The sequence below is a fragment of the Ralstonia psammae genome (assembly GCF_958405935.1).
In the GTDB taxonomy this organism is placed as follows: Bacteria; Pseudomonadota; Gammaproteobacteria; order Burkholderiales; family Burkholderiaceae; genus Ralstonia; species Ralstonia psammae.
Map to the genome: position 1 here is coordinate 1 of NZ_CATZBU010000008.1, position 57,359 is coordinate 57,359.

General features: G+C 64.3%; 50 protein-coding genes (1 of these 50 running past the window's edge). 31 read left to right on the forward strand and 19 right to left on the reverse strand.

Going from position 1 to position 57,359, the window contains the following annotated elements; all coding sequences use genetic code 11:
* Positions 1-303 precede the first annotated feature (303 nt).
* The 5 genes from imuA to R2N16_RS16375 all read left to right on the forward strand — a co-directional run bounded on the left by imuA (position 304) and on the right by R2N16_RS16375 (position 8,382).
* Positions 304-1,260 (forward strand): translesion DNA synthesis-associated protein ImuA, encoded by a 957-nt coding sequence (gene imuA, locus R2N16_RS16355; protein WP_316666782.1) that lies wholly within the window; start codon positions 304-306, stop codon positions 1,258-1,260.
* Positions 1,193-2,776, forward strand: a complete 1,584-nt coding sequence (locus tag R2N16_RS16360) for a Y-family DNA polymerase (RefSeq protein WP_316666783.1) — start codon at positions 1,193-1,195, stop codon at positions 2,774-2,776. The genes imuA and R2N16_RS16360 overlap by 68 nt, the downstream gene beginning before the upstream one ends.
* A gap of 7 nt (positions 2,777-2,783) precedes the next feature.
* Positions 2,784-6,023 (forward strand): error-prone DNA polymerase, encoded by a 3,240-nt coding sequence (locus tag R2N16_RS16365; RefSeq protein WP_316666784.1) that lies wholly within the window; start codon positions 2,784-2,786, stop codon positions 6,021-6,023.
* A gap of 523 nt (positions 6,024-6,546) precedes the next feature.
* On the forward strand, positions 6,547-7,083 hold the full coding sequence (locus R2N16_RS16370; protein WP_316666785.1) for a helix-turn-helix domain-containing protein: 537 nt from the start codon (positions 6,547-6,549) through the stop codon (positions 7,081-7,083).
* A gap of 141 nt (positions 7,084-7,224) precedes the next feature.
* On the forward strand, positions 7,225-8,382 hold the full coding sequence (locus tag R2N16_RS16375) for an SLC13 family permease (RefSeq protein WP_316666786.1): 1,158 nt from the start codon (positions 7,225-7,227) through the stop codon (positions 8,380-8,382).
* Here the strand turns inward: R2N16_RS16375 and R2N16_RS16380 are convergent.
* Positions 8,379-9,212, reverse strand: a complete 834-nt coding sequence (locus R2N16_RS16380; RefSeq protein ID WP_316666787.1) for an aldo/keto reductase — start codon at positions 9,210-9,212, stop codon at positions 8,379-8,381. The genes R2N16_RS16375 and R2N16_RS16380 overlap by 4 nt on opposite strands.
* 130 nt (positions 9,213-9,342) lie before the next feature.
* Here R2N16_RS16380 and R2N16_RS16385 point away from each other — a divergent pair, with 130 nt between their 5' ends.
* Positions 9,343-10,248, forward strand: coding sequence for a LysR family transcriptional regulator (locus R2N16_RS16385; RefSeq protein ID WP_316666788.1), 906 nt, complete (start codon positions 9,343-9,345; stop codon positions 10,246-10,248).
* Between the two features lie 56 nt (positions 10,249-10,304).
* Here R2N16_RS16385 and fusA read toward each other — a convergent pair whose 3' ends face one another.
* Together fusA and R2N16_RS16395 are read right to left on the reverse strand one after the other, a co-directional pair.
* Positions 10,305-12,407 (reverse strand): elongation factor G, encoded by a 2,103-nt coding sequence (gene fusA, locus R2N16_RS16390; protein ID WP_316666789.1) that lies wholly within the window; start codon positions 12,405-12,407, stop codon positions 10,305-10,307.
* 128 nt (positions 12,408-12,535) lie between these two features.
* Entirely contained in the window at positions 12,536-13,279 is a 744-nt protein-coding gene (locus tag R2N16_RS16395; RefSeq protein WP_316666790.1) for a Crp/Fnr family transcriptional regulator, read from the reverse strand.
* Between the two features lie 148 nt (positions 13,280-13,427).
* Between R2N16_RS16395 and R2N16_RS16400 the strand changes: the two genes are divergently transcribed.
* Positions 13,428-13,961 carry an Mpo1 family 2-hydroxy fatty acid dioxygenase gene (locus tag R2N16_RS16400; protein WP_316666791.1) on the forward strand — a complete coding sequence of 178 codons (534 nt, stop codon included), beginning with the start codon at positions 13,428-13,430 and terminating at the stop codon, positions 13,959-13,961.
* A 15-nt stretch (positions 13,962-13,976) separates the two neighbouring features.
* On the opposite strand, the gene R2N16_RS16405 is transcribed toward R2N16_RS16400, so the two are convergent.
* From R2N16_RS16405 to R2N16_RS16420, 4 genes are all read right to left on the reverse strand, one after another.
* Entirely contained in the window at positions 13,977-14,804 is an 828-nt protein-coding gene (locus R2N16_RS16405; RefSeq protein WP_316666792.1) for a crotonase/enoyl-CoA hydratase family protein, read from the reverse strand.
* Between the two features lie 32 nt (positions 14,805-14,836).
* On the reverse strand, positions 14,837-15,175 hold the full coding sequence (fdxA, locus tag R2N16_RS16410; RefSeq protein ID WP_316666793.1) for a ferredoxin FdxA: 339 nt from the start codon (positions 15,173-15,175) through the stop codon (positions 14,837-14,839).
* Between the two features lie 104 nt (positions 15,176-15,279).
* On the reverse strand, positions 15,280-15,954 hold the full coding sequence (locus tag R2N16_RS16415) for an ankyrin repeat domain-containing protein (RefSeq protein ID WP_316666794.1): 675 nt from the start codon (positions 15,952-15,954) through the stop codon (positions 15,280-15,282).
* Between the two features lie 125 nt (positions 15,955-16,079).
* Positions 16,080-16,604, reverse strand: a complete 525-nt coding sequence (locus R2N16_RS16420) for a plasmid fertility inhibition factor family protein (protein ID WP_316666795.1) — start codon at positions 16,602-16,604, stop codon at positions 16,080-16,082.
* Between the two features lie 269 nt (positions 16,605-16,873).
* On the opposite strand from R2N16_RS16420, the gene R2N16_RS16425 reads away from it, so the two are divergent.
* Positions 16,874-17,200: an EthD family reductase gene (locus R2N16_RS16425; RefSeq protein WP_316666796.1), complete on the forward strand. Its 327-nt coding sequence runs from the start codon at positions 16,874-16,876 to the stop codon at positions 17,198-17,200.
* 37 nt (positions 17,201-17,237) lie between these two features.
* Here R2N16_RS16425 and R2N16_RS16430 read toward each other — a convergent pair whose 3' ends face one another.
* Together R2N16_RS16430 and R2N16_RS16435 are read right to left on the reverse strand one after the other, a co-directional pair.
* Positions 17,238-17,456 (reverse strand): hypothetical protein, encoded by a 219-nt coding sequence (locus R2N16_RS16430; RefSeq protein WP_316666797.1) that lies wholly within the window; start codon positions 17,454-17,456, stop codon positions 17,238-17,240.
* A 50-nt stretch (positions 17,457-17,506) separates the two neighbouring features.
* Complete coding sequence (locus tag R2N16_RS16435; protein WP_316666798.1) at positions 17,507-18,415, reverse strand: LysR substrate-binding domain-containing protein; 909 nt, start codon at positions 18,413-18,415, stop codon at positions 17,507-17,509.
* 114 nt (positions 18,416-18,529) lie between these two features.
* Here R2N16_RS16435 and R2N16_RS16440 point away from each other — a divergent pair, with 114 nt between their 5' ends.
* The 4 genes from R2N16_RS16440 to R2N16_RS16455 all read left to right on the forward strand — a co-directional run bounded on the left by R2N16_RS16440 (position 18,530) and on the right by R2N16_RS16455 (position 22,482).
* A complete protein-coding gene (locus R2N16_RS16440; protein ID WP_316666799.1) occupies positions 18,530-19,519 on the forward strand; it encodes an SLAC1 anion channel family protein in 990 nt (329 codons plus the stop codon).
* A gap of 126 nt (positions 19,520-19,645) precedes the next feature.
* Positions 19,646-19,825 (forward strand): hypothetical protein, encoded by a 180-nt coding sequence (locus R2N16_RS16445; RefSeq protein WP_316666800.1) that lies wholly within the window; start codon positions 19,646-19,648, stop codon positions 19,823-19,825.
* Complete coding sequence (locus R2N16_RS16450; RefSeq protein WP_316666801.1) at positions 19,818-20,177, forward strand: lysis system i-spanin subunit Rz; 360 nt, start codon at positions 19,818-19,820, stop codon at positions 20,175-20,177. Before R2N16_RS16445 ends, R2N16_RS16450 begins: the two co-directional genes overlap by 8 nt.
* A 229-nt stretch (positions 20,178-20,406) precedes the next feature.
* On the forward strand, positions 20,407-22,482 hold the full coding sequence (locus R2N16_RS16455) for a TonB-dependent receptor (RefSeq protein ID WP_316666802.1): 2,076 nt from the start codon (positions 20,407-20,409) through the stop codon (positions 22,480-22,482).
* A 409-nt stretch (positions 22,483-22,891) separates the two neighbouring features.
* Here the strand turns inward: R2N16_RS16455 and R2N16_RS16460 are convergent, their stop codons facing one another.
* A complete protein-coding gene (locus R2N16_RS16460; RefSeq protein ID WP_316666803.1) occupies positions 22,892-23,587 on the reverse strand; it encodes a VIT1/CCC1 transporter family protein in 696 nt (231 codons plus the stop codon).
* Positions 23,588-24,330: 743 nt separating this feature from the next.
* Between R2N16_RS16460 and acnB the strand changes: the two genes are divergently transcribed.
* On the forward strand, positions 24,331-26,916 hold the full coding sequence (gene acnB, locus R2N16_RS16465) for a bifunctional aconitate hydratase 2/2-methylisocitrate dehydratase (protein WP_316666804.1): 2,586 nt from the start codon (positions 24,331-24,333) through the stop codon (positions 26,914-26,916).
* A gap of 216 nt (positions 26,917-27,132) precedes the next feature.
* Here the strand turns inward: acnB and R2N16_RS16470 are convergent, their stop codons facing one another.
* On the reverse strand, positions 27,133-28,836 hold the full coding sequence (locus tag R2N16_RS16470; protein ID WP_316666805.1) for a M30 family zinc metallopeptidase: 1,704 nt from the start codon (positions 28,834-28,836) through the stop codon (positions 27,133-27,135).
* A 325-nt stretch (positions 28,837-29,161) separates the two neighbouring features.
* Between R2N16_RS16470 and R2N16_RS16475 the strand changes: the two genes are divergently transcribed.
* From R2N16_RS16475 to R2N16_RS16500, 6 genes are all read left to right on the forward strand, one after another.
* A complete protein-coding gene (locus tag R2N16_RS16475; RefSeq protein WP_316666806.1) occupies positions 29,162-30,028 on the forward strand; it encodes a LysR family transcriptional regulator in 867 nt (288 codons plus the stop codon).
* A gap of 111 nt (positions 30,029-30,139) precedes the next feature.
* Positions 30,140-31,249: a putative 2-aminoethylphosphonate ABC transporter ATP-binding protein gene (locus R2N16_RS16480; RefSeq protein ID WP_316666807.1), complete on the forward strand. Its 1,110-nt coding sequence runs from the start codon at positions 30,140-30,142 to the stop codon at positions 31,247-31,249.
* A gap of 7 nt (positions 31,250-31,256) precedes the next feature.
* Positions 31,257-33,020, forward strand: coding sequence for a putative 2-aminoethylphosphonate ABC transporter permease subunit (locus tag R2N16_RS16485; protein WP_316666808.1), 1,764 nt, complete (start codon positions 31,257-31,259; stop codon positions 33,018-33,020).
* A gap of 43 nt (positions 33,021-33,063) precedes the next feature.
* The gene (phnX, locus tag R2N16_RS16490) at positions 33,064-33,942 is read left to right on the forward strand and encodes a phosphonoacetaldehyde hydrolase (protein WP_316666809.1); all 879 of its coding nucleotides are present in this window, start codon (positions 33,064-33,066) and stop codon (positions 33,940-33,942) included.
* Positions 33,943-33,998: 56 nt separating this feature from the next.
* On the forward strand, positions 33,999-35,024 hold the full coding sequence (locus tag R2N16_RS16495; protein ID WP_316666810.1) for a putative 2-aminoethylphosphonate ABC transporter substrate-binding protein: 1,026 nt from the start codon (positions 33,999-34,001) through the stop codon (positions 35,022-35,024).
* The gene (locus R2N16_RS16500) at positions 35,025-36,248 is read left to right on the forward strand and encodes a TIGR03364 family FAD-dependent oxidoreductase (protein WP_316666812.1); all 1,224 of its coding nucleotides are present in this window, start codon (positions 35,025-35,027) and stop codon (positions 36,246-36,248) included. It abuts the gene before it with no gap.
* A 60-nt stretch (positions 36,249-36,308) separates the two neighbouring features.
* Here R2N16_RS16500 and R2N16_RS16505 read toward each other — a convergent pair whose 3' ends face one another.
* Positions 36,309-36,992, reverse strand: coding sequence for an HAD family hydrolase (locus R2N16_RS16505; RefSeq protein ID WP_316666814.1), 684 nt, complete (start codon positions 36,990-36,992; stop codon positions 36,309-36,311).
* A 45-nt stretch (positions 36,993-37,037) separates the two neighbouring features.
* Positions 37,038-37,973, reverse strand: coding sequence for a LysR substrate-binding domain-containing protein (locus tag R2N16_RS16510; RefSeq protein ID WP_316666815.1), 936 nt, complete (start codon positions 37,971-37,973; stop codon positions 37,038-37,040).
* A gap of 238 nt (positions 37,974-38,211) precedes the next feature.
* Here R2N16_RS16510 and R2N16_RS16515 point away from each other — a divergent pair, with 238 nt between their 5' ends.
* The 4 genes from R2N16_RS16515 to R2N16_RS16530 all read left to right on the forward strand — a co-directional run bounded on the left by R2N16_RS16515 (position 38,212) and on the right by R2N16_RS16530 (position 43,476).
* Positions 38,212-38,631 (forward strand): F0F1 ATP synthase subunit epsilon, encoded by a 420-nt coding sequence (locus tag R2N16_RS16515; RefSeq protein WP_316666816.1) that lies wholly within the window; start codon positions 38,212-38,214, stop codon positions 38,629-38,631.
* Positions 38,632-38,927: 296 nt separating this feature from the next.
* Positions 38,928-40,898, forward strand: a complete 1,971-nt coding sequence (locus R2N16_RS16520; protein WP_316666818.1) for a TonB-dependent receptor plug domain-containing protein — start codon at positions 38,928-38,930, stop codon at positions 40,896-40,898.
* Positions 40,895-41,467 (forward strand): YfiR family protein, encoded by a 573-nt coding sequence (locus tag R2N16_RS16525; RefSeq protein ID WP_316666819.1) that lies wholly within the window; start codon positions 40,895-40,897, stop codon positions 41,465-41,467. Before R2N16_RS16520 ends, R2N16_RS16525 begins: the two co-directional genes overlap by 4 nt.
* A complete protein-coding gene (locus tag R2N16_RS16530) occupies positions 41,464-43,476 on the forward strand; it encodes a putative bifunctional diguanylate cyclase/phosphodiesterase (RefSeq protein WP_316666820.1) in 2,013 nt (670 codons plus the stop codon). The genes R2N16_RS16525 and R2N16_RS16530 overlap by 4 nt, the downstream gene beginning before the upstream one ends.
* Before the next feature lie 15 nt (positions 43,477-43,491).
* Here R2N16_RS16530 and R2N16_RS16535 read toward each other — a convergent pair whose 3' ends face one another.
* The 4 genes from R2N16_RS16535 to R2N16_RS16550 form a co-directional block, all read right to left on the reverse strand.
* Complete coding sequence (locus tag R2N16_RS16535; RefSeq protein ID WP_316666822.1) at positions 43,492-44,388, reverse strand: EamA family transporter; 897 nt, start codon at positions 44,386-44,388, stop codon at positions 43,492-43,494.
* Positions 44,389-44,740: 352 nt separating this feature from the next.
* The gene (locus tag R2N16_RS16540) at positions 44,741-46,381 is read right to left on the reverse strand and encodes a rhodanese-related sulfurtransferase (RefSeq protein WP_316666823.1); all 1,641 of its coding nucleotides are present in this window, start codon (positions 46,379-46,381) and stop codon (positions 44,741-44,743) included.
* The gene (locus R2N16_RS16545; RefSeq protein WP_316666824.1) at positions 46,378-47,025 is read right to left on the reverse strand and encodes a cysteine dioxygenase family protein; all 648 of its coding nucleotides are present in this window, start codon (positions 47,023-47,025) and stop codon (positions 46,378-46,380) included. Before R2N16_RS16545 ends, R2N16_RS16540 begins: the two co-directional genes overlap by 4 nt.
* Positions 47,026-47,085: 60 nt before the next feature.
* Positions 47,086-48,294, reverse strand: coding sequence for an acyl-CoA dehydrogenase family protein (locus R2N16_RS16550; RefSeq protein ID WP_316666825.1), 1,209 nt, complete (start codon positions 48,292-48,294; stop codon positions 47,086-47,088).
* Positions 48,295-48,491: 197 nt separating this feature from the next.
* Here R2N16_RS16550 and R2N16_RS16555 point away from each other — a divergent pair, with 197 nt between their 5' ends.
* Genes R2N16_RS16555 through R2N16_RS16585 form a run of 7 tightly spaced genes read left to right on the forward strand, consistent with a single transcriptional unit; the run spans position 48,492 to position 55,507 of the window.
* Positions 48,492-49,583 (forward strand): LLM class flavin-dependent oxidoreductase, encoded by a 1,092-nt coding sequence (locus R2N16_RS16555; protein ID WP_316666826.1) that lies wholly within the window; start codon positions 48,492-48,494, stop codon positions 49,581-49,583.
* Between the two features lie 9 nt (positions 49,584-49,592).
* Positions 49,593-50,432, forward strand: a complete 840-nt coding sequence (locus R2N16_RS16560) for a class II aldolase/adducin family protein (RefSeq protein WP_316666827.1) — start codon at positions 49,593-49,595, stop codon at positions 50,430-50,432.
* 49 nt (positions 50,433-50,481) lie between these two features.
* The gene (locus tag R2N16_RS16565; RefSeq protein ID WP_316666828.1) at positions 50,482-51,489 is read left to right on the forward strand and encodes an ABC transporter substrate-binding protein; all 1,008 of its coding nucleotides are present in this window, start codon (positions 50,482-50,484) and stop codon (positions 51,487-51,489) included.
* 35 nt (positions 51,490-51,524) lie between these two features.
* On the forward strand, positions 51,525-52,562 hold the full coding sequence (locus R2N16_RS16570) for an ABC transporter permease (RefSeq protein ID WP_316666830.1): 1,038 nt from the start codon (positions 51,525-51,527) through the stop codon (positions 52,560-52,562).
* Positions 52,556-53,356, forward strand: coding sequence for an ABC transporter ATP-binding protein (locus R2N16_RS16575; RefSeq protein WP_316666832.1), 801 nt, complete (start codon positions 52,556-52,558; stop codon positions 53,354-53,356). Before R2N16_RS16570 ends, R2N16_RS16575 begins: the two co-directional genes overlap by 7 nt.
* Positions 53,357-53,370: 14 nt before the next feature.
* On the forward strand, positions 53,371-54,540 hold the full coding sequence (locus R2N16_RS16580) for a c-type cytochrome (RefSeq protein ID WP_316666833.1): 1,170 nt from the start codon (positions 53,371-53,373) through the stop codon (positions 54,538-54,540).
* 25 nt (positions 54,541-54,565) lie between these two features.
* A complete protein-coding gene (locus R2N16_RS16585; protein WP_316666835.1) occupies positions 54,566-55,507 on the forward strand; it encodes an ABC transporter substrate-binding protein in 942 nt (313 codons plus the stop codon).
* Here R2N16_RS16585 and R2N16_RS16590 read toward each other — a convergent pair.
* Positions 55,504-55,869 carry a hypothetical protein gene (locus R2N16_RS16590; RefSeq protein WP_316666837.1) on the reverse strand — a complete coding sequence of 122 codons (366 nt, stop codon included), beginning with the start codon at positions 55,867-55,869 and terminating at the stop codon, positions 55,504-55,506. The two genes, R2N16_RS16585 and R2N16_RS16590, sit on opposite strands and share 4 nt — an antisense overlap.
* A 53-nt stretch (positions 55,870-55,922) precedes the next feature.
* Positions 55,923-56,819, reverse strand: a complete 897-nt coding sequence (locus R2N16_RS16595) for a LysR family transcriptional regulator (RefSeq protein WP_316666838.1) — start codon at positions 56,817-56,819, stop codon at positions 55,923-55,925.
* Between the two features lie 130 nt (positions 56,820-56,949).
* On the opposite strand from R2N16_RS16595, the gene R2N16_RS16600 reads away from it, so the two are divergent.
* Positions 56,950-57,359 carry the beginning of an SMP-30/gluconolactonase/LRE family protein gene (locus R2N16_RS16600; protein WP_316666839.1) on the forward strand. The gene runs 652 nt beyond the window's last position, so the window shows 410 of its 1,062 coding nt (coding positions 1-410); its start codon is at positions 56,950-56,952; the stop codon falls past the right edge of the window.

Consider the following 57,359-nt stretch of genomic DNA (forward strand, 5'->3'; position numbering starts at 1 on the left):
GCCCGTCAGGCAAGGGAAAGCGCCTCGACGGACGAATCAACGACGCCGGAAATCTCCACTTCTGGACGGTACTAATTCCGGTGTAGGGTCAGACGCCGGAAATCTCCACTTCTGGACGGTACTAATTCCGGTGTAGGGTCACCATCAATTTGGGTGACGTTTACTTCAAAGCCTTCCATTTCAGTGCTTCGAGATTGCCGTTATCGCCGTCTCGCAACGCACACGCAAAACTAGACCCGCCTTGAAGAAAAGCTGTGATACTGTATATTTGTACAGTATCCACCGACTTGCTTTGGCGTTTCCATGTTTGCGTTGTCCCCGTCTCTTTTCATCGCCGAAGATGTAGCGGAATACCCCGTCCCCGCTGGGCGGGCGGTGTTTGGGGCGCGTTCGCCCGTGCCGAGAAGGCCGACGCGGCCATTGCCGGAAACACTGCATCCGGCGTTGTGGAGTGCAGGCCATCTGGCGCGAGGTGACGGGCGCGTTCTGACCACAGGGTATGACTCGCTGAATGCCGAGTTGCCCGGTGGTGGCTGGCCCCTCGGCGGATTGACCGAGCTGCTGTGCCCACAATCCGGTATTGGTGAATGCCGGTTGCTGCGTCCGGCGTTGTCTACGTTGTGCACGGGCGCAGGGCGCGTCGCGCTGATTGCTCCGCCACATCTGCCGAATGCAGTGAGGCTGGTGGGTTGGGATTTCTCGCCTGAACAGATCGTCTGGGTACGCGCTGACAAGCCGGCCGATCTTCTGTGGGCAGCCGAGCAGGTTCTACGCAGCAAGGCTTTCGGTGGTGTGCTGATCTGGCTGAACCGGGCACGCCCGGGAGAGTTGCGTAGGCTGCAAGTGTTGGCCCAGGCGGGAGAGAGCGCCATCTGGGTGTTCCGGCCGGCCCAGGCGCAGCGTGAGTCGTCGCCGGCGGTGCTTCGTCTGGGGCTGGAACCGGCTGGCGCCGATGCGCTGTCCATCCTCTTCCACAAGCGGCGCGGGCCGTTGCGTGAATCTCCGTTGCTGCTGCCGCTGGCCGATCCGCTTCGGGCCGGGCGCGCTTCCGTGCGTCCGTTGCCTGTGCCGCCCGTCGAGCCGTTCATCATGGATCCGGCCACGGCGAAATTGCTGGCCGCGCTTTCGTCTCCTTCGTCTTCGGTTGCGTTCGATGCTTTGTCAGGCGTTTCCGATCAAAACACTCCCGATCATGCCGTTCTGGATCGCGGTGCATCTGCCCCGCCTCCCACTCGACGCGCTTCGACCCCGGTGGTCTGATCCGGCCGCGCTGCCTTTGCCGGTCGTGGTGCTGGAGCAGGAGCGAGTGGTGTCGGCCAACCGTTTGGCGATGCGCGAAGGCGTACATGCAGGCCTGCGCCGGGCGGGCGCGCAGGCACTGGTACCGCACGCGATACAGCTTGATCGTGACGTGGCGGCCGAGGCGCGGTTGCTGCAATCGCTGGCGCTGGCGCTGCTGGCATTCACGCCGCATGTCACGTTGGACGTGGTGGATGAGGCGACTGTGTTGTTGGAGGTCGAGGCTAGCTTGCGCCTGTTCGGTGGGCATCGCGCGCTGTGTCGGGCGGTGAAGTATTGCGCGGTTCGGTTGGGCGCCATGCCCCAGCTTGGCACGGGGCCGACGGCACGCGGTGCGGCATGGCTTGCCAGTGCACAGCCGGCGCCGATACGTGGCCGTCGTCGCTCGGCAGCACGTCAGGGGTGCGCGCGGAGGGCGGTACGGCAGGAGCGGTTGTCGGCGTTGCTTGATCGATTGCCGGTCGATGCGGTGGCCCGTCTCACGCGGCCCGATTGGCTTGAAGGCCTCGGCTGCCGCACGCTATCCGATTTACGCGAGTTACCGCGCAGCGGGCTGCGGCGGCGCTGCGGGCCGTTGTTGGTGGATACGCTCGACGCCGCTTATGGCAATGGGCACGAGAGCTTCACGTGGTTTACCGCGCCGCTGCGCTTTGATGTGCCGTTGGAATTATCAGGCCGCATCGATAACGCGGAAGGTGTGCTGGCAGCCACGGAGCAATTGTTGTTACAACTGGTGGGCTGGTTGTCGGCGCTTCAATTGGGCGCCAAGACGTATCGACTCACGCTGGAGCACGAACGCCGGCGTGGCCGGGGCAGTGAGGATGTTGATTCCTCCACGCCGGTGGAGATCGCGCTGGCACAGCCTGTTCGCACACTGGCGCACTTGTCACGGGTGCTGCATGAGCGTGTGAATCGGCTCACCCTGATCGCGCCGGTGGTCGAACTGCGCCTGACGGTGACCGACGCTACGCCGCTCGCGCCGCCTACGGAATCGCTGTTTCCCGAGCCCGGTGGTTGCGCGGAAGATGCCGCGCGCCTGATCGACACGCTGATCGCCCGGCTGGGGGCTGAGAACGTGCGTCACCCGCAGCCGTGTGCCGACCATCGGCCCGAGCGCGCCAATCACTGGGTTGAGGTGAATGCGGCAACCACCGCGCAGAGCCGTGCCTCCGCGCGTCAGGCATTGGCGCAATGGCACGCGCAGCAGCCGGAGCGGCCGCTGTGGCTTTTGGAGAAGCCGATCCCGCTGCTGACACGTCAGGACTATCCGTATTACCGCGGGCTGTTGCGGCTGGTGTCGATGCCCGAGCGCATTGAATCCGGCTGGTGGGACGACGATCTCATCAAGAGGGATTACTTCATCGCCCAGGGAGAACAAGGCGTGCGTTACTGGGTGTATCGCGAGCGCGTTTCCGCAGGCAATGCCAACGCGGGAGATGAGGACGTCCGCTGGTATCTGCACGGCTTGTTCGGCTAAGCACGTCATGACTTCGGCCACGCCACTCCCCCTTCTCCCCGACTATGCCGAGCTGCATTGCATCAGCAACTTCACGTTCCTGACCGGCGCGTCGCATCCGTACGAACTGGTGGAGCGCGCCAAGCTTTACGGTTATCAAGCGCTGGCGCTGACCGACGAATGCTCTGTGGCGGGCACCGCGCGAGCGCTTGTGGCCTCCAAGGAACACGAACTGAAGCTCATCATCGGCAGCCGCTTTACGGTGCGCAATGCCGATGGCGAACCCTGGCTGCGGCTGGTGCTGCTGGCACATAACATCGAGGGCTACGGCAACCTGAGCGAGATCATCACGCACGCGCGGCTGGCAGCACCCAAGGGCGAGTACCGCTTGCTGGCTGACGATTTGGCCGCGCCCCAAGGCGAACTCGCTCACCTGCGCGGCGTGCCCGATTGCCTGGCGATTCTGTTGCCCGACTACGATCCCGACCCGCAGCAACTGCTGGCCCAGGCGTGGTGGTGCCAGCGCGTGTTCGGTGATCGGCTATCGATTGCACTGGAGTTGCCGTTAAGGCACGCGGATGATCGCCATCGCGGCACGGTCGTGGCGGTGTCGGAACAGATTGATGTGCCTATGGTCGCGACCGGTGGGGTGCAGATGCACACACGTCAACGCAAGCCGCTGCACGACGTGCTGACCGCCATCCGCCTGTCCAAGCCGCTTTCTGAATGCGGGCTGGAACTTGCGCCCAGCGCTGAACAGGCGATGCGAACGCGCATGCAGTTTGCGTTTCTCTATCAAGGCGAGCGCGGCGCCAAGATCCTGCATCGGACAGTGGAACTGGCGGCGCTGTGCAATTTTTCTCTCGACGAGATCGAGTATGAATATCCGAGCGAAGTCGTGCCGGAAGGCATGACCCCGGCGGAATACCTGCGGGCTGAAACGTTGGCCGGTGCGGAGCAGCGTTATCCAAACGGCGTGCCAGAGAAGGTGCGTGCGCAGATTCAGGAGGAACTCGGGCTGATTGCCGAGCTGGGTTACGAACCGTTCTTCCTGACCGTCTATGACGTGGTGAAGTTTGCGCGCAGCGAGAATATTCTCTGCCAGGGACGTGGCTCGGCGGCCAACTCGGCGGTGTGTTATTGCCTGGGGATTACCGAGGTCAACCCGGACAGCGGCAATACGCTGTTCGCACGCTTTCTTTCGCGTGCACGCAATGAGCCGCCCGACATCGACGTCGATTTCGAGCATCAGCGCCGCGAAGAGGTCATCCAGTACATCTACAACAAGTACGGCGTGACACGCACTGCGCTGGCGGCCGCGCTCATCACCTACCGCACGCGCAGCGCACTACGCGACGTCGGCCGCGCGCTCGGCATCGATCTGGGGATCATCGAGCAGGTGGCCAAGGGGCAGGCGTGGTGGGATAGCCGCAAGGAATTTGCCCAGCGTGCTGGTCAGCAGGGACTGGACCCAGAATCGCCGTTGGTGCTGCGCTGGGCTCAGTTGGTGGACCAGTTGCGCGGTTTTCCGCGCCATCTGTCGCAGCATGTGGGCGGGTTCGTGATTGCGCAGGGCAAACTTTCGCGCCTGGTGCCGATCGAGAACGCGGCGATGGAAAATCGCCGCGTCATCCAGTGGGATAAAGACGATCTCGAATCGCTGCGCCTGCTGAAGGTGGACGTGCTGGCGCTGGGCATGCTGACGGCCATTCGCCGCACCCTCGACATGCTTGACGCGTTGCCCGGACGGCGCGAGCACTACGGCGCAACCGGCAAGCTCGCCATGCAGAACCTGCACGATGACGACAAGGAAACCTACGACATGATCTGCCGCGCCGAGACTATCGGCGTGTTCCAGATCGAATCGCGTGCGCAGCAGTCGATGTTGCCGCGTCTGCGTCCGCGCGAGTATTACGACCTGGTGATCCAGGTGGCCATCGTGCGGCCCGGGCCGATCCAGGGCGGCATGGTGCACCCGTATCTGCAGCGGCGCGAGGCCAAGCGCAATGGCAATACCGATTGCGTGACATACCCCGGCCCCGAGGTGAAAGCGGTGCTCGAACGCACGCTGGGTGTGCCGATCTTCCAGGAGCAGGTGATGGAGATCGCCATGAAGGCCGGCGATTTCACTCCGGACGATGCCGACCGCTTACGCCGCGACATGGCCGCCTGGAAGCGCAAGGGCAATCTCACGCAGCATCAGGAGCGTCTGGTGCATGCGATGGTCGAGAAGCGGGGCTACGACCCCGCTTTTGTTGACGCGCTGTGCAAGCAGATGGAAGGCTTTGCCGAATACGGCTTTCCCGAAAGCCATGCGGCAGGTTTTGCCAAGCTGGCCTACGTCAGCAGCTTCCTGAAATGCCACGAGCCGGCGGCGTTCTTTGCGGCGCTGCTCAACAGCCTGCCGATGGGGTTCTATTCGCCGTCGCAACTGGTGCAGGAGGCGCGGCGCAGCCATGTGCGTGTGCTGCCGGCGGACGTGACGGCCAGCGTGTGGGACAGCACGCTGCATCCCCGAACCGATGGCGACGCAGATGGCGATGGCGTGGAGCAGCCCGACATCCGCCTCGGGTTGAATCGCATTCGAGGCATGCGCAAGCCGGCTGCCAAGCGCATTGAAGCGGCTCGCGCTCAAGCGCCCTTTACTAGCGTGGAGGATCTGGCCCATCGAGCTGCTCTCGACCGCCACGACCTGAACGTGCTGGCCGCAGCCAATGCGCTCAAGCCGCTGGCCGGTCACCGTCGTCAGGCGCTCTGGCAAACGCTCGCCCTGCAGGAGCCTGGCCAGGATCACGCGCTGCTGCGCCAGGCCCGTCCGGTGGAGGCGCCGCTCGTGCTGCCCGCGCCGCCCCTTGGTGAAGAGGTGATGGCTGATTACGGCAGCCTGGGGTTGTCGCTGCAGAGCCATCCGGTAGGGCTGCTGCGCGCGCGGCTCGAACGCATGCGTTTTGCCACCGCCGCCACGCTGGCCGGTTATCGCAACGGGCAACTGGCGCGCGCTTGCGGGATTGTCACCGTGCGGCAGCGGCCGGGCACGGCCAACGGCACAATTTTCGTTTCCATTGAAGACGAGACGGGCGCGATCAACGTCATCCTCTGGGCGCACTTGATCGAGCGTCAGCGACACGAAGTGCTGAACGCCCAGTTGCTGGGCGTCTACGGCAAATGGCAATGTGAGCGCGAGACCCGACACCTTGTCGCCCAGCATCTGGTAGATCTGACCCCACTTCTGGGGCGCCTCGCCACTTCCAGCCGCGATTTCCATTAATTCCTGCCCCGCCGCCACCTGATCGCCGCGTCACCTCGGCACGGCAATTGCGTGACGGTAGGCACGCGCAGTCGCCCGACCGCGACGCAGGAGGCTCAGGCGGTTCTCTCCCGTCGAGCACCCTCCGATTGGTGGATAGGGCAAGCGCGGATCGACGAAACGTGGTGCGGGTGCAAGGATTTGCGCTTGAGGCGTCACAAAAATGACCTGTCAAGCGAAGAAAACGACATCTGTGAGGGAACTGACCTTCAAGGCGCCTTGTCCCCATAAACACGGTGGATGAGATGTGCTTTCATCACGCGTCGATATTGGGTGCAGTCGAAATTACGTCTACTCTGTAGAAAACACTTACGGAGGCCGCCCCAAGAACGTGTGCAACGGCGTGCATAGATGACACGCGTCGCCGCTGCCGCGCTGTGTATGACCGCGGACGAAGGTGCAGCCCACCCGACCCGCATATTTTCAGCCCATCGTTCGGGTCAGACCCGGCGGTGTTTCCCATCTCAGGTGCAGGAGCGAACAGATGGAACAGCCTTTCAAGCAGTTACACAGTCTGCGCAAGTCGCGCAAGCTCAAACAGGAAGATGTCGCCAAGATGGCCGGTATCTCTCGCGAAGCGTATTTGCGCGCGGAATCCGGTCGTGCCGATCCCCGCCTGTCGACGCTGATGGCCGTGGCGGGCGCGCTGGGGCTGGAGGTCGTTCTGGCGCCGCGAGAAGCCGTTGCCGAGATCGAGCGCGTGATCGCCAATCACCCGGCTCAGCCAACGCAAGGTGGCGGTGGGACGGAAGCCGGCCATGAGCGTTCGGAGCAGGGCTCATCGATGGGCGGCACGGGCGGCGGTCACGGCCTGGCAGGTCAGTATCGCGGGCCGGAGCGCCATCCGCAGTCGGCCTATCATCCGGGCGCCTCGCATAGCCAAGCTGGCCAGCAAGGTGCACCGCATGCCGGCGGCAGCGCAGAAGATCGCTCGCGCGTGACATCTTCGGACCGTCCAGGTGCCGGCGGTTCGTCGGGCGGCTCGGATCGTCCGGGCGGTTCGGGTTCGCGCGAATCGTAAGCTGACCCTCGGCACAGGCCGGGTACGCAAGCGTGCCCGGCTTGCGATTGAGCGCAGGAGGCAGTCGCACTACAATCGGCCGGGCAAACCGCGCCCGGTTGGTTTGTGCGCGTTTGCGCCAACGTTTCCTTTTTCTTTCGTATGAACGGCGATACGCCACGCACCCACATGGCGAAAGCCGTGCCGCACCACCCGCCGTTCTGGCATCACCTCAAACAAGACGTTTTCTTCTGGTCCCTGCTGGCCATCTGCGGCGCGCTGACGCTTGTGGCACCCAAGCGCATCGTTGAATATCCGGCGCTGATCGACTGGCACACCATTGCCGCGTTGGCCGGTTTGCTCATCCTGACCAAGGCAGTTGAGGCCAGCGGCATGCTTCAGTTGCTCGGCCGGCGCCTCGTCGACGTTGTCAGCAGCCAGCGTGTGCTGGCACTCAGCCTGGTAGCGGCTTCGGCGGCGCTGTCGACGATGTTGACCAACGATGTGGCGCTGTTCGTGATCGTGCCGCTCACGGTCGGTTTGCGGCAGGTCGCCAGCCTGCCGGTGGCGCGGCTGGTGATATTCGAAGCGTTGGCGGTCAACGCGGGTTCAGCGCTCACGCCGATCGGCAATCCGCAGAACCTCTTCCTGTGGCATCAATCCGGGCTGTCGTTTGGCGCGTTTGTCTGGCAGATGGCGCCGATGGTCGCGCTCCTGATGGTCTTGCTGCTGGTGGTGACCTGGTTCGCCTTTGCCTCGCAAGAAATCCATCTGCATGCCGAAACCGCTGATGTGGAATTGCACAAGCGCCTGCTGGTGCCGGCGCTCTTGCTGTATGTGCCGTTTCTGGTGCTGACCGATCTGGGCCATCCGCTGGCCGCAGCGGCCGGGTTGATCGTGCTGTACCTCATCGGCGCGCGCTATGTGCTGGCGCGGGTCGACTGGGGGCTGCTGCTCGTGTTTATGCTGATGTTCATTGACCTGCGGCTGGTGGCGCAGCTTGGCATCGTGCGGCAGGCGCTGGATGCGCTGGCGTTGAGCAATCCAATGCATCTGTACTGGGCTGGCATTGGCGTGTCGCAGGTCATTAGCAACGTGCCGGCGGCGATCCTGCTGGCCGAGTATTCGCATGACTGGCCTATGATTGCCTTTGCGGTAAGCGTGGGCGGATTCGGCACGCTCATCGGGTCATTGGCCAACCTGATTGCATTGCGCATGCTGGGCGACCGCCGTGCCTGGTGGGCGTTTCACGCGTACTCGATGCCGTTTCTACTGGCTGCGGCGGGCATCGTGTACGCGTGGCTGCTCTGGCTGCGTTAGGCTGTCACGGCATCCCAATCCGGCGCGAAGGCCGGTTGTACGTAACGCAGCGTCTTCGGCAAGGCGGCAATGGCGGCACGATCTGCGTCGTCCAGGTGCAGGCGCAGCGCGTCGAGGTTGGCCTGCTGGCTCTCACGCCGTTGGGCCTTGGGGATGGCGATCACGTTAGGTTGCTCCAGCAACCACGCAATGGCCACCTGTGATGCCGATGCGCCGTGCTTGTGACCGATCGCCTGCAACGTGGCGTCTTCTGCCGCGCGACCTTGCGCGAGCGGTGCGTAGGCGGTGAGCGGAATTCCCTTGTCGCCGAGATAGGCCAGCAGCGCCGACTGATCCAAAAACGGGTGATATTCCACCTGCACGCAAGCGAGGGGCGCGCCGATGGTGTCAATGGCGGTCTTGAGCATCGGCAGGTTGAAATTACACACGCCAATGGCCCGCACGTGGCCGCTTTCATGCAGCGCCATCATCGCTTCCATCGTTGCGGCCATGTCCATGCCGGGTGCGGGCCAGTGGACGAGGTACAAGTCGACGTATTCGAGTTTCAGCTTGGCAAGGCTCTGCTCCAATGCGAGCGGAATGGCGCGCGGCGCGAGCTGGTCATGCCACACCTTGGTGGTGACGAACACCTCTTCGCGCGGCAGGCCCGAGGCAGCAATGGCCGCGCCGACGGCATCTTCGTTGGCATACATCGCGGCCGTGTCGACGTGCCGATAACCGAGCGCCAGTGCGCTCTCGACGACAGGCTGGCATACGTTGCTGGCCACGCGGAATGTGCCGAGGCCCAGCCGGGGAATGGAAACACCTTGCGTCTTCAATGCTTGTTGCACGTGGGGCTCCTTGGGTTGCCATGAACACTGGACGGCCATGGTGCCGATTGCCGATCTTTGAATAAAGTGCGTACCATGCAAATCATTCGTGAAAAAACTCCCGCAATAGCGGCGGGATGGAAAGGATTGCATGACGTTCGATGGGCAATTGTTCTCCGGCATCACGCTGCTGGCGGCCGTGGCGGAAAGCGGCAGTTTCGTGCGCGCGGCCGATGCGCTGGGTTTGTCGCCCTCCGGAGTGAGTCGCGCGGTCAGCCGGTTGGAAGCGCGCATCGGCGTGCGCCTGATTGAGCGGACCACGCGTTCGCTCACGCTCACCGATGAAGGCCGCCGCCTCTACGAGCAGGTCAGCCCGCACCTGACGGGCATCGCCGATGCCGCCGCGATGGCCTCGGGTGCGGTTGGCGCGGTGCAGGGGCGCTTGCGGGTGAATGTCGATCCGTTTTTCTCCCGGATGGCATTGGCGACGCCGGTGGCGGGCTTTCTCGACCGTCATCCAGACTTGTCGCTCGAACTGATCATGCGGGACGACGTGGGCGACCTGGTCGCCGATGGGTTTGATCTGGCCATCCGCTTCGGGCCGCCGCCCGTGGGCTCGTTCGTGGCGCGCAAGCTGGTCGAGACGCGCATCGTGACCGTGGCATCGCCGGATTACATCGCACGGCGCGGGAAGCCAGCGCATCCGCGCGATGTACCTTCACACGAGCGCATCCTGTTCTACAACCCGGTGACAGGGCGCCCGTACGAGTGGGAGTTCTGGCGCCAGACAGAGCGCATCGAGATCCGGCCCGCCGGGCGGTTGATGGTGTCGGACGTGCGCACGATGCATGCGGCTTGTGTGGCGGGGGCGGGCATTGCCCAGGTGATGGCGCTCGGTACAGAAGAGCTGCGGCGCAGCGGTCAGCTTGTCGACCTGTTCCCCGATTGGCCGGATGAGCGCTTTGCGCTGTACGCGTTGTATCCGTCGCGTCGTTACCTGCCGGCCAAGGTGCATGCGTTCATCGATTTCTGCGTCGAGAACCTGCCTGCGGGCTAGCCCGTAAAGCACTGCGGCCGCGCTAGGCGGCCGCAGTGGATGCAGCAAGAAAAGCGTCAGACCTTCTTGGCCGCCATCACCGCTTCCGACACATTGCGCGGTGCTTCAGCGTAGTGCTTGAACTCCATCGTGTACGTCGCACGGCCTTGGCTGAGCGAGCGCAGGTTGGTGGAGTAGCCGAACATCTCGGCCAGCGGCACCTCGGCGTGCACGACCTTGCCACCGCCGCCCGGAATGTCTTCCGTGCCTTGCACCATGCCGCGCCGCGACGACAAATCGCCGATCACGTTGCCCATGTAGTCTTCGGGCGTTTCCACTTCCACGGCCATCATCGGTTCGAGCAGGATCGGGCCGGCCTTGCGCATGGCGTCCTTGAAGGCCATCGAGCCGGCCATGCGGAACGCGTTTTCGTTCGAATCCACGTCGTGATAAGAGCCGAAGGTCAGGCGCACCTTCACGTCCACCACCGGGTAGCCCGCCAGCACGCCCGTGTTGAGCGTGTCACGGATGCCCTTGTCCACCGCCGGGATGAACTCGCGCGGGATCACGCCGCCCTTGATCTCGTCGATGAACTCGTAACCCTTGCCGTCGTTCGGCTCCAGCGTGATGACTGCGTGGCCGTATTGGCCGCGTCCGCCCGATTGCTTGACGAACTTGCCTTCGACGTCTTCAGCGGCCTTCTTGATGGTTTCGCGGTAAGCCACCTGCGGCTTGCCCACGGTCGCTTCCACGCCAAACTCGCGCTTCATGCGGTCGACCAGGATTTCGAGGTGCAGCTCGCCCATGCCCGAAATGATGGTCTGGCCGGATTCTTCATCCGTCTTCACGCGGAACGACGGGTCTTCCTGCGCCAGTCGGTTCAGGGCAATGCCCATCTTCTCCTGGTCGGCCTTGGTCTTGGGCTCGACGGCTTGGCTGATGACGGGCTCGGGAAATTCCATGCGCTCCAGCACGATGACGTGCTCGGGATCGCACAGCGTTTCGCCGGTTGTCACATCTTTCAGGCCCACGGCGGCGGCGATGTCACCGGCCAGCACTTCCTTGATCTCTTCGCGCTGGTTGGCGTGCATCTGCAGGATCCGGCCCAGGCGCTCGCGCTTACCCTTGACCGAGTTGTAGACCGTGTCGCCCGAATTGATCTTGCCCGAATAGACGCGAAAGAACGCGAGTTGGCCGACGAACGGGTCGGTCATGATCTTGAAGGCGAGGGCGGAGAAGGGTTCGCTGTCGCTGGCATGGCGCTCAAGGGGCTCGTCTTTCTCGCCGTGGCCCTGAATGGACGGAATGTCCACCGGCGAGGGCAGGTAGTCGACCACAGCATCGAGCAATGCCTGCACGCCTTTGTTCTTGAACGCGGAGCCACACAGCATCGGCACGATCTCGCCGGCGATGGTGCGCTTGCGCAGGCCGCGCTTGATCTCGGCTTCGGTCAGCTCTTCGCCGCCAAGGTACTTGTTGAGCAGTTCCTCATCCGCCTCCGCCGCAGCCTCGACCATCTTGTCGCGCCATTCCTGTGCGGTGGCTTTCAGCGTTTCGTCAATGTCGGTGTACTCGAACTTGACACCCTGCGAGGCGTCGTCCCACAAGATCTCCTTCATCTTGACGAGGTCGACCACGCCGCGGAAATGATCTTCCGCGCCGACGGGAATCTGGATCGGCACCGGGTTGCCTTTCAGTCGGTCGCGCATCTGGCGCTCGACGCGGAAGAAATCCGCGCCGATGCGGTCCATCTTGTTGACGAACGCAATGCGCGGCACCTTGTACTTGTTGGCCTGGCGCCAGACGGTTTCCGACTGCGGCTGCACGCCGCCCACGGAGTCGTAGACCATGCACGCGCCGTCGAGCACACGCATGGAGCGCTCCACCTCGATGGTGAAATCGACGTGGCCCGGGGTGTCGATGATGTTGATGCGGTATTCCGGGCGGTCCCCCGCCATGCCGCGCCACATGCAGTGCGTCGCCGCGGACGTGATGGTGATGCCGCGCTCCTGCTCCTGCTCCATCCAGTCCATCGTGGCCGCGCCGTCATGCACCTCGCCTATCTTGTGATTGACCCCGGTGTAGAACAGGATGCGCTCGGTCGTGGTGGTTTTGCCGGCGTCGATGTGCGCCGAGATGCCGATGTTGCGATAGCGCTCGATGGGGGTCTGGCGGGGCATGATGTTTCTCTTCCGTTGAAGGACACTCGCATCGCCGACTCCGCACCATGCGAAGGGCGAATGTGCAAGTGGGAACACATTATAGGATTGCTCCTAACTCATCGCATGTAGGGGTATTGGCCGGGATTTCACCCCCTGGCCGCCTCATATGTCAGCTTATGCGCCACTTCGCGCAGACCGGCAAAGTCCAGCAGTTCGATTTCCCCGTAGGCGAGCTTGAGCATGCCGCGCGCCTGGAAATCCTTGAGCACCTGGTTCACGGTCTGGCGGGACAGCGCCAGCAGTTGCGCAAGCTGCTCCTGTGGCACGCGCAGCACACGGCGGGTGCCCAGGCGCAGGTCGCCATAGCCATCGGCCATCAGTAGCAGGCGCCGCGCCACGCGCACCGGGGCGGGCAGCAGCGCGGTTTCTTCCAGCACCGTGAAGGTCAGCCGCAGCTTGTGCGTCAGCAGCAAGGCAAACGCATGCAGCAGCGCGGGTGAGTTCTCCAGCAAGGCAATCAGCGCCGCCTGCGGCATATGCAGCAATGTCGTATTGCCGTCGGCGCGAGCGTCATGGGTGCGGGGCTGGCGGTCGAACACGCCGATCTCGCCAAACCAGTTGACGGGCTCCAGCACGGCCAGCAGGGCTTCGCGCCCGTCCGCACTGGTGGCGCCGATGCGGACCGTGCCTTCCACCACGCAGTACAGGCCGTCGGGCGCGTCGCCACGCTGGAAGAGGATTTCACCAGCGCCCAGGCGGCGTACGGCGGCAATGTCGACCAATGCGTCCTGCAAGGCTGCGTCCAGCGTGCCGAACCAACTGCTGGCGAGCAGGCGTTCACGGTACGAGGGGGTATCCAGCGTGCCGGATGTGGCAACGGGGTGGTCCATGAGGAGCGGCTGAGGAACGCTTCGGAAACGTGGAATTTGTCGGCTACGCGACAGAGCGGCGTGCCATCCACTGACTAGGATGGAACGATCATAACGAGCGTGTGGCTGGAGCGTCCATGCTGCAAACGCACAAGAACCGGAGGCTCTCATGCGGACCCTGTCCGACCATCTTTCCAACTACGCCGCCTACCACCAGGACGGCCGCAATATCGCCACGCACTTTGTCGGCATTCCGGCGATCGTGCTGGCGGTTGCGGTGTTGCTGTCGCGGCCTGTGCTGGCAGACCTGTCAGGCGTGGCCCTGACACCCGCGCTGATCGTGCTGGCGCTGACGACGGTGTTTTACCTGCGTTTGGACGCCATGTTCGGCGTGGTGATGTTCGCCTTGATCGCCGCGTGCGTGTGGGCGGGCAACCACGTGGCCGCGCATTCGACGGTGGCCTGGTTGTCAGTGGGCATTGGCCTGTTCGTGATCGGCTGGATCATCCAGTTTGTCGGCCACTACTACGAGGGACGCAAACCGGCGTTCGTCGACGATCTGGCAGGCCTGGTGATCGGCCCGCTGTTCCTCGTGGCCGAGACGGCATTTGCCCTGGGGCTGCGCCCGAAGCTGCACGACGAGGTGGTCCGTCGCTCGCATGCCATGCGCGCCTCGATGGGCGGCAAACGCGCCGCCGCCTGAGTCCATTGCGTCGGGCTATTTCCCTTCAAGCTTCGCGGCCGGTTGAAAGATCGGCGTCCGGTTCTGCATGCCAGCCAGCACCGCCTCGCGCTGATTGGCCGCGCCGATCAGGCGGTCTTGCTCGACCGACTCGGCCAGCAGAATGGCCGCGGTGTCGCCGTCCTCCACAACACGCATCAAGCGCTTGCCGGCGCGGATGGCGTCGGGACTCTTCTGCGCAATGGCGCGCGCTGCCGCCAGGGCCGCGGCACGCGGATCGTCCACCACGTGCGTCGCCAGCCCCAGGGCGCAGGCTTCTTCGCCATTGACGATGCGGCCGCTGTAGATCAGCTCGCGCAGATGATCCGGGCGGACCAAACCGCGCGTGAGCGCCATGCCGCCCATGTCGGGCACCAAGCCCCACTTGATTTCCATGATTGACAGGCGCGTGTCGGCCGCCACGTAACGCACGTCTGCGCCGAGCGCGATCTGCAAACCGCCGCCGTAAGCGACACCATGCACTGCAGCCAGCACCGGCACCGGCAGGGCGCGCCATACCGTGCAGGCGTACTGCGGCAGGTTTGCCGCCCCATGCGTGCGTTTGGCAAGGCGGCCGGCGGTGATGTCCGAACCCGCATCGTTGTTGCCCAGGCTGGACATGCTTCCCATGTCCAGCCCTGCGCAGAAAGCGCGCCCCTCACCCGAGAGCACCACGGCGCGTAGATCGGCCTCGTTCATCAGGCGTTCACCAATGTTGACGAGCGCTTCGAACATGGCCGGGTCGATGGCGTTCATTTTCTCGGGGCGGTTGAGCCGAACTTCGGCCACGCCGGCGTCGATGCTGAGCAGGATTCGATCAGTCATGGAGAGATGTCCTGTGCGAGGTAAGCGTCGAATTAGTCGGGAACGATGACCAAACCATCGCGCTTGTCTTTCACTTGCGCCCAGTGCGCATGATCGGGCAGTGGCGGTTGCACCTTGGTCAGGCGGGGCCAGTCGGCGCGGCGCGAGAGTTGTGCGTTCAAGGCAATGAAGTCCTGCTGATCCGCCGGCACCTCCGCCGCCGGATAGATCGCGCCCACCGGGCACTCGGGCACGCAGATCGAGCAATCGATGCATTCATCCGGATCGATTACCAGGAAATTCGGGCCGGCGTGGAAGCAGTCCATGGGGCAGACCGCCACGCAGTCGGTGTATCTGCATTGAATGCACGACTCGGTGACTACATAAGGCATAACGGCGCGAGGGTGTTCAAAACCTGTTCAAAATTTGTCCAAAATTATGCCGCATGAATGCAGACCCGCACTGGAGTCTGGCCGCGAGCGAGCTGCCGAGACGATCAGTTCGGCAACAGCGACGGCACCTTGATGCCGGCATCGTGCAGGTGCCGCCACACCTTTTCCTTGTACACAAAGAGCGGCGAGCTGCGCGACGGCGCGTTGTTGGCGAGCGAGCGGCTTAGCGGGGCGCGTGCGCTGCCGTCTTCGTAGTCAAAGCGCGCGCCCAGCTCGATCAGGCACCAGACCACATCCCAGTCCATGCCCAGGGCAGCCTTGGTGATGACGGGATCGTTGGCGCGATCGCGGGCATCCAGATCCGCACCGACTGACTTCATCATCCGTACGCCCTCGATGTCGTGCAGGTTCACGAACTTCATCAACATCGGGTCGCCATTTGGGCGGCGCGTATCGGGATGGCCACCCGCCTGGAACACCGCCATCATGATTTGCTGACCGTAAGGCTGGCTGCGGTAGTTCTCAACCGCCAAGCTGACCGGTGAGGCGGCGTCGAGTGCGGTTGCATTGGCATCAGCGCCAGCGTTTAGCAGCGTCGTGACCGATGCGATCTGCTGACGATCCACTGCCACCATCAGCGGAGTCACACCACGGGCGTCATGTGCATCCATCTTCGCGCCAGCGGCCAGCGCCGCTGAAATGCCGGCTGCATCGCCGGCAATGACGGCACGGCCTAGCGCGGCCTGGGGGCCGGCAGTGGAAACGCCGGCGATGCCCAAGAAGGCTCCTGTTTCACCGCTCGTTGATTCGGACGCTGACTGGGCCCTGTTCCACGTGAGCGCTGCGGCCAGCGTGAGGGCGCATACCGCGGTTCGGCGGGGGCATCGCATCACCATGCTCAGGTTCACTTGGATAGGAGGTCGCCATCTTGTGTGGGGGGAGCACCATCGTTGTTGTCCTCCTCCAATGCGGCGCAGTAACGTTCCAGCAAGGCAACCTCGGTTTCATGCACTTCGACCGGAAAGCGGGTGGCACCGGCAAACGCCATGTAGCGCGCACGGTGCTGGCCGTTCCGGAAGGAAACGAGACCTTCCTTATCTAAGCCCACGAGACCCAGCAGCGTGCGCCTGTTGCGCGTCTTGATCGTGACATAGGGCATCTCGGGAATTCTGACCTGATTCGGATCGAGAAACTCACGAAGACCGCGAACCTTGCCTGGATACCAGTTCTCCACTCTCGGAAGTACATAGTCGGTGGTATCTCTATCTGCGCAGGTGAGCAATTTGCTTGCGTCGACCATCACGACCCGGTGGCGCGAATCGTCAGACAAAAACACACGCTTCAGACGCGTGAACGAATACGGCTCGTGGTTGCGAAGCTGAACGTTCCAAATCTCGATAGCACCTAGATGGGCTTGCCCGATATCCACGCCATTCCCTGAAATAAAAAATTCCGCACACGCGAAATTATGCCAATGGGCAAGGAGCGGTCAAAGTGACCTGCCCGATAACGGGGGGCCAAAATCGCTCGCATCGCCGCTAAACCGGCCAGCGATGGGAGCCCCAGCCGAACGCATGCACCCCCGCCTCAATCGAATCCGAAATCTACACCGACGCCCGCGCAAAGCAAGACGGATATGATCGTCGGCAGTCCCGAAAATTTCTCGACGATGACACCAACGATGGCAAGGAGAACCGCATGATCAAGGTCACCGTGATGTACCCGTACACCGAAGGCGCGCGCTTCGACCACGCCTACTACCGCGACCGGCATATGCCGATGGTCAAGGCCAAGCTGGGCAGTGCCTGTGCGTACTACACCGTCGAAAAAGGTTTGGCCGGCGGAGCGCCTGGTACGCCGCCCGCCTTCGTGGCGATGTGCGCGTTCATCTGTGATTCGGCCGAAGGCTTCCAGGCCGCCATGCAAGAGCACGGCGCCGAGATCCTTGGCGACATCGCCAACTACACCGACATCGCGCCGGTAGTGCAGGTCAGCGAGGTTGTCGTTGAGCGGTCGGATCGTTGAACGCATCGGATTGTTCGTCATACGCCGTCGCGCGAATTTAGCGCGGAAGTCCTGGCGAACGGACGCCGATGTCTGCATTCGGCTGCGGATTTAACCGGTCGATGCAACACACTAGAGACTGCGTGAGCAGCTGCAGCGCGTGCTCGACATCGGCGGGGTAGAGGCTGGGGAGGTCGGCGGTTGTGCGCGCGGCAGCGGGCGCGGCGTCGATGCGCGGTTGTGTCGTGAACTGGCCGGTCTTGCGGATGGCCGACAAGACGATGGACGTGACCTAGACATCTGGAGCCTTAAGCAAAGTAAAGACCGTTAGATGCCCAGTTCCTCCAAGCGAGTCTTCAATCGCGGCCCGGCGAAATCAAGAAATGCGCGCAACTTCAAGGGTAGGATCCCCTGTCCAGGATGAACGAGACTGATGGGCCAAGGTGGCGGCTCGAATGCGTCGAGCACGGTCATGACCGCACCCGCACGCATCGCGTCTGCCATTTGGTAGGACAGCACGCGAGCGAGGCCGATCCCGGCCACCGCCGCGTCGATGGCGGCTTCGGCAGTGCTCACGACAAGCCGCGAGCGGATCGGCACCTCCACCTCCGCTTTGCCCGACAGGAAGGTCCAGACTTGCCTAGATGCAATCTGTTCCATGGTGATGCATGCATGGCCGGTGATCTCAAGAGGGGTCGTCGGCGTGCCATGTTCAGCAAAGTAGGCTGGGCTCGCACAAACCACTCGACGCGTTGTGCCAATCCGCGCCGCGATGAAACGGCTGTCGGGCAGTTCAGCGATCCGCACCGCGACGTCGACTTGCTCTTCAAGAAGATGCATCACGCGGTCGGTGAGCACCATCCGCACATCGATGTCCGGGTAAGTTTTGAGGAATTCCGCGACCACCGGCAACAGGTGCAAGCGTCCGAAGACAATGGGCGCGGTAACGACAAGCTCGCCTTTAGGGGCCGCGTATTCCCCCGACGCGGCACGCTCTGCCTCTCCCACTTCCTCGAGAATGCGCCGGCATGCGGCAACATAGGACTGTCCTGCTTCGGTCAGGGCAAGTTGTCGGGTGGAGCGATGCAGGAGCCGAGTGTTCAGGTGCGACTCGAGTTCGGCAACCTTGCGGCTGACCGTTGCAAGCGGAATCTCGAGTCGGCGTGCCGCTGCAGAAAAACTGCCTGCGTCGACCACGGCCACCAGGATGGACATGGATTCGAAGCGATCGGCCATGTTCTCGTTTCTCGGGAGGATGATTCCCAATAGTGTCAGATTATCTTTCTAGGTGGAAGCATCTACTATCCAGGCACTCCTCGGCGAAGGCGTCGAGAATCTGGAGAATGTGCTGTGTCAACACTTTCGAGTACCCAACCGCAGGCTTTGCAACGAAACGCTTCCATCAAGAACTTGCCCGTCAACTTGTTTGCGTCGGTAATGGGCATTGCCGGACTCTCAATTGCGTGGCGCCAAGCCAGCCAGGAATTTGGGCTGACTCCACTGATATCCGCGGCAGTCGGGATCCTCGCGATTGTCGTGTTCTTGGTGCTGAGCGCGGGATATCTCGTGAAGGCAATCCAACATCCGGACGCGGTCCGCGGCGAGTTTCGACATCCCATCGCGGGCAACTTCTTCGGCACGATCACGATTGCGATCCTCCTGCTCTCGTCGGTCGTTGCTCAACTTAGCCAGCCGCTCGCTGAAGTCATTTGGACAGTGGGAACAATTGCGACGATCGCGCTTTGTTTCACGATTGCGAGCCGGCTGTTGCAGGGCAAGATTGACGCTGCGCACGCGGTTCCTGCCTGGTTTATCCCGGGAGTCGCCACTTTGGATATCGCCGTTGCAGGTGGGAACATGCCAATGCCGTGGGCCCATGAGGTCAACATGTTCGCACTCGCCGTTGGAACGATGATTGCACTCTTGTTCTTTACGATGATCATGTCGCGAATGATTCATCACGAGCCGCTGCCTGCCGGCATGGTTCCTTCGCTGTTGATTCTGATGGCGCCGTTCGAAGTGGGCTTTCTCGCCTACACCAACTTTACGCAGCGCGTCGACACATTCTCGGGGTTGCTGTTCTACTTCGGTCTCTTCATATTTCTTACGCTCGCGCCCAAGGTATTTCGCAAGGGAATTCCGTTCGCTTCCGGCTGGTGGGCCATCAGCTTTCCGATGGCAGCCCTCGCAAGTGCCGCGCTGAAATACGCCATGTTCGTCCAGGCTTGGCCCGTGACGGTGCTTGCGATCATCCTTCTGGCCATACTGAGCATCGCGATCGTGGTTCTCCTTGTCAGAACGCTCCACATGCTTGTTAATGGCAAGCTGCTCGCCGGTTAAAGCAGTCGCTGGCTCCCTGCGCCAGAGCCGGCTGCGAGCCCCATCCCAACCCCTACACCCCGCCTCAATCAAATCCGAAATCTGCACCGACGCCCGCGCGAAGTCAGCCAGCGCGCGGGCGCGGTTGTGCCGATAGCTTCCGGCGGAGATGACGACCGGCTCTTTGGCGTCGTCGTCCTGCAGGACGATGAGCATGCCGGTGTAGCGGTCTGCCTGGTGGATGTGCTTGTTGAGCAGTTGCATCGTGCGCCCGACATCGACGGGGTAGAGGCGGGCGAGGTCGGCCGGTGTGCGGGCGGTGGCTGAAGCAGCTGCGTGCGGCTGGCAGGCCAATCGTTACGACAAGACCATCGCGCAGATCCAGCGCGACCACGCCCACGAGCGCCAGGTGGCCGTCGATACCGTCGTGACCGCGCTGCAGGCTGCAAACGCCCGGCACCGGCAGCTTACCGACCAGCTCGCCGCGCTAGACCGTACCCATTTCTCGGAGATGCAACGTGCCACCGCTGAGAACACGCGCCTGCAGCACGTTCTTGCCGCTGGCGATGTGCGGATGTCAGTGCGCGCCCGTTGCCTGCCCGCCGCGGGCCTGGGCGATGGAGCGCCGGCCGATGTGAGTTATCTGGAGCGGATGCGGCGGATCTTGTCGATCTCTTAGCCGGGGCGGAGCGGGATGCGGAGAAACTGCGGTATCTGCAGGGGAGGGAACGGGTGCTGGAGGGGGCGGGTGTTTGCGTTCCGCCTTGAACCCGGAGCGGCCGCGAATGGGTGAAGCGCGATGAATCTCGATGACGAGCACTCTGGTATGAAGCTTGCATAAATGTTCATACAACATACAGAAGGGAGGGGTCGCGAACATGCGCGCAGGTCAGGCTTGGTCAGTCCGGATGCTTTGCAGTCTTGGTTACGCTCTGGGGTCTTCGAGCATCGCTCACGCGGGTGGCGTACAGCAGGCGGAGGTTCAGCTTGAAGCGACGACTGTCGACGGCTCGGCTGCCGCTGCGGTAGCCACTGGCGAGGCGGCCAATCAAGGCTACGTCCCGCGTACCCAGTTGGGGAGCCGCCCCTTGCTGCGCCCGGGCGAACTGCTGGAGACCGTGCCCGGCCTGATCGTCACGCAGCACAGTGGCGATGGCAAGGCCAACCAGTATTTCCTGCGGGGCTTCAACCTAGACCACGGCACAGACCTGTCGACCACCGTGGCCGGCATGCCCGTCAACATGCGTACGCACGCGCACGGCCAAGGCTATACCGACCTCAATTTCGTCATCCCCGAGTTGGTCAGCGGCATTGCCTACAAGAAGGGGACTTACTTTGGCGAAGAGGCCGATTTTTCCGCTGCGGGGGCCGTCCGTATCGACTACGTGGACCGCCTGCCGCAAGGTATCGCGCAATTCGAATTGGGCGAGTACAACTACCGGCGCGGCTTGCTTGCCAACTCCAATACGGTCGGCCCCGGCACGCTGCTCTACGGCTTTGAGTGGTTAGGCGAGAACGGCCCGTGGGCCGTGCCTGAGGGCGTCCACAAGCTCAATGGCGTGCTGCGCTATACCGTACCGCTTGGGGGCGGCGAACGCGTGAGCGTGACTGGCATGGCGTACAAGAACGCGTGGAACTCAACCGATCAGGTGCCGTTGCGCGCCATCAACGAAGGGCTGATCTCACGCTTTGGCGCAATCGACCCGACCGACAGCGGGGCATCGTCGCGCTACAGCCTGTCTGCCGACTGGCTGCGCCCGCTGTCTGACGGGCAGTTCAAGGCAAACGCCTACGTCATCAAGAGCCGCCTGCAGTTGTTCTCGAACTTCACCTATGCGTTGAACAACCCCGAGCAAGGGGATCAGTTCGAACAGTTCGAGAACCGTGTCACCACCGGCATCAACCTGTCACGCACCTGGCTGGGGCAACTGGCTGGGCATGAGAGCGAAACGGAGATCGGCTCGCAGACGCGCTACGACCGGCTCGACCCGATCAGCCTGACCAACACGCAGGCACGCCAGCCCTACGCCCTGGTCCGCAGCGACACCGTGAACGAGACCAGCACCGCGCTCTACCTGCGCAACAGTACGCAATGGTTGCCTTGGCTGCGCACCGTCGCAGGCATACGCGCCGATCAGTTCTGGTACAACGTCGGCAGCAACAACCCACTTAACGCGGGCAGTGGGTCCGACCACATCATCAGCCCCAAGATGAGCGTGGTGCTTTCCCCCACGACGCGGACCGACGTGTTCGTCAACTGGGGGCGCGGGTATCACAGCAACGACGTGCGCGGCGCGACAACGACGGTCGACCCCGTGAGCGGCAGTCCGGTGCAGAGGGTGTCGGTCCTGGTGCCCGCCACGGGTTATGAGATCGGTGTGCGGACCAAGGAGTTGGCTCCCAGCCTGCAGCTTTCCGCATCGCTGTGGCGACTCGACATCGGCTCGGAGTTGGTCTTTTCGGGGGACACCGGCACCACAGAACCCAGCCGCCCAAGCCGGCGCACGGGCGTGGAACTGGCGGCGTACTACACGCCGATGCCGGAGTTGATCCTGGACGCCGATGCCGCGTTCTCCCGCGCGCGCTTCCGCAACAGCGACCCGGTGGGTGACTACATCCCAGAAGCGATCCAGACCACGGCGTCAGCGGGCGTGTCGTGGACGCGCGACCGCTGGATGCTCGGCGCACGGCTGCGTTACTTCGGCCCGCGCCCGCTGATCGAAGACAACAGCGTGCGCTCCGCGTCGTCGTTCCTGGTCAACCTGAAGGTCGGGTACAAGCTGCAAAAGAATGTGCGCGTGTTTGTCGAAGTCTTGAACGCCCTCAACAAGAAGGTGAACGACATCGACTACTACTACGCTTCAATGCTCAAGGGCGAAACGTCACTAGTGGATGCTAACGGCGTCGCCACAGGCATCAGCGACCACCATATCCATCCTGCTGAGCCTCGTACGGTACGCGCGGGCATTGTCTGGAACTTCTGACGCACCACTGCCGCGGCATCAGCAGATCCGCCTCGCTCCCTGCGTCTTACTCCATATGATGTTCATGGCGGCTGGTGCCCGAAGGCCGGGTTGGGGGTGGCGGTGCGGGCCCCAGCCCAACCCCTGCACCCCCGCATCCATCAAATCCGAAATCTGCGCCGACGCTCGCGCAAAGTCGGTCAGCGCGCGGGCGCGCTTGTGCCGATAGTTGCCTGCGGGGATGCGGCAGACTTCTCGATCTCTTCCCCGAGGCCAAGCGGGATGCTAAGAAAAATTGGACATGCGTAAGTCGGAAAAAAGAACTCAAGTGACCACAGCCAAACAAGGCGAAGCGCGCAAGCGTGTGGCGACGAGGATGTCCAACACCCCAGACAGTCCGGCGACAAGCAAAGCGAGCGTGCGGCGCGCCTCAGACAACCGCACCGAACAACGCACCGGCGCCTGAGGACACGCCCATTGCCGGAGCGCTCCAGAACACGACGCGAAGGACACCTGGGCCAACTTTCGCTCCGCCCGCTTTAGCGGCCAGACCACCTAGCGCGGCGAGCGAAACGAGAGCGGAGATGACGATGGCTGGAATCAGCACCGATTGGGGCGCAAGCGCAGCAACGATTGCCGGCAACGTGGCGCCAACCGCAAAACTGGAGGCAGAAGCTAGCGCGGCTTGAAGAGGTCGGGCAGATGTCACCTCCGAAATACCCAGCTCATCACGCGCATGCGCACCTAGTGCGTCGTGCGCCATCAGCTTTTCGGCAACCTGCTTGGCAAGCGACACATCCAGGCCGCGACGTACGTAGATTGCAGTCAATTCTCGATGTTCGCGCGGCAAGTCGGCGCTGAGTTCGGCCTGCTCCTGGGCGAGGGAGGCCTTTTCGGTATCCGCCTGCGAGGAAACAGAAACATATTCCCCGGTCGCCATTGACATCGCACCAGCCACCAAGCCGGCCACGGCTGTGAGCACAACGCTTCCATGAGCGGTGTGCGCAGAGGCCACGCCGGCGACGAGGCTCGCCGTCGAGACAATGCCATCATTGGCGCCCAATACGGCGGCACGCAACCAGCTCATGGATCCGAGGCGGTGCAGTTCAAGGTGGTGCGGCAGCATACTGCCTCCGTTGGAAATCGAGCCAGCGAGTTCTAGCACCAGTATCGTTTAGCCGAAGCCAATTCTTCAAGATTGAAGTGGCCGGAAGAAATCAGGCAGGTCACCGCGATCCGCGCGGTTCGGGTCATCCTGTCTAAGGTTGGGCTGACATTACCTGTGTAGATGCAACTGCAACGGTCTGTTTAGACGACCTATCAAGGATCGAATCTGCGAGAGGTCGAGAGGTCGAGAGGTCGAGAGGCCGAAACCGTATCGTTTGTCAGCCAGTACATCGGGGCTATCGAAGGTCGCCCTTTGGGTTGGGCGCCAGCTCGGCTGTCACCGTCGGAGATGACGACGCGCCGGCCCACTGGGAGCAATTACGGTATTGCCGTCTTCTGAGGCTGTCGTAGGGGACAGGCTCCCCGAGCCCTTGCCTTGAGCTTGCTGCGCCTGTGCGAGTTGGCCTGGTGCTGTTTCATGTGCTGTCGACACTGTGCTTGCTTGCGGCGACAGCGCCAAAGCCCGGTCTAACCCATTGATCCACCTGGGGAAAATTGAACCCGCTGGCACCTGCACAGGATGCGGGGCTCGGAAACGACGTAACCCAGATAGGGGCAGGTCGCAGGCTTGACTCTTATATAAGATATAAGACATTTGACCGTGTGGGGGTATTGCGATTAGAATCGCGCCCAAGCGGCGCCCGGACCAGCCTCGGGTTGCCTGAAAAGATTCCCCTGTAACGTCATCTCAGCAGGTCTCCCATGCTTGAAAACTTTCGTGCTCACGTGGCCGCCCGCGCCGCGCTCGGTATTCCTCCCCTGCCGCTGACGGCTCAGCAGACCGCCGAACTGGTCGAACTGCTGACGAACCCGCCTGCCGGCGAAGAGCAGACGCTGCTCGACCTGATCACCCATCGCGTGCCCGCCGGCGTGGACGAAGCCGCCCGCGTGAAGGCTGGTTTCCTGGCCGCTGTCGCCAAGGGCGAGACCGCATGCGCTCTGATCTCACGTGAGCGTGCCACCGAACTGCTCGGCACGATGCTGGGCGGCTACAACATTCAGCCGCTGATCGAGCTGCTGGCTGACGCCGAAGTCGGCGCCGTCGCTGCCAACGCGCTGAAGAACACGCTGCTGATGTTCGATCAGTTCCATGACGTGAAGGAACTCGCCGACAAGGGCAACGCCAACGCGCGCGCCGTGCTGCAAAGCTGGGCAGACGCCGAGTGGTTCACGAGCCGTCCGGAAGTGCCGCAAAGCCTGACCATCACTGTGTTCAAGGTGACGGGCGAAACCAACACCGACGACCTGTCGCCGGCCCCGGACGCCACCACGCGCCCCGACATCCCGCTGCACGCGCTGGCGATGCTGAAGAACGCGCGCCCCGGCATCACGCCGGAAGAAGACGGCAAGCGCGGCCCGGTCAAGTTCATTGAATCGTTGAAGGAAAAGGGCCACCTGGTCGCGTACGTGGGCGACGTGGTCGGCACCGGTTCTTCGCGCAAGTCGGCCACCAACTCGGTGCTGTGGTTCACGGGCGAAGATATTCCGTACGTCCCGAACAAGCGCTTCGGCGGCGTGTGCCTCGGTGGCAAGATCGCTCCGATCTTCTACAACACGATGGAAGATGCCGGCGCGCTGCCGATCGAACTCGACGTGTCGAAGATGGAAATGGGCGACGTGGTCGAGCTGCGTCCGTACGACGGCAAGGCGCTGAAGAACGGCGAGGTGATCGCTGAATTCCAGGTCAAGTCCGACGTGCTGTTCGACGAAGTGCGCGCCGGCGGCCGCATTCCGCTGATCATCGGTCGCGGCCTGACGGCCAAGGCGCGTGAAGCGCTGGGCCTGCCCCCGTCGACGCTGTTCCGCCTGCCGCACCAGCCGGCCGACAGCGGCAAGGGCTTCTCGCTCGCACAGAAGATGGTTGGCCGCGCGTGCGGCTTGCCGGAAGGCCAGGGCATCCGCCCGGGCACGTACTGCGAACCGAAGATGACCTCGGTCGGCTCGCAGGACACCACGGGCCCGATGACCCGCGACGAACTGAAGGACCTGGCGTGCCTTGGCTTCTCGGCCGATCTCGTCATGCAGTCGTTCTGCCACACCGCCGCGTATCCGAAGCCGGTGGACGTGAAGACGCACCAGACGCTGCCGAACTTCATCAGCACGCGCGGCGGTATCGCGCTGCGTCCGGGCGACGGCGTGATCCACTCGTGGCTGAACCGCATGCTGCTGCCCGACACCGTCGGCACCGGCGGCGACTCGCACACGCGCTTCCCGATCGGCATCAGCTTCCCGGCAGGCTCGGGCCTGGTCGCCTTCGCGGCCGCCACCGGCACGATGCCGCTGGATATGCCTGAATCGGTGCTGGTCCGCTTCAAGGGCAAGATGCAGCCGGGCGTCACGCTGCGTGACCTCGTCAACGCGATTCCGCTGTACGCGATCAAGCAGGGCATGCTGACGGTCGCCAAGCAAGGCAAGAAGAACATCTTCTCGGGCCGCATCCTCGAAATCGAAGGCCTGCCCGACCTGAAGGTCGAGCAAGCGTTCGAGCTGTCGGATGCATCTGCCGAGCGTTCGGCCGCCGGTTGCACGGTGCACCTGAACAAGGAACCGATCATCGAATACCTGAACAGCAACGTCACGCTGCTCAAGTGGATGATCGCGCAGGGCTACCAGGACCCGCGCAGCCTGCAGCGCCGTATCGCGGCGATGGAGCAGTGGCTGGCCGCCCCGCAACTGCTGCAACCGGATGCCGACGCCGAGTACGCCGCCGTCATCGAGATCGACCTGGCCGACATCCATGAGCCGATCGTGGCCTGCCCGAACGACCCGGACGACGTGAAGACGCTGTCCGACGTGGCCGGCGCCAAGATCGATGAAGTGTTCATCGGTTCGTGCATGACCAACATCGGCCACTTCCGTGCCGCATCGAAACTGCTGGAAGGCAAGCGCGACATCCCGGTCAAACTGTGGGTTGCGCCGCCGACCAAGATGGACCAGAAGCAACTGACCGAAGAAGGCCACTACGGCGTGTTCGGCACGGCTGGTGCGCGTACCGAAATGCCGGGCTGCTCGCTGTGCATGGGCAACCAGGCACAGGTGCGCGAAGGCGCGACGGTCATGTCGACCTCGACCCGCAACTTCCCGAACCGTCTGGGCAAGAACACGAACGTGTACCTCGGCTCGGCGGAACTGGCGGCAATCTGCTCGCGCCTGGGCAAGATCCCGACCAAGGATGAGTACATGGCCGACATGGGCGTGCTCAATGCCAACGGCGACAAGATCTACAAGTACATGAACTTCGACCAGATCGAAGACTTCAAGGAAGTGGCCGACACTGTGCAGATGTAAGCACGCGATGGGCTGCGGCGGGTTTGTTTTCCCGCCGCAGTGACCGATCAAAAAGCGCCGCAGGTGGACACTTGCGGCGCTTTTTTTGTTGGAGAGGGCGCAGCCGGATCTCGGGTGCACGGAGCGAAGCCAAACCGGGCGCGCTTGGATCGGCGGTGCGCAGGCTGAACGGACAGGTGATAGGCCAAGGGAGCAGGCTCCCTCAGCCGCGCGTTGTCAGTGGATGATGATCGACACCGTGGAATACGCCGGCACCGTGATCGTCTCGCTGTACGTGCCCGCCTTCGTGCCGCGCGCGACGGGGAACTGGCCGAAGCTTTGCAGCGTGGCCGGTACGGACGTCGGCATGTTGCGCTGGCCGCTGTAGCTGGGGCCGTTCAGCGCCGGGACCGAGAAGCCGCTGTCCGAGCGTGCGGGATACGCGAAGCCCGACGGGCTGCCCGGCACCGGCAGCAGTGCGACCGCCGTACCCCAGCGACCCAGCGCGTCGCCCAGGCCTGCGCCGCCGCCAGCCTGGATGGCGCTGTTGAGCACCGCAGTGGAATCCGTCGACGAGAAGTTCTGCAGCAGGTTCGTGTAGTACGCAATACCGTACTGGCGCAGCAGGAAGCCGCCCAGGCTGCCCGAAATCGGATACCCCGGGCACGACGACGACAGCGACGGATCGAACGCCGTCAGCGAGCAGTCGTACGCGCTTTGCAGCCAGGCCGGGAAGCGGCTGTCGCGCACGTTGTTGAAGCTCGGGTCGATCTGGCTGGAGAGCGCGTCTTCCATCGTCATTGCCGTCATCTCTTCCAGCCACGTGCCATACATGTACTGCGAGCCATGCAGCACGCCGCGCTGGTAGAAGTTGGCCATGTGCGTGAATTCATGGCCGAGCGTCGAGATGACGGTGTTCAGCCCGTCGGTGCCGCCCAGGTAGATGGTTTCCGAATCCACATAGAGCGACAGCGACTGGTTCGACAGCGGCTGCGAGCTGGTGGTGAAGTTGTTGCGCGCCCAAAAATAGCCGACGCGGCCATAGGGTTGGCTATCGGGTTGGATGTTCAGCACCACGATATCGAGCGCCTGGTTCGGATCGATCAGGCTGGCGGAGCTGGAGTAGCTGCCCCACGGCTGGCCCACCAGCGAGGTAGCCAGCGTATAGACCGACTGCGCGCCCGAAGCAAACTTGGTGACGAGCGTGTTGATGATGCCGTCGGTGATCTTGCTCGTGCCGTATTCGGTGTTTTCCACCCACAGGTTGACGATGCGGCCGTCGGTGGCCGTGGCTTGCTGGCGCAGCGTGGCGGTGCGCACGGTGGCGGTGCCGTCCGGCTGCTGGTGATTCCACGTACGCTGCGTGCCGACGCTTGCCACCGACTGCGGGCGCAGCACCGTATTGTTGGAGGCGCCTTGCGTCTTGAGCGGGCCGGCTCCCGTGGCATATCCGTCCAGCGCATGGATGTTGAAATCGGAAAGCTGGCGGTCGAACGCGGCGTTGGCGTCATTGCCGGCCACGTCGGCGGCGGTCTTGGGGACCGGCGTGCCCGTGGCGTTCAGCAGCCCCAGGCCCGAGAGCGAGATGGAAGGCATCGGCTGTGCCGCCGCACTCTGGTTGGTGTAGATGAGTGTCACGCTCTGGCCCGTGAGCCCCGCGATCGACACCGGAACCGTGCCGGCCGATGCGCCCGTATTGGTGGCTTGCCACACGCCGACGCCGGAGCCGGCGTAGGTATTGCCCAGTGCGCCGCAGTTCGACCCGCTGCAGGCCGCTGCCACGGTGATACTGGCGGACGAGCTTTGCGTGGCCGCGGGGGTGGCCCCCGAACTGCCGCCGCCTCCGCCCCCGCCACATGCGGCCAGGGTGCTTGCTGCTGCCACCATCATCGCGATGGTCCATTGCTTCGTGCCGCGCACGTTGTTGCTGCTGCGTTCCATCCACTTCTCTCCAAATCCCCAAATCCCGAATGCCTGCGCGAGGGCAGCTCCTGACTGTCCTCAGGCGCGACATGCGGACGGATTTTCAAGGTGAAGTGGCGGATTCGATCCGTGGAAATGACGGCCTCACAGGCGCCAATTCCCCCCGATGTGGGGGTGCGCAAAGTTTGCGTTGTCGAAAAGGTTGAAAAAGTCGTAGTCCTGGGATGTAGAAGCAGAAAACGGAGGAGGGCGCCTGGGGCCACTTTGGCGGCAGGGCTGTCCGCTAGAATGGGCTGCCCGCCCATTCACAGTGCCACACACGCGCTGAATACGTCACCCGCCGATGCTCGTTGCGCAGCTCAAATCGTTCTTCATGGTCGCCCGCCTGGGCAGCATCACGCTGGCCGCCAAGCAGCTTGGCCTGTCGCAGCCGACCGTGACTTCGCAGATCCGCGCCCTGGAGGAAGCCTACGGCGTAGAACTGTTCTACCGGGGCGGGCGCCGGCTGGCCTTGTCAGACGCGGGCGTGCGGCTGATGCCGCTGGTGGACCAACTCGTGCGCCAGGAAACCGAGATCGATTTCTTCCTGCGCAACTCCGGCGACATGGGGTCGGGCCACCTGCGCATCGGCGCGACGGCGCCGTATTACGTGCTCGACATCGTTGACCGCTTCTGCAAGAGCCATCCCGGCATCGACGTGAGCATCGAGGCCGGCAATTCGGTGCAGATGCTGGAAGCGCTCCAGGAGTACCGGGTGGACGTGGCGTCGTCGTCGCAGCGGGTGGACGACGCGCGCTTTCTGCGCATTGAACTGGCGCGCGATCCGCTGGTGCTGGTGGTGCATCGCAGTCACGCGCTGGCCGACCAGACAAGCGTGCCGGTGAGCGCGCTGTCGCAATGCCGGCTGCTGGTGCGCGAAGTGGGATCGACCACGCGCGCAATGACCGAAACGATGATGGCGCAGGCAGGCGTAACGCCCGCTTCCACGGTAGAGATCGGCAGCCGTGAATCCATCCGGGAGGCCATCACGCGCAACCTGGGTGTGAGTGTGATCGCCCGCCAGGAGGTGCCCAGCCACGCGGATCTACGTGTGCTGCCCTTTGCAGGTGGCGCGCCGGAACTGAGCGAATACCTGTACTGCCTGCAGGATCGGCGCGAGGCCCGGCTGATTGCCGCCTTCCTGAGCGAAGTCCGGCCGGTGTCGTCATAGGCCGAACCAAAATCCGGGAATGCGCGCATTGGCGTTTTTAGGGTAACTGCCACATGGGCTACATGTCGGCTGGCTACAGTAGCGTCCGTTTTTGCCACTGTCTGCGCCCCCGTGCCCCTACCTCAGCCTGTTACCAACCCGACCTCGAGTTCCGCCACGCCGTTCCTGTCCGTGCGGCAAGTCTCGCGCCGATTTGGCGCGTTCACGGCGCTCGACGGTGTGTCGCTGGATGTGGCGCAGGGCGAATTTGTCTGCCTGCTGGGCCCGTCGGGCTGCGGCAAGACGACCCTGCTGCGCATCATTGCCGGGCTGGAGGCACACGACGGCGGCCGGATCGTCGCCGGTGGCCGGGATATTTCCAACCTGCCCCCGCGCGAGCGTGACTACGGCATCGTCTTCCAGTCGTACGCGCTGTTTCCGAACCTGACGGTTGCGCAGAACGTTGGCTACGGGCTGGACACCGGCAACGGCAACCGTGTGCGCATGCAGGAGCGGGTCTCGGAGATGCTTGCGCTGGTCGGCTTGGGCGGCAGCGAGGCGAAGTACCCGTCGCAGTTGTCCGGCGGCCAGCAGCAGCGTGTGGCACTGGCCCGTGCGCTGGCGCCCGCGCCGTCCCTGTTGCTGCTGGATGAGCCGATGTCGGCGCTGGACGCCCAGGTGCGCGAACACCTGCGCATCGAGCTGCGCCGCCTGCAGCGCAAGCTGAACGTGACCACGCTGATGGTCACGCACGATCAGGATGAGGCCATGGCGATGGCCGATCGCATTGCAGTCATGTCCAACGGGCGCATCGAGCAGACGGGCTCGCCGGCGGAGATCTATGCGCGCCCGGCTACTGGGTTTGTCGCCGGATTTGTCGGCCAGGCCAACTGGCTGCCGCTGGAACGCGCCGAGGACGGCACCCCCACGCTCGCCGGCCAGCCACTGCTGCTCGATCCGGTTTTCGCAGATGGTGCATCGATGGAAGGCCGCCTGTTCTGCCGCCCCGAAGCCGTCACGCTGCACCCCGACGATGACGCCCCCAACCGCCATCTGGCCCGCGTGGTCGACCAGATCTACCTGGGCAGCCGCACGCGCGTGACGCTGTCGATCGATGGCCTGCCCGACGCACCCCTGGTGGCCGAAGTGGCATCGAGCGCACTGCAGGCCAGCCGCAATGCGCTGGCTGACAGCAAGCTGTGGATCGCGCTCGAACGCGATGGCCTGCGTGTGTATGCCTGAGCCTGCCATGTCGATGCTGCCCCCCGAGGCCAACGTGGTTGCGGCCACCCAATCCGTACCGGCCCGCGCTGCGGGCACGTCTTTCTGGCGTACCGATGCGCCGGTGCTGACCGGCATGAAGCTCGGCTGGCTGTTGTTGCTGACCATCGGTTTGCTGCTGCCCACCGCGATGATGTTGTTGCAGGCCACGGGCCTGGTTGCCAGCGCGCGCAGCACAGACGAGCACGGTCTGGCGCTGGTCGCCCACGTGGTGCAGGCGCCCAATTTTCTCGCCATGGTTGGCCGTACGCTGGCCGTGTCCGGCGCCGTGGCCGCCATTGTGGTGCCGCTGGCGTTTGCCCTGGCTTACGCAGTGCAGCGCACGCGCATGCCGTTGCGCGGCGCGCTGCGCACGCTGGCGATGCTGCCGCTGTTTGCGCCCTCGCTGCTGCCGGGCATTGCGCTGGTCTACCTGTTCGGCAACCAGGGCCTGTTCAAGGCATGGATGAGCGGCAACAACATCTACGGCTTCTGGGGCATCGTGCTGGGCGAGGTGTTCTACACCTTCCCGTATGCGTTGATGCTGCTGCTGGCAACGCTCACGCTGGCAGACGGCCGCCTGTATGACGCCGCACGTGCCATGGGTGCAAGCCCGTGGCGCACGTTCCGCACGGTCACCCTGCCGGGCGCGCGCTACGGGCTGTTCGGCGCCTTTGCGCTGGTCTTCACGCTGGTCGCGACCGACTTTGGCGTGCCGACCGTGGTGGGCGGCAGCTACCAGGTGCTGGCCGTGGAAGCCTACAAGGCGGTGGTGGGCCAACAGCAGTTTGCGCGCGGCGCGGTGATCGGCTTGATGTTGCTGCTGCCAGCGCTGCTGACCTTTGCGGTAGAGCGCTTGGTACAGCGCCGCCAGCACGCCGCGCTGGCCAGCCGCGCACAGCCCTATCACCCGCAGCCGGATCGCGTGCGTGACGCGCTTTTCCTGCTCCTCAGCATGCTGGTGGTCGGCGCGATTCTGCTGATGCTTGCCACGGCCGTTGGCGCATCGCTGGTGAAGCTCTGGCCGTACAACCTTGAGCTGTCGCTGCGCAACTACGACTTCGACAACATGGACGGCGGGGGCTGGCTGGCCTATCGCAACAGCCTGAAGCTGGCCGCGCTGACCACCGTGTTTGGCACCGCGCTGATCTTCACCGGCGCCTGGCTGGTCGAAAAGACGCGCGCGGCAGGATGGTTGCAATCTGGACTGAACTCGGCCATCCGCTTCGCGGTGCTGCTGCCGATGGCGGTGCCGGGCCTGGTGCTGGGCCTGGGCTACGTGTTCTTCTTCAACCATCCGGCCAATCCGCTCAACGGCCTGTATGGCGGCATGGCGCTGATGGTGCTCTGCACGATCATGCACTGCGCCACGGCCGCGCACCTCACGTCTGTGGCGTCGCTGGGGCAGCTCGATCCGGTGTTCGAGGCGGTGTCGGCCTCGCTCAAGGTGTCGGCGCTGCGCACGTACTGGCGTGTGACGCTGCCCATGTGCGTACCGGCCGTGCTGTCATGCGCGCGCTATCTCTTCGTATCGGCCATGACCACCGTGTCGGCCGTGATCTTCCTCTACAGCCCCGACACCGTGCTCGCTTCCGTGGCCGTACTGAACATGGACGACGCAGGCGACATCGGACCCGCTGCGGCCATGTCCACATTGATTCTCGTCACGTCGATCGTCGTATCGCTGCTGCTGGAGCTGGCCACGCGCGGCATCGTGCGCCGTACGCAGGCGTGGCGCACGGCGGCGCATTGAATTCGTAGCACGTAACAGCAAAAAGCAGAAAGGAAGCATGAACATGGGTGACTCCTCCCCAATCACGGCGCGCCAGGCAGGCGCAGACCGCCTCAACCCCGGCGGCATGCCGTTGCGCCTGGAAGCCGCCGTGCTGGACTGGGCCGGCACCGTGGTCGACTTTGGATCGTTCGCGCCCACGCAGATCTTCGTGGAAGCGTTTGCCGAGTTTGGCGTAGCCATCACGCTGGACGAAGCACGCGGCCCCATGGGCCTGGGCAAGTGGGATCACATCCGCACGCTGTGCAACGACGGTGCGATTGCCGCGCGCTTCTCGCTTGCACACGGCCGCATGCCCACCGATGACGATGTCACTGCCATCTATAACCGCTTCATGCCGCTGCAGATCGAAAAGGTGGGCGCGCATTCCGCAATGATTCCGGGCGCGCTGGACACCATCGCCGCGCTGCGCGAAGCGGGTTTGAAGATCGGCACGTGCTCCGGCTACCCGCGCGTGGTGATGGACCGCGTGGTCGATCTGGCAGCCCAGGCTGGCTATACGCCCGACTGCGTGGTTGCCTGTGATGAAGTGCCGCGCGCGCGTCCGTGGCCTGCACAGGCACTGCGCTGCGTGGTTGATCTTGCGATTGGCGATGTGGCGGCCTGCGTGAAGGTGGACGACACCGTGCCCGGAATCGAAGAGGGGCGCCGCGCCGGCATGTGGACCGTTGCGCTGCTGATGTCGGGCAACGCGCTGGGCCTGCCGTACGAGCAATACATCGCGCTGCCTGCGGATGAGCGTGCGCGCCATCGCGTGGCCATCTCGGCCGGTTTTGCTGCCTGCCGCCCGCACTACGAGATCGACACGATTGCCGATCTGCCTGAAGTCGTGGCCGACATCAACCGCCGCCTGGCGCGCGGTGAACGCCCGCAGTGCATCTGAGTTTGTTGTCCTGTTTTGTTGTCTTTTCCCCTGCATCACACCATACCGAGGAAACCATGACCGCACGTCTTTCCCTGCTGGCCGCCGCAATCACGTCGGCGACGATGGCGTTTGCCACGTCGGCGTTCGCCAAGACCACGCTGACCGTATACACGGCGCTGGAAGCTGATCAAGTGAAGGCGTACCAGGAGGCTTTCGAGAAGGCCAACCCTGACATCGAAATCAAGTGGGTGCGTGACTCCACCGGTGTTGTTACCGCCAAGCTGCTGGCCGAGAAGAACAACCCGCGCGCCGACGTGGTGTGGGGCTTGGCCGCATCGAGCCTGGCCATCCTGGACAAGGAAGGCATGCTGACGCCGTACGCGCCGGCGGATCTCTCGAAGATCGGTGCGACGTATCGCGACAAGGCGAACCCGCCGGCATGGGTGGGCATGGATGCCTGGGGCGCCGCCATTTGCTTCAACACGGTCGAAGCGCAAAAGCAGAACCTGCCGAAACCAACGTCGTGGGCAGATCTGACCAAGCCCGTGTACGCCGGCAAGATCGTCATGCCGAACCCGGCTTCGTCAGGCACGGGTTACCTGGACGTGAGCGCATGGCTGCAAATGCTGGGTGAGCAGAAGGGCTGGGCCTATATGGACGCCTTGCACCAGAACATCGGCCAGTACACGCACTCGGGCTCCAAGCCTTGCAAGATGGCCGCTTCGGGTGAATTCCCGATCGGCATTGCGTTTGAATACCGCGCCGTGAAGTCGAAGAAGGAAGGCGCACCGATCGACATCGTGCTGCCGTCGGAAGGCCTGGGCTGGGACGTGGAAGCCACCGGCATCATGAAGGGCACCAAGAACCTGGATGCCGCCAAGAAGTTGGCCGACTTCTCCGCCAGCCCGGCGGCGATGGCGCTGTACGAGAAGAACTTTGCCGTGGTTGCCACGCCGGGCTTCTCCAAGCCCGATCCGCTGCTGCCGGCCGACTACGAGAAGCGTCTGATCAAGAACGACTTTACGTGGGCCAGTGCCAACCGCGATCGTATCCTCGCAGAGTGGACGAAGCGCTACGACGGCAAGTCGGAGAAGAAGTAAGTGATTGAAGCTCCCGCAACTCAAGGGGGCCTGGATGCCAGCACCGACGTCGCCATCGTCGGGGCTGGCATCTTGGGCTTGGCGCATGCGGCCGCTGCCGTCAAGCGCGGCCTGCGCGTGACTGTGTTCGAGCGCAGCGATATTGCCGTTGGCGCGTCCATTCGCAATTTCGGGCAGATGCTGGTGACCGGCCAGCCGCCCGGCATCATGCTGGACCTCGCGCGCGAAAGCCGCGAACTGTATCTCGACTGGGCGGACAAGGCCGGTATTTTTGCCCGCGCAAACGGTGCGCTGCTGTTCGCCCGCAATGCTGCAGAAGAGGCCGTGCTCGACGAGTTCATGGCTGTGCGCGCACAGGCCTTTGGCTACAACGTGAAGTTGCTGCGCAGCGCAGATCTGGCCAACCTCTACGATGGCCGCTTCATGCGCCACCGCGCCGCGCTGCAGGGCTTCGACGACTTGCAGCTTTATTCGCGCGAAGCGGTTCCCGCGCTGGCGTCATGGCTTGCCACGCAAGGCGTGCGCTTCCATTTCGGTACGCTGGTGCGCCATGTGGAAAGCGGCAGGCTGGAGACAACCGCCGGCGTGTGCAACGCGCAGCGTGTGATCGTCTGCAGCGGCCACGATTACCAGACGCTGTGTGCTGACCAGCTCCGCGCGCTGCAACCGCAGGTTTGCCGCCTGCAGATGCTGCGTGTCACGCCCGAAGACGGCTTCCGCCTGGAACACGCCGTGCTGACCGGCCTGTCATGCACGCACTACGGCGCATTTGCTGACTTGCCGACCGCCCGGGCACTGGCCATGCAGATCGAGCATCAGCGCCCCGAGCTGGCGCGTCATGGCATTCACCTGCTGGTGAGCCCGACGCCGTATGGCGACTGGATCGTCGGCGATTCCCACGACTATGGCCAGGATGCGCGCCCGTTCAACGCCGAGTCGGTCGACAACATCATGCTCGACCTTGCGCGTGACACCTTCGGCAGCAAGCTGCGCGTGGTGGAGCGCTGGCAAGGCGTGTACGGCGCCAAGTGCCATGTACCCGGCAGCGGCGCGTTCTCGATCACTCGCGTCGATGAGCGCACCACGGTCGCGCTGATGCATAGCGGCATTGGCATGAGCGTCGGTCCGGCGCTGGCGCATCGGCATATCGATGCGCTGGTCGACGGCATCGAGCTGCCGCATTGGACACCACCGGCAAGCCTGCCCGCAGCGGCAGTTGCCTGACGCGACTGCGTTCTGTACACAAACGCCCGCACGGTTTGCGCCACGCGGGCGTTTGTGTTCTCAGGCAGCGAAGAGTTCGACGATGGGCCAGCCGCGCGATTCGGCCACCGCGCGCAAGGTGGTGTCGGGGCTTACGGCCACGGGGTGCGAAACGGCTTCGAGCAGCGGCAGGTCGTTGCGTGAATCGCTGTAGAACACCGTGCGTGAGAAGTCCGTCATGCGCTGGCCCCGCTGTGCGAGCCATTCCGTTACGCGCACGATCTTGCCCGCGCCAAAGGTGGCCGTGCCGAGCAGGTTGCCCGTGAACGCGCCATCGCTTTGGCCGTTGATGGTCTGGCCCTCCACCGCCAGCAGATGCGGCACGTTGAACGCCGCAGCAATCGGCTCGGTCAGGTAGCGGTGCGTGGCGGTGACGATGCAGCACAGATCGCCGGCGCGCAGGTGTGTATCGACCAGCTGTCGAGCACGCGGCAGCATGGCTGGCGTGATGACTTCGCGCAGGAATGTGGCGCGCCACGCGTCCAGGCGCGTGCGCGGATGCTGGGCCAGCAGGCCGAGCGAGAAGCGCGCGTGTCGCGCAAAGTCGAGCGTGCCGTCGCGGTATTCCCGCATCCAGCGTTCGTTGGCGTGTTCGAAGACGCTTCGATCCACCGCGCCCTGGGCGACCAGGAAGCGGCCCCATTCGTATTCGCTGTCAATGGGCAGCAGGGTGTGGTCCAGGTCGAACAGGGCAAGCGATTGCATACAGCAAGCGGGCGGTGGTGGCTGAAAAACCGCGAGGTTACGGCCCTAGCGCGTCGTGCTTGTGTCCATCGCCATAACTTTGGCGATGAACGCATTGGCATTTTTCTTTGGTGCCTGGGTAAGCAGCGGTTCCAGGCAGTCAAGGAACGCGCGCACCAGCCGTGCGTCCTTGCGCTCCTTCAGGAAGTACAGGTATTCGTGGATGACCGGCGCGTTGTCGGCAAACGGCAGCACGCGCACGTCGGGCCGGCGCGGTGCTTCACGCGCAGGAACGATGCTGCAGCCCAGCCCCAGGCTGATCGCCTCGTAAATGGCTTCGCGGCTGCCGATGATGCTCATGCTGGCGGGCTCGATGCCGGCCGCGGCGAACGCATCTTCGGTGACGCGGCGGGTGACGGAGCCCGGTTCGCGCATCAGCAGCTGGCAGCCGGCGACGTCATCCAGCGTGATGCTCGGGCGCCGCGCCAGCGCGTGGTCCAGCGGCGCCACCAGCACCATCGTGTCTTCGGCCAGCGTGATGCGATGCAGGCGTTCGTCATCCACAGCGTGAGACGAAACCGCCAGATCGATACGCACCTCCGACAGTGCCTCGAGCATCTGCTGCGAGTTGCCGAATTCGATGGTGATCTCGATGGTCGGATGGCGCGCGCGAAACGCCGCCACACCGGGCAGGATGTAGTACGGGCCCGTGGCGCCCACGCGCAGGTTGCCGGTACGCAGATCGCCGGCATTGCGCAGGAGAAAATCGACGTCGCCCTCCTGCTGCGCGAGGCGCTCGACGATGGGCATGAGACTCACGCCCAGGTCGGAGAGGTCCAGCCGGCTGCCGCGGCGGTGGAACAGCTCGACGCCGTACATCTCTTCCAGTTGGCGGATGCGCCCGGTCACGGTGGGCTGCGACAGGCGCAGGCGCTTGGCGGCCGACGTGACGCTGCCCTGGCGCGCCACCTCGAAGAATGACATCAATAGATCGCCCAGCATGGTTGTGTTTCCCTGATATGTCTTTTCTGATCGTCAGGCGCCCAGTCTAGGCAGCGTTTGTGACGCTACATACTGTGAAACCTTACGTTCCGCCACGGCAGCACGCGTGGGCGCCGCTCATTGCCGCGCGAGTGTCAACGTGATGTGCTGAATGGAAAATGGGGAGGGGGTTGCGAGGAGGGCGCCGGGCGCACATCGTGCTACCGTGTGAACCTGTGCGCGTAAGGGAGGAGACACCATGCCGGTGCTGAAGGTCGATGTCGTCACGGCAGAAGAACGGCTGTACGAAGGCAACGCCAAGTTTGTGGTCATCCCCGGCACCGAGGGTGAACTGGGCATCCTGCCCGGCCATGAACGTCTGCTTACGCGCATGCGCCCGGGCACCGTGCGCGTCACGCAGGAAGATGACGAAGAGGTGATCCTCTTTGTGGCCGGCGGCTTTGTCGACGTGCAACCCGAGCAGGTGATCGTACTGGCAGACACGGCTGTGCGCGCTCATGACCTTGACGAGGCCAAGGCACAGCAGGCGCGCAAGGAGGCAGAAGAGCACATGCAGAACAGCAACAGCAAATTCGACTATGCACGTGCGCAGGCGGAACTGGCCGAAGCCGTCGCGCAACTGGCCGCCATCGAACGTTTGCGCAAGCGCCGGCGCTGAGCCGTACCTGCCACGACAAGCCTGCTGCCCTCACACACGGCGGTGGGAATGTGTCGCCCTACCGAGCGTGGGCTAAAGAACGGCGCTGGCTCTCCGTTTTAGAACAGAACTATCGAATTCCCGCTGAACGTCCTAGAGAGACGTGATCGGTTCTGCCGCCCCTGCTGATGTCGCCCCTTGTTGTGATTGCCCGTGCGCTTGCGCTTGTTCGCCGGAAACACCCGAGTGCCCAGCCTTCATTTGCATTGCCACTGTGCTTGCCGCGCACGCCACGCGACCCGAAACGATGCGCGCAAATGTTTGCGGTGGCCGGTACGTTGCTTTCCAACGCCGCGCTGGCACAACCAGACATCTCCGATCTGACGGCGTTGCCCATCGAGCAACTCATGCAGGTGCAGGTCGTTACCGGCGCATCCAAGTACGCGCAAGCCTCCAATGAGGCGCCCGCCAACGTCTCGGTCATCACCGCGGCGGACATCAAAGCCTATGGCTGGCGCACGCTGGCCGACATCCTGGGCAGTCTCCCGGGGCTCTACACCAATTACGATCGCAGCTACACCACGCTGGGTGCACGCGGCTTTTTGCGCGCGGGCGATTACGACACGCGCTTCCTGTTGCTGATCGACGGCCATCGCACCAACGATCCGATCTTCGACCAGGCGGCCGTCGGCACCGAAGCCATCCTCAACGTCGACCTCATCGAGCGGGTGGAATACGTGCCCGGCGCGGGTTCGGCGGTGTACGGGTCGAACGCGCTGTTTGGTGTGATCAACATCATCACCAAGCGCGGCCGCGACATTGACGGTGTGCAGGTCAGCGGATCGACGGGCAGCGCCAATGCACGCGATGCCCGCGTGACGTGGGGAAAACGGGCGGAGAACGGCGCCGAATGGCTGCTTTCGGCCAGCGTGAACGACGCCCCCGGCCGCGACCTCTACTTTCCGGAGTTCAACCAGCCCGGCGTGAGCGACGGCGTGGCCCGCGGCATGGATTTCGACCGCGCCAAGCGCCTGTTTGCCAAGGGCAGTTTTGGGGAGTTCGGGCTGACCTTCGGCTACGTCGATCGCACCAAGGGCGTGCCGACGGCGCCGTACGACCAGAGCTTCAACGACCCGCGCTCCCGCAGTATCGATACACGGCAGATATTCAACGGCACCTGGCAGCACGCACTGGACGACACGACCGACGTGTCGGCGCGGCTGTTCTGGGGGCGCTATGTCTCGCAGGGCGACTACGCATACAGCCCGCCCCCGGCCGGCATCAACCGCGATGTGTTCGACACCGCCTGGTACGGCACCGAACTCAAGCTCGTGACGCACCGCATCGAACGCCACACGCTGGTCATCGGCACGGAGCTGCAACGCGACTACCGTGATGTGATGCGTAATTTCGATACGGTGCCGTACGCCAGCTATCTTGACGACCATCGGAACAACAACCGCGTGGGCGCGTACGTGCAGGATCAATTCATGCTCCATCCGGATTGGGTGCTGGATACGGGCCTGCGCTACGACCACACGAGCTTCGCGCCGGGCATCTTCAGCCCGCGCGTGGGCCTGATCTGGCATGCCGCCCCCACGACCACCGTCAAGGCGATCTACGGCATGGCCTATCGTGCGCCGAACGATTACGAACTGAACTATCAGACCAGTGCGCCCGGCGGGCAGCAGCTCACCCATGGGCTGTCGGCCGAGCGCATACGTACGTATGAAACGGTCGTCGAGCAACAGGTGGGCATGGGCGGCAAGGCGACGCTGTCGGTGTTCCATATTTTTTTTTACAATATGATCATCAAGTGTGAAGACGAGAAGTGGGTTGTTTTGTTGTTCAGCGTGGGGGGGCGCGGGCCCCCCCCCGGCGCAGAACTCGGCTACGAGCAGAACTGGCCGGGCGGCACGCGCCTGCGCACGAGCTACAGCTTCCAGCGTTCCGAAGATATCGATACCGGCCAGACGCTGAGCAACTCGCCGCGTCATATGCTCAAGATCAACGCCACCGCACCCGTGTGGCGCGACGACTGGCGTGCAGGGCTCGAGGCGCAGTACATCAGCAATCGGCTGACGACAACAGGCCAGGTGGGCGGTTACTGGATCGCCAATCTGACCTTGCTGGCGGCCCGGTTGGCACCCAATCTGGAGATGTCGGCCAGCGTCTACAACCTGTTCGACCGGCGTTATGCCGATCCGGCCGGGCCGGAGCAACCGCAGTCGTCCATCGAGCAGGATGGCCGTGCGTTGCGCCTGAAATTCACCTACACCTTCCGATGAGCACCCCGCACGGCAGCGTCCGACGCGCTCGATGGCTACGCCCGTGCAGGTTGTGTGCGGTGGCGGTGGCCGTGCTGGCAGGTGTGGCATGCATGGGGACGACGCAGGCGCAGATGCAGGCCAGCGAGGTGCAGGTCAAGGCGGCGTTCATCTACAACTTTGCGCTGTTCACCAACTGGCCGGCCGACGTGATGCAGGCCGACGCCCCGATGGTGGTGTGCGTGACCGCACAGCACCCGTTGCAGGCCGCCTTGGAAAAACTGACAGGAAAACCCGTGCGCGGACACCGCCTGGAAATCCGAAAGATCAATGACGGCACCGTTGCCGGCTGCCATGTCCTGGTGTTTGACGCGCGTGCCTCGAACGGTGTGCGCGTCGATCCGGCCACACCCGTGCTGACGGTGTCCGACAGCCCAAAGAGCCAGCGCGCGGCCGGCAACCCCGAACCGATGATCGCGTTGGCGCTGCATGAGGATCGCGTGGTCTTCGACATCGATGCAGTGGCCGCGCGGCAGGCCCATCTGCAGCTCAGCTCACAATTGCTGCGCCTGGCGAGGACCGTGCAATGAACGAGTCCAACTTGACCCCGCGGCCCCGCCTGGGCCACTCCATGGTGCGCGCCAACATGGCCGGTGCTGGCGCGGCGCTGACCATCGCCGGCTTCCTGCTCATCGTGTTCCAGTTCATCGCGCTGCACGCGGCGCTGGTGCGCGACGTGCACGTGCAGGCACGCATCGTCGGCGCCAACAGCGTGGCCGCGCTGCTCTTCAATGACCGTCGCGCGGCGGAAGAAACCCTGGCCGCACTGGAGGCGTCGCCGTCACTGCGTGCAGCCGGCATTTTCAGCGCACTGCGCAAACCGTTGGCGCTGTATCAACACGGCGATGCCGCACCGGTGCGCGCGCCCGATGCCGCCATGCTGCGCGAGTTGGATGTGTCCACGCTGACCACGCTGGACGTGGTGGAGCCGGTGGAATCGGAGCGCCGCGTGATCGGCTATGTGGTGGTGCGCTCTAGCCTGACCGAGCTGTACATGCAACTGCTCGGCTATGCCGTGCTGACGGTGTCGGTGGGCATCGGTGCGATGGGCCTCGCGTATCTGGTGATTGCCCGCATGCGCCGCGCGGTGCTGCAGGCGGAGGCGCACCTGGACTACCTCGCCCACATCGATTCGGTCACGGAATTGCCGAACCGGCACGCCTTCAACGAGCGCCTGCAGATGTCGCTCAAGCGCGCAGGCGAGGCGGGCGCGGTGGGGCTGCTCCTGCTGGACCTGGACAACTTCAAGGTCGTCAACGACACGCTGGGCCACAACAACGGCGACCGCCTGCTGCGCCAGGTTGCACGGCGGCTGAACGACGTGATCGACCAGGCCAACCTGCGTGCCGTGCTGTGCCGCATCGGTGGTGATGAATTTGCGGTGATCGCAGAGCTATCGGGCCGTGCGCAGATTGCCGAAACGGAAGCTGCAACGCTGGCCGACGGATTGGCCAAGCGCATTCTTGCCGCGCTGGCGGCCCCGTTTGCACTCGACCTGCATCAGATCTACGTGACGGCCAGCGTGGGCGTGAGCCTCTATCCGCATGACGCACGCGACGTGCAGGTGCTCACGCGCAACGCCGACACGGCGATGTACCACGCCAAGAACCACGGCAAGAATGCTGCCGCCAGCTTTACGTCGGAGATGGACCAACAGGCGCGCCGCCGCCTGCGTGTGGAGGCCGACCTGCGCCGCGCGCTGGACCGCGAAGAACTGCTGCTGGCCTACCAGCCGCAGGTGCGTCTGCGCACCGAAGACGCACACGATGCGGTGATCTCCAAAGCAAACGTCTACGGCGTGGAAGCACTCGTGCGCTGGCGCCATCCGGAGATCGGCCTGATCGGCCCCGGCGAGTTCATCGCCGTGGCGGAGGAGACCGGCCTGATCGTGCCGCTCGGCCTGTGGGTACTGCGCACCGCGTGCGAACAGGCCGTGCGCTGGATGCGCGAAGACGGCGTCACGCTGCAGGTGGCCGTCAACCTGTCGGCGCGGCAAACGCGTGACCCGGCACTCGTGGAAAACGTCATGGACGTGCTGCGCGAAACCGGCATGCCACCGCATCAGCTTGAACTCGAAATTACCGAGAGCGTGCTGATGGAAGACATCGAAGACAACATCGCGCTGCTCGAATCCCTGCACGCGGCCGGCATCAGCCTGTCGATCGACGATTTCGGCACCGGGTATTCGTCGCTCGCGTATCTGCAGCGTTTCCCGATCCAGAAGCTCAAGATCGACCGCAGCTTCGTGCAGCGCATGCCCGGCGACGGCGAAGCCATTGCTGGCGCGGTGATCGCCATGGCGCATAGCCTGCGCATGCAGGTGGTGGCGGAAGGCGTGGAAGACCCCGAGCAACTGGCGTTGCTGCGCGACGCTGGCTGCGACCTTGGGCAGGGCTACCTGTTCTCGCGCCCGCAGCAAGCCGACGCGTTGATGGCGTGGCTCAACCGGCTGGACAACGCAGCAGACAGTGACGCCGCTGAGTATCCCGAAGAGGAGGCAGTGCCGAGCGGGTCGTTGCCGTCTTCGTTGGCGGGGTAAGCGCCATGCAGACGTTCAGGCAGCCGCCCGGCGCGCCGCGCGTGCCGCCCGCGTAGCCCCGGCTGTCAGCACCACCACCGCCGCCAGGATGATGCCGGTCGCCCCCAGCGTTTGCGGCGCGACCACTTCATCGGCCAGCCATGCGCCCATCAGCAGGGCGATGGGCGGGTTCACATACACATAGCTTGTCGCCATGACGGTGGATACGCGTTCCACCAGCGCCATGTAGGCCGTGAAGGCAATGGCCGAGCCGAACACCACAAGGTAGGCCCATGCAAGCGCGGAATGCATGCCGATGTGCTGGGGCCACGCTTCGCCCGTGACCAGGCTGAGCAGCACGAGCGCCACGCCGCCAAAGGCCATTTCCAGCACGAACGCCGTCATGCCCTTGGGCATGTCGACGCGCTTGGAGAGCTGCGAGCCGAACGACCACGAAGCAATGGCGGCCGTCAGCGCCAGCACACCGACCGTGCTGGCCTGGAACTCCGCACCCCGAAACAGCACCGCAATGCCGATGCTGCCCAGCGCAATCGCGCCGATCTCATACGCACGAAGGCGGCCGCCCGCCAGCAGCGTCCACAGCGTGGAAAACAGCGGCATGGACGCGATCATCACCGTGGTGGCACCCGAAGAGATGGTCTGCTCGGCCACCGCCGTCATGCCCATGCCGCCCACCAGCATGAATGCACCGATCAGCGCGCAGTTGCGGACCTGGCGCAAGGTCGGCCGGTCTTGCGGCTTTCCGCGCTGGCGCAGGATGACCACCGGAGCGAGCAGCAATGCAGCGGCCAGAAAGCGCGAGCCCATCATCAGGAAGGGCGGCAGATCGATCAGCGCAAAGCGGATGGCGAGATACGTTGTGCCCCACACCACGTAGGTGATGAGCAGGCACAGGGCGATGAAGGGGGACATGACGGAACCTCTGCGAGGAAGTCCCGATGCTACTCAAGGCGGGCTTATGCGCAAAACGAGTTTTGTTATCGCTCGTTGTGAGCGGCGTTAGCAAGCAAGTGAGCCAAGGCGTATGCGGGGTTTGAGACCCCAATCAACGGATTCCAAACCTCGCGCTCGGCGTTATGAACGCGGCCTGCCGAGTTTGGAACCCGATGCACGGCGTTCAGAACCTCAATGTCGGCGTTCGGAACTACCAGAGATCGAGGTCCGAACGCCAACGGTGCAGTTCGGAACCTCAGATGCGGAGTGTTGGAACCCGAAGTGTCGAGTTCAATACGCCAAGCCTGACGTTCCGAACATCGTAGGCCAGTCAGATCACCCGGAACCCGTGCGTTCCATCGCGCCGCAACTGCTCGACCAGCCCGAACTCCCAATCGAGATACGCCTGCATTGCTGCGCGCGGTGCGCTCGTGCCTTCGTACGGGCGGCGGTAGCGGTCGATGCGGTCTGAGGCCAGATGGGTCTCGCCGGTTTCAACGGGCAGGCCGGCGGCCACCCATGCCGCGGTGCCACCGTCGAGCACCCACACCTCGGCCTGCGTCAGCTTGGCCAGGTCGGTGGCGGCAAAACGGGCGAGCTGGCTGGAGCCGCACGTCAGCACGTAGCGGCGTGCCGCCGGGATGCGCGTGAGCGCGGCGGGCAAGTCCGAACGCACGGCAAACCACGCGCCCGGAATATGCCGCGCAACGTAATTGGCGCTGCGCGTCACGTCAATGACGGCCGTGTCGCCAGCTTCCAGCCAGCCGGCCAGAGCGCGGGCGTCGACGGTGCGCACAACGGGAGGCTGGGGGGCGGGTGTCTGCCACGTGCCGGTGACGCTGCGCTCGCTGGCGTCGACCGGATCGACGACATAGACCTCCCAGCCCATTTGGGCGAGCCATGAAGCGGACATGTCGGCGCGCACGCCGTCGTCATCGGCCAGGACGATGCGTGCACCGCGTACGGCGGCAGTGTGGTCGGTCTCCTGCACGAGCTGGCCGCCGGGCGCGCTGGCAAAGCCGGGCAGGTGGCCGGCGGCGTATTCCTCGGGCGTGCGTACGTCGAGCTTGTAGAGCGTGCGATCCGGCACCTCGAGTTTGGCAACGTCAACCAGCGCTATGCGCGGTACGTTGGCGCGTTCGGCCACGGCGCGCGCATCGGCTTGTGCCTGTGCGCGCGTGCCTGCGGAGACGTCTTGCGGATGCCGGCGGCTTGCACCGTGGTCGAGCACCTGATCGGCCAACAGCCAGCCGATGGTGCCATTGCGCAGTGCCGCCACCGGGTTGGGAATGCCCGCATTCACGAGCGATTGCGTCCCGATGATGCTGCGCGTGCGCCCCGCGCAATTGACGATGACCTGCGTGCTCGGGTCCGGCGCGAGTTCACGGATGCGCAATACCAGTTCCGCACCCGGCACACTCGTCGCGGTGGGGATGCTCATGGTTTGGAACTCTTCATAACGGCGCGAATCGACGATGACCACGTCGCGCTTGGCATCGAGCAGCGCCTTGACCTCCTGCGCGCTGAACGACGGTGTGTGGCGATGCGCCTCCACGTATTCGCCAAAGGCCTTGCTGGGCACATTCACGTCCTGGAACACTTCGCCGCCGGCCGCGCGCCAGCCATCCAGGCCACCTTCAAGCAGGTACACGCGCGTATAGCCGAGTTCGGCCAGCTTGGCGGCCGCCAGCGGTGCGAGGTCCACGCCCGCGTGAACGCCATACAGCACGATCAGCGTATCGCGGCGCGGAATGCGCGACCAGGCTTCCAGCTCCAGCCGAGAGAGCGGCAGGTTGGCTGCCCACAGCGGATGCGCCTGCGCGTACGGGTCTTCTTCGCGTACGTCGACCAGCGCGATCTCCTTGCGGGCCAGCAGGGCCGCGCGCACGTCGGCATACGCGAGCGTGGGGACGTGGGTTTCGGCCAGCGGTGCAGCCACCGGCGATTCGATGAAGTCGATAGGGCTGCTCATGATGCGGGCGTGTCCTTGGAGCGATCCCAGAGATTGGGCAGGTGAGTATTCGAATAACCGGAAACGAAGGGCTTGCGCTCGCCGTCTTCCGTATAGACGGAGCGGTGGATGCCGCCGATGTTGCCGCCGTACACGTGGATGCTGATCGACGTGCGATCGTCAAAGGCGTTGTGCACGCGGTGGATGTCGCCCACGCGCGGCGAGACGCGTTCGACAGCGCCGGGTTCCAGGCGGATGGCGGCGCCGTCGGGTTGGGGTTTGCCTTGCGCATCGAGCTTGAACGGCTGCGAATATTCCGCACCGCGCAGCATGCCGATCAGGCCCCAGGTGGTGTGGTCGTGAATGGGCGTACGCTGGCCGGGGCCCCAGACAAAGCTGACGATGGAAAAGCGCTCGCCGGAATCGGCATGCAGCAGGAACTGCTGGAAGTGCTCGGGGTGCGGCTGCGCGTATTCGGCAGGCAGCCAGTCGTCGCGGGCGACGAGCGCACCGAGCAGGGCGCCGGCGCGGGAAAGGATCTCGGCTTCGTTCGGCTGCTGATCGAGCAGGCGCGACAGCGCGGTCACGAAATCACGCAGCGGTGCAATGGACTGCGATTGCGCGGGTGTCGCAGCGGAAACAGTAGCGAGGGCAGGCGTGCTCATCGGCAGATTCCTGATGTGGGACGTTGGCTCATCTTGCTGGACTTGGTTGACGGCGTCTACTTAAACCCCAAGTGCGGTGCGGCCAGCAGCCAGCAGGATGGAGTCGTTCTGCGGCGTGTGGATGCGGCTGCACAGCACGTCGCGGTAGTGCCGCTCCAGCGGGTTGTGGCGCGACAGCCCATGGTTGCCGGATAACTGCAGCGCAAGTTCCACCGCGCGGATGGCGTTGGTGGTGACGGTGTACTTGAGGAGCCCGCTGTCAACGATGGGCAGCGGCGAGCCCGCGTCCGCTGCCTCGGCTGCGTGATCGAGCAGCACGCGGTTGGTGCGCAGCGCGGCGGCAATCTCGCCCACCGCTTCCTGCATGCGCGGCAGCGTTGCCAGCGGGCCGCCCAGGTTGCCAGGCGCGCGCGTGTTCAGGAACCGGGTGAGCCAGTCACACGCGGCCTGCGCAACGGCGTCGTACAGGCTGCCGAGCAGCACGGTCATCCACGCTTGCTGGTCGAGTTGCGCGCTGGTGTCGGCTTGTGCGGCACCGTGCGTCACCCATTCCGCAGCGGCGCGAATGTCGACAGCGTGGTCCAGCGGAATCTCCGCGTCTTCCAGGACAACGTCGTGGCTGCCCGAGGCACGCAGGCCGAGGTGATTCCAGGTCTCTTCGATGCGGATACCGGGTGTTTCCAGCGACGGACGCGGCACGAGAAAGATGCCCACGCGTGGCTCCGCCTCGTCGGTGCGGCCCCATACGGCCAGCCAGCGCAGGGCAGGGCTGCCGGTGCTGTAGAGCTTGCGGCCCCGGATGCGCCAGGTGTTGCCGACACGCTTTGCCACCGTGGCCGGCAAGCCACCGCGTGCGGGCGTGCCCAGATCGGGCTCCACGCGCAGCGCGTTGATGAGCGCGCCTTCATTCAACGCAGTGGCGAACACCTGTTGCCGAATATGCGCGGGCCAGCGCGTATCGGCACGTGCGATGGCGCGGTGCTGCAGGTACGTCATCGTCAGCACGAGCGCGGTGGCCGCATCGGCATGCGCGATGGACGCAATGATCTGCCGCGCGGTTATCAGGCTGGCACCGCCACCACCATGCGTTTGCGGAATGACTTGTGCGATCAAGCCCGAGGCGTGCAGCAACGCAAAGTTATCGTGCGGGAAGCTGCCATGGAGGTCGTGCTCTGCGGCGGACGCAGCCAACTGCGGAGCAATGGAGGCCAGCACTTCGGCAAGCCGGTCGGGCGGCGTGGGCAGACGATGCAAGGGAGCAGACGACATGACGATGCAATGTGCGAAGCAGGTGACATTGCCGCACAGCCTATCCGTGTTGCCACGCGCCGCGAACGATCTATGCCGAATATGCAGCGTTGAAATTATTCGTTAGTGCCGCGCCGGCGGTGACGTAACTTGATTCGCATGCATGGCAGGGTGCAACGCCTCGCCAGCCTTCTAACGATATGCGGAACGGAGCCAACATGAGCGTCGATTTCATCGGCATGATTCAGAGCCAGAAGCAGTCGGAAATCCATCCGGCCGATCCCAACGGGCCGGTGGTTGACCGCGAGTACGTGCGTGCCTTTGCACAGGCGCATGAGGCGGCCGGTTTTGATCGCATCCTGGTGCCGCATCATTCAACGGGGCCGTCGGCCACGCTCACGATCTCGTACGCAGCGGCGCTAACCGAACGCATTCACTTCATGCTCGCGCACCGGCCGGGCTTTACCAACCCGACGTTGGCCGCGCGCCAGATTGCCACGCTGGACCAGTTCACAGGGGGGCGCTTGGGTGTGCATTTCATCTCGGGCGGTTCTGACAGCGAGCAACGACGCGATGGTGATTATCTCGACCACGACCAGCGCTATGCGCGCACGGATGAATACCTGGGCATCCTGCGCCGCATCTGGACGGAATCGAAACCGTTCGACCACGAGGGCGCGTTCTATCGCTTTGAGCAAGGCTTCTCTGAAGTGAAGCCCGCGCAGAAGCCGCATGTGCCGATCTACTTCGGCGGTGCATCGGACGTGGCCGTCGAGGTGGCCGGCAAGCATGCCGACGTTTATGCGCTGTGGGGCGAATCGCTTGACCAGGTGCGCGATCTGACCACGCGTGTGCGGGCGGAAGCCGCCAAGCATGGGCGCAGCATCCGGTTCTCGGTGTCGTTCCGGCCGATCCTGGCGGACACGGAAGATGCTGCCTGGGCACGTGCAGAGCGCATCCTCGAACGAACCCGCGCGCTACGCGTGCAGCAGGGCTACAGCCGGGGCGGCCCGCAACAGAGCGAGGGCGCACGCCGCCTGCTAGCGGCAGCAGAGCAAGGTGAGCGCGTCGACAAACGTTTGTGGACCGCCATTGCCAAAGAGACCGGCGGACGCTCGAACTCCACCGCGCTGGTCGGCACGCCGGAGCAGGTGGCCGATGCCCTGCTCGACTATTACGACCTGGGCGTCACCACCTTCCTGATCCGCGGCTTCGACCCGCTGGAAGATGTGGTGGATTACGGTCGCACGCTCATCCCGCGCGTGCGCGAGCTGGTTGCGCAGCGTGATGCGCAACGCAAGGCTGCGTGAGGCTCGGGCATGAGCGCAGTCCTTTCCATCGAACGCGCGGCATCGTCCACGCTCAAGCTGAACAGCACACCACAGCAGAAGTTCTGGTTTGATCCGCCTGCAGCGCGGCCCACGCTCGAGGCCGAACGGCGCCATCGGCAAGAGCGCCTTGCGGGCGCCTTCCGCCTGTTTGCGCGGCATGGTTTCGACCTCGGGCTGGCGGGCCATATCACCGCGCGCGATCCGGAGTTGACGGACCACTTCTGGGTCAACCCGCTGGGGGTGCATTTCTCGCGCATCAAGGTGTCGGACTTGCTGCTCGTGAACGCGCGTGGCGAGACCGTTATCGGCAACCGGCCGCTCAACAAGGCGGCGTTTGCGATTCATGCGGCGATTCACGAAGCGCATCCGCATATCGTGGCTGCCGCGCATACCCATTCGACATACGGCAAGGCGTGGTCGACGCTGGGCCGGTCGCTTGATCCGCTCACGCAGGATGCGTGCTCGTTCTATGGAGACCACGCGCTGTTCGACGACTTCACAGGCATGGTGGTCGACGCGAGCGAGGGCGAGCGCATAGCGCAGGCACTCACCAAGCCGGACGGCGGCACGCACAAAGGCGTGATCCTGAAGAACCACGGCATCCTCTCGGCCGGGCCGACGGTGGAAGCGGCGGCATGGTGGTACATCGCGCTGGACAACGTTGCCCACACGCAGTTGCTGGCCGAAGCCGCCGGCACGCCGCGGCCCATTGACGCTGCCACCGCACGCCACACGAACAGTCAGGTGGGCGGACAAGAGGGCGCGCTGCATGCGTTCGAGAGCCTTTACGCCGGCCTGGTCGCTGCCGAGCCGGACGTGCTGGATTAAGCCCGCGCCTGACAAAACATATCGAACGCATCATCACGGGGAGCATTCAATGAGCCAAGAGACAGCGGGCATCTCGCGCCGCAAGGTATTGCATGCGGCGGCGGCCACGGCGCTGGCCGCGCCGGCATTGATTCTGGGCCGCAGGGCCTACTCGCAACCGCGCAAATTGACGTTTGCGTGGAACCAGAACTCGTTTTGCCTGACACCCATCGTGGTGGCGCAGGAACGCGGCTTCTTCGAAAAGAATGGTTTGCACGTCGACCTGATCAACTACAGCGGGTCAACCGATCAACTGCTCGAATCCATCGCCACCGGCAAGGCCGATGCGGCGGTGGGCATGATCCACCGCTGGCTCAAGCCGCTGGAGGCCGGCTTTGACGTGAAGATCATCGGCAGCTCGCACGGCGGTTGCGTACGGCTTGTCGGCTCCAAGGCAGCAGGCGTCACCAACCTGGCAGCGCTCAAGGGAAAGACCGTGGGCGTGAGTGATCTGGCCGCGCCCGGCAAACACTTCTTCACCATCTTGCTGGCCAAGAACGGCATTGACCCGGACAAGGACATTACCTGGCGCCAATACCCGGCCGACCTGCTGGGCGTGGCGGTAGACAAGGGCGAGATCCAGGCGATTGCCGACGGCGACCCGAACCTCTACCTGCTGGAGAAGCGCACGAATGGCGCTTACGTTGAACTCGCCACGAACCTCTCTGGTGAATACGCGCGCAAGGTCTGCTGCGTGATCGGTGCACGCGGCGAGCTGGTACGCAATGACCGCCCGACGGCATCGGCACTGGCGCGCTCCATCGTGCAGGCCACGGAGTTCGTCAACGAGAACCCCAATGAAGCCGCCAAGGTGTTCGCCAAGTATTCGCCCAAGGTGGCGCTGGAAGACTTGCGCAAGCTCTACGCCACGCTCACCTACACGCATCACCCAACGGGCGTCGACCTGCGCGACGAGATCGCCTTCTACGCCGAAGACTTCCGCCGCATCGGCGTCATCAAGAAGACGACCGACCCGCAACGTCTGGCACAGCACGTGTACGTGAACGTGCTGGCCTGATGCACACCGCGTGAGCACATGAGGAACACATTGACATGAGCACCCTCCCGCAAACACTGGAGGCGCCCGCCGCGCTGTCCAATCCATTTGCCGATGCCGTCGCCCGCGGAAGCGTCTGGCGCACCGGCACAGTGGCCGCTTTGGCCTGGGTAGCCTTCGGGCTGCTGACGTGGCGCTGGCCCAACCACGTGGTGGGCTTCAGCGATTGGGCATTCACGGCGGAACTGGGTGGTGCCGCGTTGCTCGTCGGCATGGCGCTGTTCGTGCTGGCTTTGGCCGCGCCCTATGTCACACCGCTGCGTGCCGCGCAGGAGGCGCTGCAGCCCGCGGGCCCATGGCTCATCGCGGTGCCCGCCGTGCTGGCGCTGTGGGAAGTGCTGACGGCTAAATCCGGCGCGTTGCCCACACCGTTCTTTGCGCCGCCGCAGGCATTGATCGAGGTCTACTCGGAAGACTGGCCGCGTCTGGGCGACAGTGTGCTCAACACGCTCAAGCTGCTCGGCATCGGCTATTTCCTGGGCGCGTTGACGGGCTTTCTGGTGGGCGTTTCGATCGGCTGGTCGCGTGCGGTCGGGTACTGGGTGCATCCGGTGCTGCGCATTCTTGGGCCACTGCCGGCCACGGCGCTGTTGCCGATCACGTTCTACTTCTTCCCGTCGAGCTATTCGGCGGCGGCCTTCCTGATTGCCCTGGCAGCCGGCTTTCCGGTGGCGGTGCTCACATGGTCCGGCGTGGCAGGCGTCAGCAAGAGCTATTACGACGTCGCTCGCACGCTGGGTGCATCCAACGCGTTCCTGGTGCTGCGTGTTGCGATTCCGGCGGCCTTGCCGCAGGTGTTCGTTGGGCTGTTCATGGGCCTGGGTGCCTCGTTCACCGTGCTGGTGACTGCCGAGATGATGGGCGTGAAATCTGGCCTCGGTTGGTACCTGACCTGGGCCCAAGGCTGGGCATCGTACGTGAACATGTATGCCGCCCTGATCGTCATGGCGTTGCTGTTCTCCAGCATCATCACGCTGCTGTTCAAGGTGCGTGACCGCGCCCTGGTCTGGCAGAAGGGGACGCTGAAATGGTAGCCGTGCTCGAACGCGAGGCGCCGCCGCCTGCGGCCGCCAGCGGGGCCCGCATCGACGTGCAGGGTGTCAGCCACTGGTTTGGCAGCCGGGCCAATCCGCTGCAAGTGCTCGACAGCGTGAACCTGACCGTACAGCCCGGCGAGTTTGTGGCGCTGCTCGGGCCGAGTGGTTGCGGCAAGTCCACGTTGCTGCGCCTGATCGCGGGGCTGGAGGCGCCAACGCGCGGCCGTATCCTGCAGGACGACGCATCCATCAACGCGCCGGACCCGTCGCGTGTGGTCGTCTTCCAAGACCCAACGCTTTACCCGTGGCGGCGCGTGTGGGACAACGTTGCCCTGGGTCTGCAAGCGCGTGGCGTGCTCAACGCAGAGCGCGATCGCGTGGACGATGCGCTGGAACGCGTGGGGCTGGGCGGCTTCCATCGCGCGTTTCCGCATGAGCTGTCGGGCGGCATGGCGCAGCGTGTGGCGCTGGCGCGTGCGCTGGTCAACGATCCGCAATTGCTGGTGCTGGACGAGCCGTTGGGCAAACTGGATTCACTCACGCGGCTGGCCATGCAGAGTGAGCTGGTGACGCTCTGGCAGCGCGCGCGTTTCTCGACCGTGCTGGTGACGCACGATGTGGAGGAGGCGCTGTTCCTGGCCCAGCGTGTGGTCATCTTCAGCCCGCGCCCGGCCCGCATCGCGGCAGAGCTGACGGTGGATCTGCCTTACCCACGCCATCGTGGCGATCCGCGCCTGAGCGCGTTGCGGCACGAAGCGCTGGGTCATCTCGGCCTGGGCGAGACCTGGTAGATGGCGGCACCATCATGAGTGGACCGGAAGCGACGGTCTGGCTCAACGCGTTGCTCCGCTTTCTGCAATGGGCGCAGCACGGCGTGCTGGTGCTGTTGCACACGCTCGGGCTGACAGGCGAGGCGCACGGGCAACCGGCATGGCCATGGGACGTACGCATCGCCGGGGAGACCCTGCTGATCGATCTGGGGCAAGCGCGGCAGCTTGGCGTGACGTTCATCGCCGTCGCGCTGGCGTTGCTGGCCGTCGTGATTGCCGTGCTGGTGCGCCGCTGGCGTGCGGTGTCGTTGGGCGTCGCCGCGGGCTTTCTGGTGGTGGCGCCGTGGCCGTCGGTGGTTGTGCTGGCGCCGGCCATGCCGACGAGTTTCCATGTGAGTCCAACGGCGTTTTCGGTGGTGTCCATCACGCACGGCACGCGCGTCTACAACACTGCCTGTGCAAGCTGCCACGGTGCAGATGGCCGGGGCGAAGGCCCGTTGACCGCCACGCTCACGCGCTGGCCGCCCACGGTCGTCGGCCCGTTGCTTGGCCGTCGTGCAGATGGCGAACTGTTCTGGCACATCGCCCACGGGATGCAGGACGTGCAAGGCGTGACCACCATGCCCGCGTTCGCCGATCGATTGAGCGACACCGATATCTGGGCCGTACTCGATTACATGAAGGTGCTGGCTGCGAGTGGCGGCGTGCGTGCCGGCGGCTGGCCCTTGCCGGTGGCACTGCCGGCGTTGTCGGTGCGCTGCGGCGATGCCCCGCCCCAATCATTGGTCGCGTGGCGCAACGGGCAGCGCGTGCGCGTGGTTGCCGTGGATGCCGCATCGGGAAACGGCATCCCGCTTGAAGATCCGCGCTTCCAGACGTTGCTCATCACGCCGGACGGCACGTTGCCACCGCCCACGCGCGCTTTCCAGGCGCGCTGCGTGGCAGCAAGCGCCGACGCGTGGGACGTTTTCGCCGCCATTGCAGGCGCCGGGCCGCAAGCGTTCTCCGGCACGCAGTTGCTGGCCGATCGCAACGGCTGGTTGCGCGCGCGCGGCGAACCCGGCACGACGTGGTCCGACGCCGATTTCCTCTGCACATCCGCCGCGCGCGAGACAACCCCAACCCACGCAAGCGGCCTCGATTCGCTGATCGCCCGCATGGACGCCGAACCGGTGCGCTATGTGAAAGGCGGCTTCATTCATTGACCCTCGACCTCATCGCTCCACCACCATGCCGCAACATCGACGCCGTTTCCTGCAATCCACTTTGGCGCTGGCTGCCGCGCCTGCGTTGTCTTTCGCGCAACCCCGCATCGTGCTCAAGGCCGGCGACCAGAAGGGTGGGCTGCGCGCGCTGCTCGAAGCCGCCGATGCGCTCAAGGGCGTGCCGTACGACATCCAGTGGACCGAGTTTCCTGCCGCTGCGCCGCTGGCCGAAGCGCTCAACGCGGGTGCGGTCGACTTGGGCCCCATTGGCGATGCGCCTGCCATCTTTGCGTTGGCGGCGGGCACGCGTATCAAGCTGATCGGCGCGAACCGATCCGACCCGTACGGCACGGCGGTGCTGGTGCGGCCCGATTCTCCGTTGAAGACAGCGGCGGACCTGAAAGGCAAATCGATCGGCACCAACCGCGGGTCGATCGGGCACTTCGTGGCGCTCAAGGCGTTGGAATCTGCCGGGCTTGGTCCGGATGACGCCAACTTCCGCTTCCTGCCGCCCGCCGATGCCAAGCTCGCGCTGGTCAATGGTTCGATCGATGCGTGGTCAACGTGGGAGCCCTATACGGCGATGGCCGAAACTGCCAGGCATGCGCGCGTGCTGGTCAGCGGGCGAGGGTTGTGGTCGGGCCTGAGCTATCTGGCCGCAACCGACGCTGCCCTGGCGGCCAAGCGCGATGCACTGCGCGATTTCTTGCAGCGCGTCGTCCGTGCACAGGTGTGGTCATACCAGCATGTCGACAGCTATTCGGCCACGCTGGCCCGCATCATCGGTATTGCGCCGGAGGCCGCGCGGTTGCAGTTTGCGCGGCGCCAGACGGTGTGGCGCGCCATCGATCCGCAGATCGTCGCGGAGCAGCAGCGCACGGCCGATTTCTACGTGAAAGTCGGTCTGCTCAAGCAGCGGCTGGAGGTGGCCTCCACCTTTGATACGGGGTTTGCATTGGCGGCCTAGCGGGCATTGCCCGAATGCGATTCCGCACTGGGCCGCGAGCCGCCCTGCGGGCCAGCAGTGCCGGGCGCTCCTGCGACGCTCTTGGGCAGGTTGGCGACGGGCGTGTTGGCGTCTGGGGCGTTGTTGCCGCCCTTGCCGAAGCGAGCCGCCAAGCGGTCCTGCACTTCGGTCAGTTGGGCCTGCTCTTGCGCTTTCTGCGTGCGTTCCGTCTCCGCCTGTTGGGCGGCGGCGGCTTGTTGGGCCGGCGTTGGTGGTGGCAGCTTGCCGTGGGTGGGATGCGAAAGCACCACCCCAGCCAAGCCGATGACCACTGCGGCGGGCCACATGGGGGGGCGGCGAATGTTCCGGCGTGTTTGCGGCATGGCGGTCTCCTGGTCGGGTCACCAGGGGCCAGCAAGCGAGGTGCCGCGTGAGCTTAGCGCCCCTCGGCAAGCGAGTTGTGCAGCACCGTCTTCAACACGTTGAACACCGGGTTGTCGTTGTCCTTGCGATAGGCCATCCAGAGTTCGACCGGCTTGGCCGGCGTGGTGCGCACCGGGCGATAGACCACGCCCTCGAAGTGCAACATGGCCGCTGCCGCTGGGATGAGCGCCACGCCAATGCCCGCACGGACCAATGCCAGCATCGAATGGATCTGGCTGACATATTCGACGATGTCGGGCAGCACCTCCGCGCGCTCGAAGAGGCTGCTCACCATCTGGTGGAAATAGCGCGCTTCGTATGGCGAATACATCAGCAGCGGCTGGCCCTCGCAATCGCGCAGGCTGGGGCGTTGCGGCCAACTGTCGGCCACGGCTTCCGGCAGGGCGATCACGAGCGCTTCCTGCGAGCACGGCACGGCAATCAGCTCGCCGTGCTCCACCGGCGGGCGCAGCAAGCCGACGTCGATCTCGCGCGCGTCGAGCGCCGAGAGTTGCGCACCGCTCACCATCTCCTTCAGCGTCAATCGCACGCCGGGTGACGCGGCCCGCACGGCGCTCACCAGCGAAGGCAGCTTCCCGTAGCCGACCGAGGCTGTAAACCCGATCGCCAACTGCCCTGCAGCGCCCGTCGCCACACGGCGGGCCGTGGCCGCCGCCTCATCCGCCAACCGCAGGATGCGTGACGCATCGGGCAGAAAACTGCGTCCCGCCGCCGTCAGCTTGACCGAGCGGCTGTTGCGCTCCAGCAGCTCCGTCCCGACCTGATGTTCGAGCAAGCGCACCTGGCGCGACAGCGGCGGCTGCGTCATGTGCAGACGTTCCGCCGCCCGCCCAAAGTGCAGTTCTTCGGCCACGGCAACAAAGCAGCGGAGTTGGCTGAGTTCAAACATCGATTCAAAACCTGTATGGATTGAGTCAGTGCTTATCTTGAATCGGAAAGATCGCCGATGCAAGAATCGGCTCGCCCTTGGGGCGGATCGACAACACCCCGAGGCCAACAACAATCATCAGGAGGCAGGCATGTCGATGGAAAGCACGGAAGTGGGGCGCCGCAGATTTCTCAGGAGCGCGGCGGGGGCGGGTCTTGCAGCGGCCAGCGGTTTGGCCGGCGCGCAGAAGGTCGAAGGGTTCAAGCCGAACGCGCGCTACCCAGACGTGGCGGTGGAAGTGCTTGACCCGAGCTTCCTGAAATATCGCCTCTACAGCAGCTCGGTCGAGCAGCTTGCAACCGGCATGCGCTGGGCGGAGGGGCCGGTGTATTTTCCGGCCGGGCGCTACCTGCTGGTGAGCGACATTCCCAACAACCGCATCATGAAATACGACGAGACGAACGGCGCGTTCAGCGTGTTCCGCGAGCCGTCGAACTACGCCAACGGCAATACGCGCGACCGGCAAGGGCGTCTCGTCACGTGCGAGCACTCCGTCACGCG

What these genes read in the sequence shown, in the direction of transcription:
- R2N16_RS16545 (WP_316666824.1), bottom strand. Translation starts at nt 47,025, where the DNA reads ATGAGCACGCCTGCCCTCGCTACTGTTTCCGCTGCGACACCCGCGCAA.
- R2N16_RS16475 (WP_316666806.1), top strand. Translation starts at nt 29,162, where the DNA reads ATGCTCGTTGCGCAGCTCAAATCGTTCTTCATGGTCGCCCGCCTGGGC.
- R2N16_RS16560 (WP_316666827.1), top strand. Translation starts at nt 49,593, where the DNA reads ATGAGCGCAGTCCTTTCCATCGAACGCGCGGCATCGTCCACGCTCAAG.
- R2N16_RS16505 (WP_316666814.1), bottom strand. Translation starts at nt 36,992, where the DNA reads ATGCAATCGCTTGCCCTGTTCGACCTGGACCACACCCTGCTGCCCATT.
- fdxA (WP_316666793.1), bottom strand. Translation starts at nt 15,175, where the DNA reads ATGCCTTATGTAGTCACCGAGTCGTGCATTCAATGCAGATACACCGAC.
- R2N16_RS16595 (WP_316666838.1), bottom strand. Translation starts at nt 56,819, where the DNA reads ATGTTTGAACTCAGCCAACTCCGCTGCTTTGTTGCCGTGGCCGAAGAA.
- R2N16_RS16360 (WP_316666783.1), top strand. Translation starts at nt 1,193, where the DNA reads ATGCCGTTCTGGATCGCGGTGCATCTGCCCCGCCTCCCACTCGACGCG.
- R2N16_RS16485 (WP_316666808.1), top strand. Translation starts at nt 31,257, where the DNA reads ATGTCGATGCTGCCCCCCGAGGCCAACGTGGTTGCGGCCACCCAATCC.
- R2N16_RS16520 (WP_316666818.1), top strand. Translation starts at nt 38,928, where the DNA reads ATGTTTGCGGTGGCCGGTACGTTGCTTTCCAACGCCGCGCTGGCACAA.
- R2N16_RS16495 (WP_316666810.1), top strand. Translation starts at nt 33,999, where the DNA reads ATGACCGCACGTCTTTCCCTGCTGGCCGCCGCAATCACGTCGGCGACG.
- R2N16_RS16525 (WP_316666819.1), top strand. Translation starts at nt 40,895, where the DNA reads ATGAGCACCCCGCACGGCAGCGTCCGACGCGCTCGATGGCTACGCCCG.
- R2N16_RS16550 (WP_316666825.1), bottom strand. Translation starts at nt 48,294, where the DNA reads ATGTCGTCTGCTCCCTTGCATCGTCTGCCCACGCCGCCCGACCGGCTT.
- acnB (WP_316666804.1), top strand. Translation starts at nt 24,331, where the DNA reads ATGCTTGAAAACTTTCGTGCTCACGTGGCCGCCCGCGCCGCGCTCGGT.
- R2N16_RS16470 (WP_316666805.1), bottom strand. Translation starts at nt 28,836, where the DNA reads ATGGAACGCAGCAGCAACAACGTGCGCGGCACGAAGCAATGGACCATC.
- R2N16_RS16535 (WP_316666822.1), bottom strand. Translation starts at nt 44,388, where the DNA reads ATGTCCCCCTTCATCGCCCTGTGCCTGCTCATCACCTACGTGGTGTGG.
- R2N16_RS16385 (WP_316666788.1), top strand. Translation starts at nt 9,343, where the DNA reads ATGACGTTCGATGGGCAATTGTTCTCCGGCATCACGCTGCTGGCGGCC.
- R2N16_RS16510 (WP_316666815.1), bottom strand. Translation starts at nt 37,973, where the DNA reads ATGCTGGGCGATCTATTGATGTCATTCTTCGAGGTGGCGCGCCAGGGC.
- R2N16_RS16585 (WP_316666835.1), top strand. Translation starts at nt 54,566, where the DNA reads ATGCCGCAACATCGACGCCGTTTCCTGCAATCCACTTTGGCGCTGGCT.
- R2N16_RS16405 (WP_316666792.1), bottom strand. Translation starts at nt 14,804, where the DNA reads ATGACTGATCGAATCCTGCTCAGCATCGACGCCGGCGTGGCCGAAGTT.
- R2N16_RS16570 (WP_316666830.1), top strand. Translation starts at nt 51,525, where the DNA reads ATGAGCACCCTCCCGCAAACACTGGAGGCGCCCGCCGCGCTGTCCAAT.
- R2N16_RS16515 (WP_316666816.1), top strand. Translation starts at nt 38,212, where the DNA reads ATGCCGGTGCTGAAGGTCGATGTCGTCACGGCAGAAGAACGGCTGTAC.
- R2N16_RS16530 (WP_316666820.1), top strand. Translation starts at nt 41,464, where the DNA reads ATGAACGAGTCCAACTTGACCCCGCGGCCCCGCCTGGGCCACTCCATG.
- R2N16_RS16370 (WP_316666785.1), top strand. Translation starts at nt 6,547, where the DNA reads ATGGAACAGCCTTTCAAGCAGTTACACAGTCTGCGCAAGTCGCGCAAG.
- imuA (WP_316666782.1), top strand. Translation starts at nt 304, where the DNA reads ATGTTTGCGTTGTCCCCGTCTCTTTTCATCGCCGAAGATGTAGCGGAA.
- R2N16_RS16435 (WP_316666798.1), bottom strand. Translation starts at nt 18,415, where the DNA reads ATGGCCGATCGCTTCGAATCCATGTCCATCCTGGTGGCCGTGGTCGAC.
- R2N16_RS16455 (WP_316666802.1), top strand. Translation starts at nt 20,407, where the DNA reads ATGCTTTGCAGTCTTGGTTACGCTCTGGGGTCTTCGAGCATCGCTCAC.
- R2N16_RS16540 (WP_316666823.1), bottom strand. Translation starts at nt 46,381, where the DNA reads ATGAGCAGCCCTATCGACTTCATCGAATCGCCGGTGGCTGCACCGCTG.
- R2N16_RS16565 (WP_316666828.1), top strand. Translation starts at nt 50,482, where the DNA reads ATGAGCCAAGAGACAGCGGGCATCTCGCGCCGCAAGGTATTGCATGCG.
- R2N16_RS16425 (WP_316666796.1), top strand. Translation starts at nt 16,874, where the DNA reads ATGATCAAGGTCACCGTGATGTACCCGTACACCGAAGGCGCGCGCTTC.
- phnX (WP_316666809.1), top strand. Translation starts at nt 33,064, where the DNA reads ATGGGTGACTCCTCCCCAATCACGGCGCGCCAGGCAGGCGCAGACCGC.
- R2N16_RS16555 (WP_316666826.1), top strand. Translation starts at nt 48,492, where the DNA reads ATGAGCGTCGATTTCATCGGCATGATTCAGAGCCAGAAGCAGTCGGAA.
- R2N16_RS16460 (WP_316666803.1), bottom strand. Translation starts at nt 23,587, where the DNA reads ATGCTGCCGCACCACCTTGAACTGCACCGCCTCGGATCCATGAGCTGG.
- R2N16_RS16575 (WP_316666832.1), top strand. Translation starts at nt 52,556, where the DNA reads ATGGTAGCCGTGCTCGAACGCGAGGCGCCGCCGCCTGCGGCCGCCAGC.
- R2N16_RS16580 (WP_316666833.1), top strand. Translation starts at nt 53,371, where the DNA reads ATGAGTGGACCGGAAGCGACGGTCTGGCTCAACGCGTTGCTCCGCTTT.
- R2N16_RS16590 (WP_316666837.1), bottom strand. Translation starts at nt 55,869, where the DNA reads ATGCCGCAAACACGCCGGAACATTCGCCGCCCCCCCATGTGGCCCGCC.
- R2N16_RS16375 (WP_316666786.1), top strand. Translation starts at nt 7,225, where the DNA reads ATGAACGGCGATACGCCACGCACCCACATGGCGAAAGCCGTGCCGCAC.
- fusA (WP_316666789.1), bottom strand. Translation starts at nt 12,407, where the DNA reads ATGCCCCGCCAGACCCCCATCGAGCGCTATCGCAACATCGGCATCTCG.
- R2N16_RS16400 (WP_316666791.1), top strand. Translation starts at nt 13,428, where the DNA reads ATGCGGACCCTGTCCGACCATCTTTCCAACTACGCCGCCTACCACCAG.
- R2N16_RS16365 (WP_316666784.1), top strand. Translation starts at nt 2,784, where the DNA reads ATGACTTCGGCCACGCCACTCCCCCTTCTCCCCGACTATGCCGAGCTG.
- R2N16_RS16395 (WP_316666790.1), bottom strand. Translation starts at nt 13,279, where the DNA reads ATGGACCACCCCGTTGCCACATCCGGCACGCTGGATACCCCCTCGTAC.